Annotated in this window: 39 protein-coding genes and 1 pseudogene; 21 read left to right on the top strand and 19 right to left on the bottom strand. The window is 74.2% G+C overall.

Translation table 11 applies throughout. The annotated features are described in order from the left end of the window. Nucleotides 1-140 precede the first annotated feature (140 nt). Nucleotides 141-656: a hypothetical protein gene (locus M0638_RS07260; RefSeq protein WP_248666298.1), complete on the top strand. Its 516-nt coding sequence runs from the start codon at nucleotides 141-143 to the stop codon at nucleotides 654-656. A 320-nt stretch (nucleotides 657-976) separates the two neighbouring features. On the opposite strand, the gene M0638_RS07265 is transcribed toward M0638_RS07260, so the two are convergent. Then, the gene (locus M0638_RS07265; RefSeq protein ID WP_248666299.1) at nucleotides 977-2,536 is read right to left on the bottom strand and encodes a site-specific integrase; all 1,560 of its coding nucleotides are present in this window, start codon (nucleotides 2,534-2,536) and stop codon (nucleotides 977-979) included. Nucleotides 2,537-3,278: 742 nt separating this feature from the next. Here M0638_RS07265 and M0638_RS07270 point away from each other — a divergent pair. The 3 genes from M0638_RS07270 (at nucleotide 3,279) to pgi (ending at nucleotide 7,860) form a co-directional block, all read left to right on the top strand. Next, nucleotides 3,279-4,790: a M16 family metallopeptidase gene (locus M0638_RS07270; protein WP_248666300.1), complete on the top strand. Its 1,512-nt coding sequence runs from the start codon at nucleotides 3,279-3,281 to the stop codon at nucleotides 4,788-4,790. Further along, the gene (locus tag M0638_RS07275) at nucleotides 4,787-6,055 is read left to right on the top strand and encodes a M16 family metallopeptidase (RefSeq protein WP_248666301.1); all 1,269 of its coding nucleotides are present in this window, start codon (nucleotides 4,787-4,789) and stop codon (nucleotides 6,053-6,055) included. Before M0638_RS07270 ends, M0638_RS07275 begins: the two co-directional genes overlap by 4 nt. A gap of 122 nt (nucleotides 6,056-6,177) precedes the next feature. Next, the gene (gene pgi / locus M0638_RS07280; protein ID WP_248666302.1) at nucleotides 6,178-7,860 is read left to right on the top strand and encodes a glucose-6-phosphate isomerase; all 1,683 of its coding nucleotides are present in this window, start codon (nucleotides 6,178-6,180) and stop codon (nucleotides 7,858-7,860) included. A 31-nt stretch (nucleotides 7,861-7,891) separates the two neighbouring features. Here pgi and M0638_RS07285 read toward each other — a convergent pair whose 3' ends face one another. Further along, nucleotides 7,892-8,089: a hypothetical protein gene (locus M0638_RS07285; RefSeq protein WP_248666303.1), complete on the bottom strand. Its 198-nt coding sequence runs from the start codon at nucleotides 8,087-8,089 to the stop codon at nucleotides 7,892-7,894. Nucleotides 8,090-8,421: 332 nt separating this feature from the next. On the opposite strand from M0638_RS07285, the gene mutL reads away from it, so the two are divergent. Then, nucleotides 8,422-10,575, top strand: coding sequence for a DNA mismatch repair endonuclease MutL (mutL, locus tag M0638_RS07290; protein ID WP_248666304.1), 2,154 nt, complete (start codon nucleotides 8,422-8,424; stop codon nucleotides 10,573-10,575). A 129-nt stretch (nucleotides 10,576-10,704) separates the two neighbouring features. Here mutL and M0638_RS07295 read toward each other — a convergent pair whose 3' ends face one another. The 9 genes from M0638_RS07295 to M0638_RS07335 form a co-directional block, all read right to left on the bottom strand. Continuing rightward, on the bottom strand, nucleotides 10,705-11,496 hold the full coding sequence (locus M0638_RS07295; RefSeq protein WP_248666305.1) for an ABC transporter ATP-binding protein: 792 nt from the start codon (nucleotides 11,494-11,496) through the stop codon (nucleotides 10,705-10,707). Next, nucleotides 11,493-12,464 carry a FecCD family ABC transporter permease gene (locus M0638_RS07300; RefSeq protein WP_248666306.1) on the bottom strand — a complete coding sequence of 324 codons (972 nt, stop codon included), beginning with the start codon at nucleotides 12,462-12,464 and terminating at the stop codon, nucleotides 11,493-11,495. The genes M0638_RS07295 and M0638_RS07300 overlap by 4 nt, the downstream gene beginning before the upstream one ends. 136 nt (nucleotides 12,465-12,600) lie before the next feature. Continuing rightward, entirely contained in the window at nucleotides 12,601-13,365 is a 765-nt protein-coding gene (locus tag M0638_RS07305; protein WP_248666307.1) for an ABC transporter ATP-binding protein, read from the bottom strand. Continuing rightward, nucleotides 13,346-15,151 (bottom strand): branched-chain amino acid ABC transporter ATP-binding protein/permease, encoded by a 1,806-nt coding sequence (locus M0638_RS07310; RefSeq protein ID WP_248666308.1) that lies wholly within the window; start codon nucleotides 15,149-15,151, stop codon nucleotides 13,346-13,348. Before M0638_RS07310 ends, M0638_RS07305 begins: the two co-directional genes overlap by 20 nt. Next, nucleotides 15,151-16,008, bottom strand: coding sequence for a branched-chain amino acid ABC transporter permease (locus M0638_RS07315; protein ID WP_248666309.1), 858 nt, complete (start codon nucleotides 16,006-16,008; stop codon nucleotides 15,151-15,153). Before M0638_RS07315 ends, M0638_RS07310 begins: the two co-directional genes overlap by 1 nt. A gap of 30 nt (nucleotides 16,009-16,038) precedes the next feature. After that, nucleotides 16,039-17,226 carry an ABC transporter substrate-binding protein gene (locus M0638_RS07320; protein ID WP_248666310.1) on the bottom strand — a complete coding sequence of 396 codons (1,188 nt, stop codon included), beginning with the start codon at nucleotides 17,224-17,226 and terminating at the stop codon, nucleotides 16,039-16,041. Between the two features lie 46 nt (nucleotides 17,227-17,272). Then, nucleotides 17,273-18,355 carry a mandelate racemase/muconate lactonizing enzyme family protein gene (locus tag M0638_RS07325; protein ID WP_248666311.1) on the bottom strand — a complete coding sequence of 361 codons (1,083 nt, stop codon included), beginning with the start codon at nucleotides 18,353-18,355 and terminating at the stop codon, nucleotides 17,273-17,275. Nucleotides 18,356-18,393: 38 nt separating this feature from the next. Next, complete coding sequence (locus M0638_RS07330) at nucleotides 18,394-19,509, bottom strand: mandelate racemase/muconate lactonizing enzyme family protein (protein ID WP_248666312.1); 1,116 nt, start codon at nucleotides 19,507-19,509, stop codon at nucleotides 18,394-18,396. A 157-nt stretch (nucleotides 19,510-19,666) separates the two neighbouring features. Then, nucleotides 19,667-20,440, bottom strand: coding sequence for an SDR family NAD(P)-dependent oxidoreductase (locus M0638_RS07335; protein ID WP_248666313.1), 774 nt, complete (start codon nucleotides 20,438-20,440; stop codon nucleotides 19,667-19,669). 161 nt (nucleotides 20,441-20,601) lie between these two features. Between M0638_RS07335 and M0638_RS07340 the strand changes: the two genes are divergently transcribed. Then, complete coding sequence (locus tag M0638_RS07340) at nucleotides 20,602-21,951, top strand: hypothetical protein (protein WP_248666314.1); 1,350 nt, start codon at nucleotides 20,602-20,604, stop codon at nucleotides 21,949-21,951. 226 nt (nucleotides 21,952-22,177) lie between these two features. Here M0638_RS07340 and M0638_RS07345 read toward each other — a convergent pair whose 3' ends face one another. The 3 genes from M0638_RS07345 to M0638_RS07355 all read right to left on the bottom strand — a co-directional run bounded on the left by M0638_RS07345 (nucleotide 22,178) and on the right by M0638_RS07355 (nucleotide 26,741). Then, nucleotides 22,178-23,524, bottom strand: a complete 1,347-nt coding sequence (locus tag M0638_RS07345) for an RtcB family protein (protein WP_248666315.1) — start codon at nucleotides 23,522-23,524, stop codon at nucleotides 22,178-22,180. 164 nt (nucleotides 23,525-23,688) lie between these two features. Beyond that, the gene (locus M0638_RS07350; protein WP_248666316.1) at nucleotides 23,689-25,350 is read right to left on the bottom strand and encodes a TROVE domain-containing protein; all 1,662 of its coding nucleotides are present in this window, start codon (nucleotides 25,348-25,350) and stop codon (nucleotides 23,689-23,691) included. Nucleotides 25,351-26,108: 758 nt separating this feature from the next. Continuing rightward, nucleotides 26,109-26,741 (bottom strand): DNA-3-methyladenine glycosylase I, encoded by a 633-nt coding sequence (locus M0638_RS07355; RefSeq protein WP_248666317.1) that lies wholly within the window; start codon nucleotides 26,739-26,741, stop codon nucleotides 26,109-26,111. A gap of 381 nt (nucleotides 26,742-27,122) precedes the next feature. Here M0638_RS07355 and M0638_RS07360 point away from each other — a divergent pair, with 381 nt between their 5' ends. Continuing rightward, a complete protein-coding gene (locus M0638_RS07360) occupies nucleotides 27,123-27,359 on the top strand; it encodes a helix-turn-helix domain-containing protein (protein ID WP_248666318.1) in 237 nt (78 codons plus the stop codon). Between the two features lie 19 nt (nucleotides 27,360-27,378). On the opposite strand, the gene M0638_RS07365 is transcribed toward M0638_RS07360, so the two are convergent. Further along, nucleotides 27,379-28,971 (bottom strand): ABC transporter substrate-binding protein, encoded by a 1,593-nt coding sequence (locus M0638_RS07365; RefSeq protein WP_248666319.1) that lies wholly within the window; start codon nucleotides 28,969-28,971, stop codon nucleotides 27,379-27,381. 300 nt (nucleotides 28,972-29,271) lie between these two features. Between M0638_RS07365 and M0638_RS07370 the strand changes: the two genes are divergently transcribed. Beyond that, nucleotides 29,272-30,024, top strand: coding sequence for a TrmB family transcriptional regulator (locus M0638_RS07370; RefSeq protein WP_248666320.1), 753 nt, complete (start codon nucleotides 29,272-29,274; stop codon nucleotides 30,022-30,024). A gap of 104 nt (nucleotides 30,025-30,128) precedes the next feature. On the opposite strand, the gene M0638_RS07375 is transcribed toward M0638_RS07370, so the two are convergent. Beyond that, entirely contained in the window at nucleotides 30,129-30,938 is an 810-nt protein-coding gene (locus M0638_RS07375) for an NAD-dependent protein deacetylase (protein ID WP_248666321.1), read from the bottom strand. Nucleotides 30,939-31,219: 281 nt separating this feature from the next. On the opposite strand from M0638_RS07375, the gene M0638_RS07380 reads away from it, so the two are divergent. Next, complete coding sequence (locus tag M0638_RS07380) at nucleotides 31,220-32,362, top strand: alpha/beta hydrolase (RefSeq protein ID WP_282571894.1); 1,143 nt, start codon at nucleotides 31,220-31,222, stop codon at nucleotides 32,360-32,362. 97 nt (nucleotides 32,363-32,459) lie between these two features. On the opposite strand, the gene M0638_RS07385 is transcribed toward M0638_RS07380, so the two are convergent. Then, complete coding sequence (locus M0638_RS07385) at nucleotides 32,460-33,602, bottom strand: alpha/beta hydrolase (RefSeq protein WP_248666322.1); 1,143 nt, start codon at nucleotides 33,600-33,602, stop codon at nucleotides 32,460-32,462. Between the two features lie 208 nt (nucleotides 33,603-33,810). Here M0638_RS07385 and M0638_RS07390 point away from each other — a divergent pair, with 208 nt between their 5' ends. From M0638_RS07390 to M0638_RS07400, 3 genes are all read left to right on the top strand, one after another. Further along, entirely contained in the window at nucleotides 33,811-34,980 is a 1,170-nt protein-coding gene (locus M0638_RS07390) for a zinc-dependent alcohol dehydrogenase family protein (RefSeq protein ID WP_248666323.1), read from the top strand. Between the two features lie 2 nt (nucleotides 34,981-34,982). After that, entirely contained in the window at nucleotides 34,983-35,786 is an 804-nt protein-coding gene (locus M0638_RS07395; protein WP_248666324.1) for an N-acyl homoserine lactonase family protein, read from the top strand. Nucleotides 35,787-36,033: 247 nt separating this feature from the next. Then, a complete protein-coding gene (locus tag M0638_RS07400; protein WP_248666325.1) occupies nucleotides 36,034-37,485 on the top strand; it encodes a hypothetical protein in 1,452 nt (483 codons plus the stop codon). A 57-nt stretch (nucleotides 37,486-37,542) separates the two neighbouring features. On the opposite strand, the gene M0638_RS07405 is transcribed toward M0638_RS07400, so the two are convergent. Continuing rightward, complete coding sequence (locus M0638_RS07405; protein WP_248666326.1) at nucleotides 37,543-38,595, bottom strand: alpha/beta fold hydrolase; 1,053 nt, start codon at nucleotides 38,593-38,595, stop codon at nucleotides 37,543-37,545. A gap of 207 nt (nucleotides 38,596-38,802) precedes the next feature. Here M0638_RS07405 and M0638_RS07410 point away from each other — a divergent pair, with 207 nt between their 5' ends. The 8 genes from M0638_RS07410 to M0638_RS07445 all read left to right on the top strand — a co-directional run bounded on the left by M0638_RS07410 (nucleotide 38,803) and on the right by M0638_RS07445 (nucleotide 47,664). Next, the gene (locus tag M0638_RS07410; protein WP_248666327.1) at nucleotides 38,803-39,207 is read left to right on the top strand and encodes a hypothetical protein; all 405 of its coding nucleotides are present in this window, start codon (nucleotides 38,803-38,805) and stop codon (nucleotides 39,205-39,207) included. A gap of 234 nt (nucleotides 39,208-39,441) precedes the next feature. Then, entirely contained in the window at nucleotides 39,442-40,209 is a 768-nt protein-coding gene (locus M0638_RS07415) for an SDR family oxidoreductase (protein WP_248666328.1), read from the top strand. Between the two features lie 41 nt (nucleotides 40,210-40,250). After that, a complete protein-coding gene (locus M0638_RS07420; protein ID WP_248666329.1) occupies nucleotides 40,251-41,045 on the top strand; it encodes an SDR family NAD(P)-dependent oxidoreductase in 795 nt (264 codons plus the stop codon). 573 nt (nucleotides 41,046-41,618) lie between these two features. Continuing rightward, nucleotides 41,619-42,902, top strand: coding sequence for a transcription termination factor Rho (gene rho / locus M0638_RS07425; protein WP_248666330.1), 1,284 nt, complete (start codon nucleotides 41,619-41,621; stop codon nucleotides 42,900-42,902). A 142-nt stretch (nucleotides 42,903-43,044) separates the two neighbouring features. Beyond that, nucleotides 43,045-43,935, top strand: coding sequence for a tellurite resistance TerB family protein (locus tag M0638_RS07430; RefSeq protein WP_248666331.1), 891 nt, complete (start codon nucleotides 43,045-43,047; stop codon nucleotides 43,933-43,935). A 337-nt stretch (nucleotides 43,936-44,272) separates the two neighbouring features. Next, nucleotides 44,273-45,661, top strand: coding sequence for a class II 3-deoxy-7-phosphoheptulonate synthase (locus M0638_RS07435; protein ID WP_248666332.1), 1,389 nt, complete (start codon nucleotides 44,273-44,275; stop codon nucleotides 45,659-45,661). A 10-nt stretch (nucleotides 45,662-45,671) separates the two neighbouring features. Then, entirely contained in the window at nucleotides 45,672-46,817 is a 1,146-nt protein-coding gene (locus M0638_RS07440) for a nicotinate phosphoribosyltransferase (protein WP_248666333.1), read from the top strand. Between the two features lie 271 nt (nucleotides 46,818-47,088). After that, a complete protein-coding gene (locus M0638_RS07445) occupies nucleotides 47,089-47,664 on the top strand; it encodes an N-acetylmuramoyl-L-alanine amidase (RefSeq protein ID WP_248666334.1) in 576 nt (191 codons plus the stop codon). A 179-nt stretch (nucleotides 47,665-47,843) separates the two neighbouring features. Here the strand turns inward: M0638_RS07445 and rpsD are convergent, their stop codons facing one another. Continuing rightward, nucleotides 47,844-48,461 (bottom strand): 30S ribosomal protein S4, encoded by a 618-nt coding sequence (gene rpsD, locus M0638_RS07450; RefSeq protein ID WP_248666335.1) that lies wholly within the window; start codon nucleotides 48,459-48,461, stop codon nucleotides 47,844-47,846. A 392-nt stretch (nucleotides 48,462-48,853) separates the two neighbouring features. On the opposite strand from rpsD, the pseudogene M0638_RS07455 reads away from it, so the two are divergent. Further along, nucleotides 48,854-49,694 (top strand): annotated as a pseudogene (locus M0638_RS07455) (PAS domain-containing protein); the annotation flags it as partial.

The raw sequence follows: 49,694 nt of genomic DNA on the forward strand, positions 1-49,694 counted from the left end.
TTTTCCTCTCCCTGTAGGGCGGAAACCCGAAATCTGACGACGGATCAATGGGTTGCGTAGAAGCTCGGGCGGCGGCGTTTCCAGCCGCAACCTGACCCGCGACCTCGCGCCAGCGGGCGCATCAGGAACAGGACCAATACATGAGCGAGAACACGAACGGCACCGGCAAGCCCGCCGGTAGCCGCACAAGGACATGGCGGCCGGGGTTCGTGAAGGGAAAGCCCTGGGACCCGGCCAACATCGGCGTCGTCAAGGGCTACCCGAAGACCGAAGAGGAGTGGCAGGCGCGCCGGGAGCGCCAGATACAGCATGCGAAGCGGTTACATGCACGCGGGGGCTTCACCCGTGCCGGCGTGCCGGACGGCTGGTCCGGACGGAAGGAAGAGCTGGAGGAGAAGCGCGCCGACGCCAGGGAGAAGGCCCGCCAAGCCCTCGCGGCCCTGCTTCGGCGCAACGAGGTTCCGAGCGATGACGAGCGCGCGCATCTGGCGCTGGAGTACCTGATGGCGGTTGTGCTCTGCGATGCGGAGACCGTCGAAAACCGGGCGGTGGCGGCGCGGATCGTGCTGACTTTCACGAAGGACCGAGCGCCGCGCCGGAAGGAGGACGCTCTACTGAAGGCCGAGGAGTTGATCGCGGAGTTGCGGGAGGTGTGATCGGCGCGTGCCCGGCGTGTTGAATGTCGGGCACGTTCCTCATGGCTCGGGAGTTCCCCCGCCCTCTTCATCAGTAGGGAGGGAGTGCCGGCACTCGGTCACTTGGCGCGGCGTGAGGAACATGGCGCCCGGCCAGGGTTAGTATTCCCCGCCCTCGGGCGACCGGGACCGCCAGCAACGTGTCGCCTCGGGCAAGCCGAAGGCGCCACCAGCCGTGGTACTCGGCCAGCACCTGCCGCTGCATCCGGTTCGCTGGAGCCCAGCGGATGAACCGCGCCGGCTGGTAGCCTTCTACCGGCTGGCCGTCCCACGCTGGCCGGTCAGTCACGTGTCGACCCCAACGGCGATGCCACCTTCTCCAGTTCCTTCGCCAACTCGCCAGGCCACGCCCGGAAGCCGTCCCCGTACCCCGACCCGGCGTTGCGCGGGTTCTCGTGCCCGACGATGGCGTCGGCCGCCTCCGTGGGTATTCGGGCGCGCCGCATCATGTCCTCCATCCGGTGTCGCCAGGAGTGCGCCCCGACCTTCCGCCGGTCCGTGATCTTGAGCTTGTCCCGAAGCCATTCGCTCAGGCGGGTCGAGGCGGCTTCGCTGCGAGTGCCGGCCTTGCCGACGCGGAGGTCGGGGAACAGGGGGGAGCCGGCGGGCAGCCCTTCGACGTAGTTCAAGAAGCCCTCGGCGATCAGCGCGGAGTGCAGCGGCGTCCGGCGCTGCGAATGCGCGTTCTTGAGGCGCCGGCCGGGACTGGGGTGGATGTCCAGGCACCAGACCCCATCCACCTGTCGGACGTCCTCCTTCGCCGCGTCGCTGGCTTCTCCGACCCGGGCGCCGGTCAGGGCGAGCAGCCAGGGCAGCCAGCGCAGGGCGCCGGTCTCATGCCGGGCGGCGGCCAGGATGGCGGCGGCCTCTTCGTCCGTGAAGCCGGTGCGGGAGTTCTCGTCACGCTTCGGCACCTTCGGCGCCATTCCGCTGAATGGGTTCGGGCCATCCGGGAGGTGGCCGTTCTTGATGCCGTAGGACCATGCCGGGCTCAGGATGGTGAGGTCCGTTGCCACCGTCTTCGGCGCTACCCCGGCGCCGAGCCGGACTTCCTTCCAGGCCCTGATCTCGGCCTTGCCGATGCGGGTGGCGTCGTCATGCCCGGCGGCGGCCACCAGGGCGCGGACACAGGCAGCCCGGCGGTCTCGGGTGCGCTGCGGCTGGTGCGGGTTCTCCCGCTCGTAGGCAGAGACCAGGGCGGCGACGGTCAGGGCCGGCGCGGCCGGCGGCTGCGGGGCAAGGGGCTGCCAGACGGGCCGCTGGGCCACCTCCGGGGCAGGGGACCAGTCGCCACCGGCCCGGCGCACCATGATCCGGGCGACGTCCAGCTTGGCGCCCAGCAGGACGCTGGCGAAGCGTTCGACGGTCTCCGTGTCGGGCGCGATCCCGCGCTCCCGGATCAGCGCCTCCGCTTCCGCCAGATCGGCCGGCGTCGGCGTGAAGTCCAGGTCGCCGGGATGCGCCTCCCGGTTGTCGTCCAGCTTGTCCCACAGCGCGTCGAAGGTGGCGTCCCAGGCGGCGGGCTGGCCGGGATCGTCTTCGTGTCGGGCAAGCTCGGCCCGCAGCCACTCGCCGCCAAGACCGGCGAGCTGTCGCTGGGTCAGTCGCATGGGCCTGCCCTGCTGCGCCCCGCTGCGGGCCGCCGCCGAGGCCAGCAAAAGGTCGAATCGGGCGATGACATCGGGGAACCGCTGGCGGGCCTCTGCCGGGTCCTTCGTGCCGAGAGATTCTTTCAGCTCGGACTTGCCGACCGCCTCGCGCAGGGGCGCCGGGACGGCCTTGCGGGCGTAGTAGGAGCCGGTCGTGGGGTGCTTCCAAGGGCGGGCCATCGCGAGCACCATTGTACTACCTCTTTGTACCAGAGGCAGTCCGGCAACCCATTGATCCCGCTCAAGTCCTTGACCTTCCACAGGGGAAGGTGGTGCTGCCAGAGAGGATTGAACTCTCGACCTCTCCCTTCATCCCACCACGGCTTTCGCCGCCGCCCCGGTTTCCCGGCGGCGTTCGTGGGCTGGACCATCCCTTCGCCATGGGCCGTTGCCGGCCCGCAGGCGCCACCCGTCTGGCCTCTACACCGTCCCGCCGGTCCGGCGGGCTTGGCTCGGGATCACCATCGTGCCGTCCCGGGCACGGAAGGCTTCCCCGAATTTGGGCGGTTTACGTCCCGGCGTTTCCGCCGGGCGAGGCAAAATCTACCAAGGGAGTGCTCTACCACTGAGCTACGGCAGCGAACCTTTCGATAGCCGGCGCCACGGGAAAGCCCGGGGCGCCGCGACGCGAGTCCAGTCGGCCCGGCCGGGGGCGCGAGCGGCGCAACCGGCGGGGCGGGCGCTTCCTAGCCCCTTGTCCCGCCCCTCGCAACCCCCAACGCGACCTTGCCGCCGATCCGGCCCGCCGATCCGTCGCCGCGCCCCGGAACGCCGCGCCCCGGAACGCCATGCCCCGGAACGCCGTGCCCCGGAACGCCGCGCCCCGGAACGCCGCGCCCCGGAACGCCACGACGGCCCGGCCATACGTGCCGCCGGTAGCCGCCACCCCAACGTCGCGCTTCCCTGCCGGGCACAACGCCCCCATCCTGACGGCATGCCCAGACTGACCCGCCGCGAGACCCTCCGCACCGCCACCCTCGGCGCCGCCGCCGCCGCCACCGGGCTGCCGAACGGCGCGGCGGAGCCGAGGGCGGCGAGCGCGGCGGAGGCCATGCCGGACCAGCCGCTGTTCGGCGCCCAGCTCTGGCAGCTCCCGAACGGGCTGCGCGTCGCCTTCGTGGAGAGCCGGCGCGCCCCGGTGGTGGCGCAGTACCTGTTCTACGGCGCCGGCGCCGGCGAGGACCCGCCCGGCCGCTCCGGCACCGCCCACTTCCTCGAGCACATGATGTTCAAGGGCTCGCGCCGCGTCGCCACCGGCGCCTTCTCGCTCGCCGTGGCGCGCGAGGGCGGCAACGACAACGCCTTCACCAGCCGCGACGTCACCGCCTACCACCAGCACGTCGAGGCCTCGCGGCTGCAGCTCGTCGCCTCGATGGAGGCGGACCGCATGGCCGCCCCGCTGATCCCGCCCGAGACGGTGGAGCCCGAGCGCCTCGTCGTGCTGGAGGAGCGCCGGCTGCGCACCGACAGCAACCCGCGCGCCCGCTTCCGCGAGGCCTTCGACGCGGCGCTCTGGGGCCCGCAGCACTGGCACGGCCGCCCGGTGATCGGCTGGGAGGACGAGATCCGCGCCATCACCCGCGACGACCTCCTGGCCTTCCACGCGCGCTGGTACGCGCCGGCCAACGCGGTGCTGGCGATCGCGGGCGACGTGCGCGAGGGCGAGCTGCGCCGCATCGTCGAGGCCGAGTACGGCGCCGTGCCGGCCCGCCCCGAGGGTGCTTCCCTCGGCCGCCGCGACCGCGCCGCCCCGGTGCTGCGCCCGGCCGACGCGCCGCCCGCGCGCCTCGTCCGCCACGATCCCGGCGTGCGGGAGGCCGCGCATATCCGCTCCTGGATGGCGCCGAGCCTCACCGCGACCCTGCCAACCCCCGGGCCCATGCCCGGCGGCGGCACGCTGGGCAGCGAGCACGCCTACCCGCTGGAGGTGCTGGCCAAGGTGCTGGGCGGCGGCCAGGGCAGCCGGCTGCACCGCGCCCTGGTCGAGACCGGCCTCGTGGTCGCGGCCGGCGCCAGCTACGATTCCGACGTGGTGGGGGCGGGCGAGTTCGGCCTCTACGCCACGCCGCAGCGCGACACCCCGCCGGCCAGGCTGGAGCAGGAGATGGCCGCCACGGTGGACCGCGTGCTGCAGGACGGCGTGACCGAGGCCGAGGTGGCGCGCGGCATCCGCCAGCTCACCGCCGGCGCGCTGCTGGCGCTCGACAGCCTCGGCGCCGCGCCGCGCATGATCGGCGACGCGCTGGCCAGCGGCCTGCCGATCGAGGCGGTGGAGCACTGGCCCGCCCGGCTGCGCGCCGTCACCGCCGGGCAGGTCACCGCCGCCGCCCGCGCCGTGTTCGGCCACGCGCAGGACGCCTCCGGCTGGCTGCTGCCCGAGGGGGCGGCGGCACCGCCCGAACGCGCCCCCGGCCTCGCCGCCGCCCGCGCCGGGCAGCCCATATGAGCGCGCCCTTCCGCTTCCCGATCCAGGTCGTCGAGGCCGGCGGCATCAGCGCCTGGCTGTTCGAGGACCACTCGGTGCCCGTCGTCTCGCTGGCCTGGGGCTGGCCCGGCGGCTCGCCGCTGGATCCGCCGCTCGCGGACGGCAGGGTGGCGGTCGGCGCCACCCGGCTCGGCGCCGCGCTGCTGACCGAGGGGGCGGGCGACCTCGGCGCCACCGCCTTCGCCGACGCGCTGCGCGACGAGGCGATCGCGCTCTCCTTCTCCTGCGACCGCGACGGCTTCGACGGTTCCTTCCGCGCCCTCTCGCCGGCGCTGCCCGAGGCGGTGCGGCTCGCCCGCCTCGCCATGACCGCGCCGCGCTTCGACGCGGAGGCGGTGGCGCGGGTGCGGGCACGCGCCATGGCCGGGGCGAGGCAGTCGCTGGAGACGCCTTCCGGCCAGGCGGCGCGCGCCTTCTGGGCCGAGGGCTTCCCCGGCCATCCCGCCGGCCGGCCGGTCGGCGGCACGGCGGAGGACATCGCGGCGCTCTCGGTCGATCAGATCCGCGAGGCGCTGTCGCGCCAGGTCCGGCGCGGCGGGCTGCTGGTGGCCGCGGCGGGCGCCATCGACGCCAGGGCCCTCGCCGCGCTGCTGCCCGCGCTGTTCGACGGCCTGCCCGCCGGCGCCCCGCCGGAGACGCCGCCCCTGCCGCCGCTGCGCCGCTTCGGCCCGGAGGTGATCCAGGTGCCGGCGCCGCAATCCACCGTGATCTTCGGCCAGGAGGGGATCGCGGTGGACGACCCGGACTGGGAGGCGGCGCAGGTGGTGATGCGCGTGCTGGCCGGCGGCGGCTTCGCCTCGCGGCTGATGCAGGCGGTGCGGGTGCAGCGCGGCCTCGCCTACGGCATCGGCGCCGGCATGCAGGTGCTCTACGGCCGCGCCCTGCTGGTGGGGCAGGTGGCGACCGCCAACCCGCGCGTCGGCGAGACCCTTTCGGTGACGCGCGAGGAATGGGCGCGCATGGCGAAGGAGGGGCCGAACGCCGACGAATTGGCCGACGCCGTCGCCTACCTCACCGGCTCGCTGCCGCTGCAGCTGGCCGAGACGCGGCCGATCGCCGCGACCCTGCTGGCGCAGCGGCGCAACGGGCGCGACCCGGAATGGCTCTCCGGCCGCAGCGCGCGGCTGGAGGCGGTGACGCTGGACAAGGCGCGCGCCGTGGCGGCGCGCCTGCTGAAGCCGGACGCGCTCTCCGTGGTGGTCGCCGGGCAGCCGGAGGGGATCTGAAGGCCGGCCGGGCGGGCGGCGCGCGGGGCCGGCTTCACAACCGGCGCCGTTCCGGCGAGTCTCCGCCGGCAAGCCGGGGGCCGGGCGCTCCCCTGCCGGGTCGCCGCAGGAGGTAGAGAGGCATGGACGAATCGCAGCCGGACGCGCTGGCCGAGGCCTGGGCGGCGCTCGACGTGCTGGCGCAGGCGCCGCGCCCGGACGGCTCGGCGCCGGGAAGCATCCGCCCGCTCTTCGCCGCCGCGCCGGACCGCTTCACGCGCTTCTCCGCCCGGGCCGGCGACATCCTGCTCGACTACTCCAAGACCGCGATCACGGAGGGCGTGCTCGCCGCGCTGCTCGACCTGGCGCGCGCCGCCGACGTGGAGGGGCGGCGCGACGCCATGGCGACCGGCCTGCCGATCAACGTCACCGAGCGCCGCGCCGTGCTGCACATGGCGCTGCGCGCCCCGCGCGACGCCGTGTTCAAGACCGGCCCGGGGGAGCCGCGCGAGGACGCGACGGCCGAGGTGCATGCCGTGCTCGACCGGATGCGCGACTTCACCCGCGCCGTGCACGACGGCACGCTGCGCGGCGGCACCGGCCTCACCTTCACCGACGTGGTCAACATCGGCATCGGCGGCTCCGACCTCGGCCCGGCCATGGTGACGCGGGCGCTGCGCACGGCGCACAGCCCGATGCGGGCGCACTACCTCTCCAACGTGGACGGGCATGCGTGGGAGGCGCTGCGGCCGCATCTCGACGCCGCGCGCACGCTGGTGCTGGTCGCCTCCAAGACCTTCACCACGCAGGAGACGATGACCAACGCCGCGCTGCTGCGCGACTGGGTGGCGGGCGCGGTCGGCGCCGACAAGGTGGGCCGTCACTTCGTGGCGCTCTCGACCAACCTCCAGGCCACCGCCGCCTTCGGCATCCCGGACGGCCAGGTCTTCGGCTTCCGCGACTGGGTGGGCGGGCGCTATTCGCTCTGGTCCTCGATCGGCCTCTCCACCGCCCTCGCCATCGGCTGGGACGGCTTCGCGCAGCTCCTCGCCGGCGCGCGGCGGATGGACGAGCATTTCCTGACCGCGCCGCCGGACCAGAACCTGCCGGTGCTGCTGGGGCTGGTCGGCATCTGGAACCACAACCTGCTCGGCTACCCGACCCTCTGCGTGCTGCCCTACGACGAGCGCCTGGCGCGCTTCCCGGCGCATCTGCAGCAATTGGAGATGGAATCGCTCGGCAAGCGCGTGACGCTGACCGGCGCGCCGGCCGCGCACGAGACCGGCCCGGTGGTGTTCGGCGAGCCCGGCACCAACGCGCAGCATTCCTTCATGCAGCTCGTCCACCAGGGCACCACGCCGGTGCCGGTGGACTTCGTGCTGATCGCCAACCCCGACCACGGCCACCCCGACAGCCACCGCAAGCTGCTGGCCAACGGGCTGGCGCAGGCCGAGGCGCTGATGCGCGGCCGCACCGCCGACGAGATCGAGGCGGAGATGCGGGCCGAGGGGCTGGCGCAGACCGAGGTCGCGCGCCTGCTGCCGCACCGTGTCTGCCCGGGCGACCGTCCGAGCAACACCATCCTGCTGCCGCATCTCGATCCGGGGACGCTCGGCCAGCTCATCGCGCTCTACGAGCACAAGGTGTTCGTGCAGGGCGCGGTCTGGGGCATCAACGCCTTCGACCAGTGGGGCGTGGAGCTGGGCAAGCAGCTCGCCGGCGCGATCCTGCCCGAGCTGGTGCACGGGCCGACGCCGGGCGCGCACGACAGCTCGACGACGGGGCTGCTGGAGGAGATTCTCCGTCTGCAGGGCAACGGCGACTGATGCCGCGCCGGCCGGCCGCTCAAACAGGCTGTCAGGCGGGCTCCCGACCGGCGCGCCGCGCCGCCTCGATCTGCCGGAGGCGGCAGGCGTTCAGCGGCAGCAGGATCGCGTGCGGCAGCAGGATCGGCCAGAGCCGCATCGTCCAGGCATAGGCGATGAAGCTGAGGTTGCTGCCCATGGCGACGAGGCGCAGGCAGCGCATCGAACGCGTCGCGAAGGTGCGGAGCACCACAGCGAACCGCGGTCCGGTCGGGACTGCGGTTCGCCGTCGCTCGTTGTTCCCGGCGCGGATTCACGCCGCCGGGCCTGTCCGCCCGACGGCGATCCGCTCCAGCCCACAGGCGAGGAAACCGAGTGCGTCGCGCGCGAGGTCCGCCATGCCCGTCTCCCGAAGCCGGGAGCAGCGTGCCGGCGGCCGCAGCCCGGCGCCGTGACCGATGGCACCCTGACGCGCGCTTCCCGGGCTGCGGGCCGCCGGGAGCGCGGGCCTTCCGCGGCGCAGTCCGCCCGGGCCGCCGCGCCGCTTGCGCCGCCGCCCGTGCATGCCCATCAACTCGCCCGGTGAAGCATCTGTCGAACCACCTGCCGGACTCCATCCCGCTGCCCCGCGCCGCCGCCGCCATCCGCCTGCTGCCCGAGACCACCGCCAACCGCATCGCCGCCGGCGAGGTGGTGGAGCGCCCGGCGGCGGCGGTGAAGGAGCTGGTGGAGAACGCCCTGGATGCCGGGGCGCGCCGAATCGCCGTCACGCTGGAGGAAGGCGGCATCGGCCGCATCCTGGTCGAGGATGACGGCATCGGCATGGGCGCCGAGGACCTCGCCCTCTGCGTCGAGCGCCATGCCACCTCCAAGCTGCCGGAGGAGGCGGCGCTGTTCCGCATCGCCACCCTCGGCTTCCGGGGCGAGGCGCTGCCCTCGATCGGCGCCGTGGCGCGGCTGACCATCACCTCGCGCCCCAACCCGGCCGCCGGCATGGCGGCGGGGGAGGGGGGCGGCAGGGAGGCCGGCGACGCGGATTTCGGCAGCGCGGAGTTCGGCGGCGGGGATTCCGGCGAGGCCCACGCCATCGCCGTGGAGGGCGGCCGGCGCGACGCGGTGCGCCCGGCCGCCGGCGCGCCCGGCACGCGCGTCGAGGTGCGGGACCTGTTCTTCGCCACCCCGGCGCGACGGAAATTCCTCCGCCAGCCGCGCACCGAGGCCGACCACGCGGTGGAGGCGGTCCGCCGCCTCGCCCTGGCCTGGCCCGAGGTCGCGTTCCGCGTCGAGAGCGACGGGCGCGAGGTGCTGGCGCTGGCCGCTTCCGACCGCGCCGGGCGGCTGCACGACCTGCTCGGCCCGGCCTTCGCCGCGCATGCCGTGCCGGTTCTGGCCGAGGGCGGCGCGGTGCGGCTGGAGGGGCTCGCGGCGCTGCCCGCCCATACGCGCGCCACGGCGGCCGAGCAGCACCTCGTGGTCAACCGCCGCCCGGTGCGCGACCCGCTGCTGCGCGCGGCGCTGCGCGTCGCCTATCGCGACCTGATCGCGGCCGGCCGGCACCCGGTGGCGGCGCTGTTCCTGTCGCTGCCGCCGGAGGCGGTGGACGTCAACGTCCACCCGATGAAGACCGAGCTGCGCTTCCGCGATTCCGGGGCGGTGCGCGGCGCGCTGATCGCGGCGCTGCGCCGGGCGCTGGCGGTGGGGGCGGGGGCGACCCTGCCGGGGGCGGCCCCTGCCGGCGGCCGGGCGGGCGAGGCGGGGTCCGCGGCGGTGGGAGGCGTGGTCGGCGGCGGACCGGCGGTGCTGGTGTCGGCCGACGGGGAATGGCGTCTGGCGGCGGGCGGGTCGGGGGCGGGCAACGAGCCTTCCGGCGGGACGGGGGCGGCCCGGGCGGATTCGGGAATGGCCGCCGCCTGGCCGCCGCCCGCCATGCCGGGCGGCCCGGCCTCGCCTCCCGGCTTCGCCGAGACCGCGTCGGGCTTCGCCGCGCCGGCGGTGCAGTCCCGCCTGCCGCTCGGCTTCGCGCGTCGCCCGCTGCCCGTCGCGCCGCCGCCGGTCGCGAAGCCGTGGCCAGCGGACGGCGCCGGCCCCGACGCCGTGGCCACGGTCGGGCCGCCTGACGGCACGCCGGCGCCCGCCGCCGACCCTTCATCCGATCATCCCCTGGGCCGCCCCCTGGCGCAGCTCTTCGACACCTACCTGCTGGCCGAGGCGCCGGACGGCGCGCTGGTGCTGGTGGACCAGCACGCGGCGCATGAGCGCCTGACGCATGAGCGGCTGCGCGCGCAACTCGTGGAAGGCGGGGTACGGACGCAGCCGCTGCTGCTGCCCGCCGTGGTGGAGATGGGTGCGGCCGATGCCGGCCGCCTGCTCGCCCGCGCCGACGACCTGGTGCGGCTCGGGCTGGAGATCGAGGGCTTCGGTCCCGGCGCGGTGCTGGTGCGCGCCGTGCCGGCGCTGCTCGGCAACCCCGACCCGGCGCCGATCCTGCGCGACATGGCCGACGAGATCGCCGAATGGGAGGAGGCGACGGCGCTGGACCGGCGCCTGGACGCGGCGGTGGCGCGCCTGGCCTGCCACGGCTCGATCCGCGCCGGGCGGCGACTGGTGCCGGCGGAGATGGACGCGCTGCTGCGCGCCATGGAGGCCACGCCGCGCGCCGCCACCTGCTCGCATGGCCGCCCGACCTTCCTGCGCTTCGGACGGGCCGAGTTCGAGCGGCTGTTCGGCCGCAGCTGACGCGCGGATTGAGCGGCGGACCGGGCAGGCATCCGCCGGCCCCAGGTCGCGCGCCTGCCGTCCCGGTGCACCGCCGTGGTGGCGGGGGGCGGGAAAGGAGGCGGACGGCCGGCAGGCTGTCCGGCCCGCTCAGCCTTCCTCCGGCCACAGCATGACCCGGCCCGCTTCCGCGGTGCGGCGGAAGCGCACGCCGAAGGCGGCGTCCAGCGCCGGGTCGCGCAGCACCGGACCGGATTCGCCGTCGAGCACCAAGCGCCCCGCCCGCAGCACCGCCACCCGGTCGCACCAGCGGGCGGCGAGGTTGAGGTCGTGCAGCACCACGATGGCGGCGCCGCGGCCCGCGTCGGCGCGTGCCCGCAGGCGCCGCATCAGGCGGAGCTGCTGCGCGATGTCGAGTGCCGCCGCCGGCTCGTCGGCCAGCAGCACGGGCGGCTCGGTGGCCAGCACGGCGGCGAGCAGCGCCCGGCCCCGCTCGCCGCCGGACAGGGTGGACCAGGGCCGGTCCAGCCGGTCCGCGAGGTCGAAGCCGGCCGCCAGCGCGTCGATGCCGCCGTCTGGCGCGTCGGCCGGGCCTGAGGCCGTGCCGCCCCAGGGCAGCACGGCCCCGCGCCCGGCGCCGAGGCCGATCAGCGCCCGTGCGGTGAGGTCCCAGTGCGGCGTGAAGCTCTGCGGCAGGTAGCCGATGCGCCGCACCCGCGCCGGGACCGGCCACCCGGCGAGCGGGCGCCCCTCCAGCCGCACCGTGCCGGAGGCGGGGGTCTCCAGCCCGGCCAGGGTGCGCAGCAGCGTGCTCTTGCCGGCGCCGTTCGGGCCGACCAGCGCCAGCACCTCGCCGGCCCGGAGCGACAGCGACGCCGCCTCGACCAGGGCGCGCCCGCCGCGCCGCACGGTGACGGATTCCGCCGCCAGCAACGCGCTCAACGGCGTGCCTCGCGCGCCAGCACCAGCAGGAAGAACGGACCGCCCACCAGCGCGGTGACGAGGCCGAGCGGGATCTCGGCCGGCGGCAGCGCCGCCCGGGCCACGCCATCGGCCAGCATGGCGAGCGAGGCGCCGATCGCGGCGGCGGCCGGGATCACCCGCGCATGCGCGGGCCCCAGCCGCCAGCGCGCGAGGTGCGGCGCCATCAGCCCGATGAAGCCGACCAGCCCGCCCCAGACCACGGAGGCCGCCACCACGAAGGCGCCGGCCAGCACGGCGAGCCGCACGAAGCGCGCCACCGGCAGGCCGAGGCTCGCCGCCATGTCCTCGCCGAGCCCGAGCAGGTCCAGACCCCGCGCCAGCGGCAGTGCCGCGGCCAGCGCCAGCAGCACCAGGAGGGCGAGGCCGCCCAGCTCCGGCCAGGACGGCGTCTGCACCCCGCCGAGGGTCCAGGACAGCACCGCCTGGAGGCTCACCGTCTCGTCGGAGAGGGCCAGCATCAGGAAGGAACGGGCGGCGCCCAGCACGGCGGCGACCGCGACGCCGGCCAGCAGCAGGCCGGGCACCGCCACCAGCCCGGCGGCGCGGGCGAGCAGCAGCACCAGCCCCGTGGCGCCCCAGGCGCCGGCGAAGGCGAGCAGCGGCAGGGCGAGCGGGGCGGGCAGCGGCAGCGGCGCCAGCAGGCCGAGCGTGGCGCCGACCGCCGCGCCGCCGGCGCCGCCGAGCAGGTAGGGCTCGGCCAGCGGGTTGCGGAACACGCCCTGGAACAGCGCCCCGCCGAGGCCGAGCAGCGCGCCGACGCAGGCCGCCGCCAGCACGCGCGGCACGCGCCACGCCCAGACGAGTCGCGAGAGCGGCGCGGCGGGATCGGTGGCGAGGGCGAGGAGGTCGCCGGGGCCGAGCGTGTCGGCGCCGAGCAGCACCGCGACGGCGAAGGCGAGGGGCAGGAGAAGGAGCGGGAGCTTCATGCGGGGGTCCGGGGCCGCCGGCACGCTGGCACGGCGGCGGGCCGGGGCAAAGCACCGGATGGGCCGTGTCCCCCTCTCGCGCTCCCGGCCGGCCTGCGCCCTCCGCCTCCCGGTGCCGGCCTCCGGTGGATGCCCGTCAGGCGTGCAGCGGCGTCGGCACGTCCTGGCCGAAATAGGCGCGCTCCAGCCGGTGCGGCAGGTCCGCCTCGTCGGTCGTCGCCTCCAGCACGATGCGGCCCTGCGCCAGCGCGTACACCCGGTCCGAGGCGGCGAGCGCCTTCTCGATGAGCTGCTCGACCAGCAGCACCGAGGTGCCGCGCGCGCGAAGCTGCGCGATCACCGCCAGCACCCGGTCCACCAGCACGGGCGAGAGGCCGGCCGAGGGCTCGTCCAGCATCAGCAGGCGCGGGCGGCGCACCAGCCCCTGCGCGATGGTCAGCATCTGCGCCTGCCCGCCGCTCAGCGCGCCGCCGCGGTCGTGCCGCTTGGCCGCGATCTCGGGGAAGTAGGCCAGCGCCTCCTCGATGCGCGCGACGCGCTCGCCGCGCGGCAGGTCGTAGCCGGCGAGCAGCAGGTTCTCGGCGACGGAAAGCTGGGTGAAGACGCGGTGCCCCTCGATCACGTGCACGAGGCCGCGCCGCGCCACCTCGCGCGGGTTGAGGCCGCGCAGGGAGGCGCCGTCCAGGCGCGCCTCGCCGCCGGTCCAGGGCAGCAGGCCGGAGACGGCGCGCAGCAGCGTCGTCTTGCCCGCGCCGTTGGGGCCGAGCAGCGACACCACCTCGCCCGCCCCGATGCGCAGCTCGATGCCGTGCAGCACCCGGATCTTGCCGTAGCCGGCCTCCAGGCCGGCGACGTCGAGCAGGCTCGCGCCGGACGGGGCTTCAGCCGCCGAGATAGGCACTGACCACCTCCTTGTGGCTGCGGATCTCGGCCGGGGTGCCGGCGGCCAGCACGCGGCCGAGGTTGAGCACGGTGACGCGGTCGCAGATGTCGAAGATCAGGTCGGCATGGTGCTCCACCAGCAGCACCGCCGTGCCCTGGCGCGCGATCGCCCTGATCAGCGCGCCGAGGCGGCGGATCTCCTCGGTGGAGAGCCCCGCCGCCGGCTCGTCCAGCAGCAGGAAGGCGGGGCGCAGCGCCAGGGCGCGGGCGATCTCGACGAAGCGCAGCTCGCTGTGCTGAAGCCGGTCGGCGCGCGCCTCGGCGAGCGATTCGAGGCCGACCACGCGCAGCGCCGCCAGCGCCCGCTCGCGCATCGCCCGCTCCTCGCGCCGCTGCCGCGGCAGGGCGAGCAGCGCCTCGGCGAAGCCGGCGCGCCCCTCCACCGTGCCGCCGAGCATCACGTTGTCCAGCACCGATTCCTCGCCCACCACGCGCGGCGTCTGGAAGGTGCGGGCGATGCCGTGGGCGGCGCGCAGCGTCGGCGCGCCGGCCGGCAGCGGCGCGCCGCCGAGCGCCAGCGTGCCCTGCTGCGGGCGGTAGTAGCCGGAGATGACGTTGAGCGTGGTGGTCTTGCCGCTGCCGTTCGGCCCGATCAGCCCGTGCACCTCGCCCGGGTGCACGTCGATGTCGAGCCCGTCGATGGCGCGCACGCCGCCGAAGGCGAGCACGATGCCGCGCAGCGCCAGCCCCTCGCCGCGCCGCCGCTCCTCCGGCAGCAGCGCGCCGAGCAGGGCGGGCCGCGTCGCGATGGCGCGGTTGCTCTCCAGCGGCCGGCGGTTGCGGAAGTCGAGCAGCGCCGCGATGCCGCCCGGGATCGCCAGCACGATCAGCAGCAGCAGCGCGGCGTAGAGCGCGGTGGACCAGGCGGCGAGCGGCGCCGCGATCTCGGGCAGCAGCGTCAGGATCACGGTGCCGAGCAGCGGGCCGAGGATGGAGCCGCGGCCGCCGATCAGGATCGAGATGAAGAACAGCAGCGAGAGGTCGAAGCTGAACGCCTCGGGCGTGATGTAGGTCTGCAGCCCGGCGAAGAGCGAGCCCGCGACGCCCGCCGTGGCGCCGGCGAAGACGAAGACGGTGACGAGCAGGCGGGGCTTGGAGATGCCGTTCGCCTCCGCCGCCACCTCGGCGTCGCGCACCGCGACCAGGGCGCGGCCGAAGCGGCTGCGCGCGGCGTTGCCGGCCATCCAGGTGCAGAGGGCGGCGAGGCCGAGGCAGAGGTAGTAGAAGCCCCAGGCCGTGTCGAAGGGCGCGGGGAAGGCGGGGCCGGGCAGGCCGATGCCGCCGCCGGTCACGTCCTGCCAGGCCAGCGCCACCTGCGTCACGATGGTGGCGAAGCCGAGCGTGGTCATGGCGAAGTAGAAGGTGCGCAGCCGCAGCGCCGGCGAGCCGACCACCACGCCCGCGGCGGCGCCGACCAGCCCGGCGGCGGCGGTGGCGAGGAAGGCCGGCCAGGGCGCGCCGCCGAGATTGCCCGCGGCGAGCACGCTCGCCGTGTAGGCGCCGAGCGCCAGCAGCGCCACCCAGCCGATGGCGAGTTGGCCGGCATAGCCGACCACGAGGTTGAGCCCCGAGACCAGCACCCAGTAGATCGCGGCGCGGGTGCCGATCATCGCCCAGTACTCGTTGCCGCTGAGCGGCAGCAGGGCGGCGAGGCCGAGGATGCCGAGGAAGGGCAGCAGCGACGGCAGCACGGAAGGCCGCGCGGGCGCGGCGGCGGGCGTGAGGGCTTCGGCGACGGTCGGCATCACACCCTCCGCGCGGCGGGCGCGCCGAACAGGCCCTGGGGGGCGGCCAGCAGCACCACGATGAACAGCGAGAACACGGCGACCGAGGCGAAGATGCCGCCGGCCAGGAAGTTCGCCGCCTGCTGGAACAGGCCGAGCGCCAGGCCGCCGATCACGGCGCCGCGGTTGTTGCCGAGGCCGCCGAGGGCCACCGGGATGAAGCCGTAGAAGTTCAGCAGCGGCCCGTTGGCGACGAAGGCGAGCAGGAGCTGCCCGCCCGCGAAGCCGGCCAGCGCGCCGACGGCGCCGGCCAGCGCGTAGGAGGCGATGCGCAGGTTGCGCTCCGGCAGGCCGAGGGCGCGCGCCGCGTAATTGTCCTCCGCCACGGCCACGAAGGCGCGCCCGACCAGGGTGCGGCGGTAGAGGTATTCGAGGCCGAGCACCGTCGCGGCGCAGGCGGCGACCGGCAGCCAGTACTTCTCGTCCCAGACGCCCGAGCCGATGCCGAGCAGGCGCGGGAAGGGCTGCGGCTCCGTGCTCCACTCGATCGCCACCACCTGCTGCACCAGCAGCGCGACGGCGAGGGTGGAGAGCACGTAGAGGTGCTGCTCCAGGCTCTTGAGCACCGGCCGCACCGCCACGAACTCCGTCACCACGCCGAACAGCGCGGCGGCGGCCAGCGTCAGCGGCAGCGCCAGCACCGGCGGCAGCCCCCAGCGCAGCATGAACAGCGAGCCGAGCACGCCGCCCAGCATGCCGAGCTGCCCGGCGGTGAAGCTCATCACCCGCGAGGTCGCGAACATGGTGTTGTAGGTGATGCCGATGAGCGCGTAGATCGCGCCCATCGCCAGGCCCGAGGCCAGGATCGAGGCGAGCATGGGCCGGGGGCTCCTGCGCCGCGCCGCCGCTCAGCCGTAGCCCGGGGCGAGGGCGAAGGCGCCGTTGCGGCCGGTGTTGGCGGCCGACATCACCACGTCCTCGCCCGGATAGCCGTTGTGCTGCGTCGGCGTGAAGCTGTACTCGCCGTAGTAGCCGGGGAATTTCCGCAGGGAGTTCCAGTGGCCGATGATCGCCTCCGAGGCGGTCGAGCCGGTCGCCTCCACCGCCTTGGCGACGAGGTTCACCGCATCGACGCCGCAGGCCACCCACCAGAGTAGCGAATCGTTGAGGTTCACCTTGCCCTGGAGCCGGTCCACCAGCTCTTGGCTGCGCGCCGGCAGCTTGCCCGTGGAATCGTAGGAGCAGGAGCGGTAGCCGACGCAGAAGACGTTGCGCCAGTTCTCCGGCTTCTCCAGCAGCCCGCCGATGTCGCCGGCGGAAAGGGCGGGGTGGCCGACGAAGGGCACGTCCCAGCCCATCTGCGCGCGGGTGTTGAGCATGCGCGCCAGCATGCCGGTGGAGACGGTCCAGACCACGATCGCCTGCGCCCCGGCGTTGCGGGCGCGCAGCATGTCCGGCGTCATGTCGGGCTGCGTCGCGTCGATGTTGGAGAGCTGCACCACCTCCACGTTCTCGCGCTTGAAGGCGTCGGAGGATGCCTTGGCGGCGGTGACGCCGTAGCCGGTGTTGTCGCCGAACACCGCCACCTTGCGCGCCTTCAGCACGTCGGTCGCGTAGCGGCGCACCGCGTCGTCCCACTGGCCGTTGGAGGGGGCGACGCGGAAGGCGTTGGGGTAGCGGTTCGGGTCGATCAGGCTGTCCACCACGCAGGGGTGGATGTTGGGCATCTTGGCGCGCGCCATGATCGCGGTGACGGCGAGGGATTCGCCGGAATTGGTCGGGCCCCAGATGGCATGGACGCGCGACTGCGAGATCAGCTCCTGCGTCGCGTTCACCGCCTTGGTCGGCTCGCCCTGGCTGTCGCGGGTGATGACCTCGAAGCGGCGGCCCTTGACGCCGCCGGCGGCGTTGATCGCCTCCGCCGCGAAGCGCACGCCGCGGTCGAAGCCGATGGCGGGCGCCGAGCTGGGTCCGGTCATCGAGGCGAGCCAGCCGAAGCGGATCGGCTCGTTCTGCGCGATGGCGGGGCGCGCGAGGCCGAGGGCCGCGGCGCCCCCGGCGACACCCAGGCCAAGCCCGCGGCGGGTGATCTGCATGGCCGTACTCCCTGTCGTTTCTTCGCCCGCCCTGGCGGGCATGCGTTCAGCGTTCGAGATGCGCCACGTAGTCCCGGTCGAAGGTGAAGCCCCAGCCGGGGCGCTCCGGCACCAGCGCGTGGCCGTCGGCGAATTCCAGCGCCTCGTTGTAGAGGCGCGAGAACCACGGCATGTATTCGAGGAAGGTCGCGTTGGAGAGCGCGCCCAGCACCTGCAGGCTGGTCTCCGGGAACAGGTGGCTGGAGACCGGGACGTCGTGCGCCTCGGCCATGTGGCCGACGCGCATGAACTCCGTCACGCCGCCCACGCGTTGCAGGTCGGGCATCAGGATGTCGGCCGAGCGCAGCTCCAGCATGCGGCGGAAGCCGTAGCGCGTGTACTCCGTCTCGCCGCTGGCGATCGGCGTGTCGAGCGCGGCTGCGACGCGGGCGAGGCCGTCGAGGTCCCAGGCGGGCAGCGGCTCCTCGAACCAGGTGAGGTTGAACTCCTCCAGCCTCCGGCCGAGGCGGATCGCCTGGGCTTCGGTCTGGCCCTGGTTGGCGTCGGCCATCAGGCGGATGCCGGGCCCGATCGCCATGCGCACGGCGCGCACGCGGGCGATGTCGGTGGCGGGGTCGGGCGAGCCGAGGCGCATCTTGATGGCGCGGAAGCCCTGCGCGACGAAGCCCTGCGCCTCCTCCACCAGCTCCGGCACGGAGCGCGACAGCCACAGCCCGCCGCTGTGATAGGCCGGCACCCGGTCCTGCGCGCCGCCGAGCAGCCGGTACAGCGGCTGGCCGAGCGACTTCCCCAGCGCGTCCCACAGCGCCCCGTCGATCGCCGAGATGCCGGCGACGGTGACGCCCTTGTGGCCGAGGAAGTTGATGTCCTTCCAGGCGCGGGCCCAGAAATTCGCGATGTGGCCGGCGTCGCGGCCCACCGCCAGCTCCGCCAGCTCGTCCACCATCTGCCGCAGCACCTTCGTGCGGCGGTCGTTGAGGGTGAAGACGAGGTTCTCGCCGGTGATGCCGGAATCGGTATGCACCGTGACCAGCACGCAGCCGAAGCGGGCGATCTCGCCGAGGGCGCTGCCGATCGGCTGGTCGAGCGGCACGACCACCGGGCGCGTCTCGATGCGGGCAACCTTCATGGGCGGACAACCTTCATGGGCGGGCGGCCTGCATGGCGTCAGCGCCGTTCGATGCGGACGGGCTCGCCGCGCCGCGTGCGGGCGAGCAGGCCGGGATCGGGGTCGCAGCCGAGGCCGGGGGCGCGCGGCACGGCGAAGTGCCCGTCGCGGGCGCGTATCCAGGGATCGAACGGGCTCGGCTCCATCTCCAGCCAGAGCAGCTCGATCATCGGCCGCTCCAGCAGCGCGGCGGCGACGTGCAGCGTGGCGACGAAGCCGGGGCCGAAATACGGGCTGTGCGGCACCACCGTGACGCCGTGCGCCTGGCAGAGCCGGATCACCCGCACCATCTCGGCGATGCCGCCGACCTTGGTGACGCTGGGCTGGGCGTAGTCGATCGCGCCCGCCTCGATCAGCGCCTTGAAGCCGAACAGCCCGGCGGTGTTCTCGCCCGCCGCGATCGGCACGCCGCGCGCGCGCACGCCGGCGAGGCCCGCCGTGTCCTCGGGCGGAAAGACCGGCTCCTCCAGCCAGAACAGCCGGTCGCCGGCCAGCGACGCCGCCATGTCGCGCGCCACGGGCGGCGTCCAGGCGCAGTTCACGTCGAGCATCAGCGACGCCTCGGGCGCCACGGTGCGCGCCGTCAGCACCGCGTCGCGCGTCGTCTCGTGCAGCTTGACGGCGCGGTAGCCGGCCTTCCAGGCGGCCTCGGTGTTGCGGGCGACGAGGTCGAGGTCGTCGTAGTAGTGCAGCAGGCTGGCATAGGCGGGCAGCGGCGGCGGCTCGGCACCGCCCAGCAGCCGCCAGACCGGCAGGCCGGCGCGCTTGCCGAGCAGGTCCCACAGCGCGATCTCGACGCCCGACCAGGCATAGGTGTGCGGCCCGTTGCGGCCGAGCAGGTGGGTGGCATGGGCGACGCGGCGGCCGAGCCCCTCGATGTCGCCCGGATCGGCGCCGAGCACGAGCGGCGCGACGATGCCCTCCAGCGCGGCACGGGTGGCGGGGATGGCGGCGTGGCCGAAGGCCTCGCCCCAGCCGACCAGGCCATCCGAGGTCTCGACGCGGACGAGCAGCGTCTCCATCCGGTCCCAGAGCTGACCGGCGAAGCGCGGGTGCGGGCCGCCCATGTCGTAGGGCAGCGACACCACCGAGGTTTCGACCGCGGTGATCGGCATGGACGTTCCCGTTTCCTGGGACCGCTCGGCGTGCCGGCGGCCGTTGTGCGGTATGCTATGGCAGTTCGCCGCGGGTGGGAACCCGCCGCCGGGCACCGGCACGTGGCCTTCCGGCCGGCGGCGGGGCTGCTGCCCCGCGCCGCGTCCGCCGGGCCGCTCAGGGTTGCAGGTGCACCCCGCCATCCACCACCCAGTTCTGCGCCGTGATGTAGGAGGCGCCCTCGGAGAGCAGGAAGCAGATCGGCTGCGCCACCTCGTCGGGCGTGCTGAAGCGGCCGAGCGGGATGGTGGAGAGGTACTTGTCGCGGAACTTCTCGCCGCGGATCGTCTCGGTCATCGCCGTCTCGACCGTGCCGAAGCCGACGCTGTTCACCCGCACGCCGTACTTCCCCCACTCGCGCGCGGCGGTCATGGTCATGCCGAACAGCCCGGCCTTGGCGGCGGCGTAGTTCACCTGCCCGATGCTGCCGCGCTTGCCGGCGACGGAGGTGATGTTGACGATGGCGCGCGGCTCCACGATGCCCTCGCGCCCGCGCGCCACCATGTGCCGGCCCACCGCCTGGAGCATCAGGTAGCAGCCGGTCAGGTTCACCGAGATCACCGCGTCCCACTCGGCACGGCTCATCTTCTCGATCATCGCCGGGCGGGTGATGCCGGCGTTGTTGACCAGCCCGTTCACCGCGCCGAACCGCTCCACCGTGCGGCGGACGGAATCGCGGGCGAATTCCTCGTCCGCGACGTCGCCCTCCAGGGTCAGCACGCGGTCGCGGTCCAGCGCCTCGGCCGCCGTCGCCAGCGTGTCGCGGTTGCGCTCGACCAGCGCCACGTTGGCGCCGAGGTCGAGGGCGAGTCGCGTGATGGCGAGGCCGATGCCCTGGCCGGCGCCGGTGACGATCACCGTCCGGCCCATCATCGCCATGGGGTTGCGCATGCCCGGTTCCTCCCTGTGTGCCGGGCGCGTCGAGGCGCCCGCCTCCGCCCAGCCTCGCGCATTTCCCGGGCGAAGGAAATCCGGCCCGGCGCGCGCCGGGCGGCGTACCCGGCCACCGGCGATCCGTCCTATCCTCGGCGCCACCGGATGCGGAGAGGCCCATGCCGAGGGATGCCCAGGGCAACGACGTCACCGCCGACGCGGCGGCGGTGCAGGCCTTCGACCACGCGATGGACGGCTTCCTCCGCTACCGCGCCGACCTGCCGCGACGGCTGGAGGCGGTGCTGGCCGGCGATCCGGAATTCTGCCTCGGGCACGTGCTGCGCGGCTGCCTGGCGCTCACCGCCTTCCATGCCGGCCGGCTGCCGGCGGCGCGCGCCGCGCTGGCATCGGCCGAGCGCCTCGCGCCCGGCGCCACGGCGCGCGAGCGGGCGCATGTGGCGGCGCTGGCGGCGCTCGTGGCGGGGGAGAACGACCGGGCGCTCGACCTCTGGGACGAGGTGCTGGCCGCGCACCCGCGCGACCTGCTGGCCTTCCGCCTGCACCATTTCCACGCCTTCTGGCGCGGCCGGCCGGACCGGATGCTGGCGGGCGCCGGGCGCGTGGCGCCGGGCTGGTCGGCCGCGGTGCCGGGCTGGGGCGGCGTGCTGGCCTGCCGCGCCTTCGCCCACGAGGAATGCGGCGATCACGCCGCCGCCGAGGCGCACGGGCGGGCGGCGCTGGCGCTCGATCCGGGCAATCTCTGGGCCGCCCATGCCGTGGCGCATGTGATGGAGATGCAGGGGCGGCGGGAGGAGGGGATCGGCTTCCTCGACGGGCTGGAGACGCACTGGGAGGGCGGCAACAACCTGCTCCACCATCTCTGGTGGCACCGGGCGATGTTCCACCTGGAGCGGCGGGAATTCGACCGCGTGCTCGATCTCTACGACCGCCGCTTCCGCGACCTCGCGGCACCGCTCACGGCGGCGGCGCCGGACTTCTACATGGACCTGCAGAACGCGATCTCGATCCTGTTCCGCCTCGGCCTGCGCGGCGTGCCGGCCGGGGCGCGCTGGGCGGAGCTGGCCGACCACGCCGAGGCGCGGATCGGCGACTGCCTCTCGCCCTTCACCCTGGTCCATGGTGCCCTGGCGCTGGCCGCCGCCGGGCGCGAGGCGGCGGGGGAACGGCTGCTGGACGCGATGCGGGCGGCGGCGGCCTCGCCGGCTGGCGGCACGGCGGGGCTGGTGCTGCGCGAGTCCGGCATCGCGGTGGCCGAGGCGGCGCTGCGTCACGGGCGGGGCGACTTCGCCGGGGCGGTGGCGGCGATGCGGCCCGTGCTCGGCGCGATGCACGGCATGGGCGGCAGCCACGCCCAGCAGGACGTGCTGGAACAGCTCTTCCTCGACGCGGCCATGCGGGCGGGCGATGCGGACGCGGTGCGGCTGCTGCTGGCGCGCGTGGCGGGGCGGCATCCGGTGCCGCCGGCGCAGCGGATCGCCTATGCGGCGGCGGAGCGGATGGTGCATTGAGGGCGGGTTTCCCGCTGCGCGGGAACGGGGCTGCGCCCCGGCAGGGAGGGCGTTGCCCTCCCCGCACCCCTCCCACCAAAGGGCGAAGCCCCTTTGGAAATCCCGTTCGGAAAGGCACTCGGGCGGTTCCGACACACGGGCCTGAAAACGGATAGAGGTGCAGGAGGGCCTCGCCCTCCTGCCGGATGGGGTCCGGGGAAGGCAGCGCCTTCCCCGTATTTCCCGCTCAGTCCTTGAACGGGTCGAATTCCCCTTCGCCCGCCATCGCCACGGCGAAGGGCCGCAGCGTGTGCAGCACCTTCACCGTGCCGGCGTGGTGCGCCAGCACCTCGGGCAGGCGGCGATAGGCCATCGGGCTCTCGTCCAGGTCGCCGCCCGCCAGCAGCACGCCGCGCTCCCGCAGCCAGGCGTCCATCGCCGCGCGCGTGAAGCGGCGCTTCGCCTCCCTGCGGCCGAAGACGCGGCCGGCGCCGTGCACCGTGGAGTAGAGCGACGCCGCCGATTCCGGGCTCTCCACGCCCTCCAGGATCACCGCGTCGTCGCCCATCGAGCCGCCGACGAAGCCACGCTGGCCGGGGAAGGCCGGCGTCGCGCCCTTGCGCACCACCCAGAGGTCGCGGCCGCCATGCGTCTCCTTCCAGGCGTAGTTGTGGTGGTTGTGGACGGAATCCGTCACCGCGCCGCCGATGATCCGGCGCACGCGCTCCACCACCCACTCGCGCCCGGCCTGGGCGTAGCGGCCGGCGAGCTGCATCGCCGCGATGTAGCGGCGGCCCAGCTCGCTCTCCGCGTCCACCACGGCGGGCGGCACGTGCATGCCCACCCGGCCGCCGGCCAGCCCCAGATAGTGCGTGGCGCTGCCATGGCCGAGGCCGCGGCTGCCGAAGTGGACGCCGATCCAGACGAAGCCGGCCTCGTCGCGCAGCAGGTCCACGTAGTGGTTGCCGCTGCCGACGGTGCCGAGCTGCGCCATCGCCTTCTCGCGGTAGGTCAGCCGGTCCGCCTCGCGCCACGCGTCGCGGTCGTCGAAGATCGGGTGCTCGACGCGCTCGGCGTTGGCGCGGCCGATGCCGAAGGAGATGACGCGCCGCACATCCTCCAGGATCGCCGGCACGCGCTCGCGGATCGCCGCGTAGGGCGTGTCGAGGCGCGCCGCGAGGTTGCCGCAGCCGATGTCGAATCCCACGCCGGAGATGCTGATCTGCCCCTCGTAGGCGATGACGCCGCCGACCGGCTGCGCGTAGCCCAGATGACCGTCGGCGCAGATCACGCCGGCGACGGCGTTGCCCACGCCCATGCAGTTGCGCATCTGCGCGACGGTCGCCGGGTCGTGCTCGCCGAACACGGCCAGCGGCGAATCGCGGTATGCCGGCGCCTGCCCCTCGGGCAGCACCACGCCGGCGGCGAGCGCGGCCTGGCTCTCGGCGCGCGCGGCGGCGCGGAAGCCGCACCAGGCGGGCCAGCCGCGGCCGCCTTCCGGCTCGCCGGGCCGCGCGACGCGGCTGTCGGGGTCGAGTCCGGCCAGGGTGGCCAGCTCGCGGGCACGCGCCTCCAGGGGATCGGGGCGGCGCATGGCGGTGTCTCCTTCGTCCTGTCGGCGTGGCGGGGACGCATCGTCGCCGATGCGGCCGCCGGGCACGCATTGGCGGGCGCGCGGGCGATGCCCCGCGACCGCCGGTGGTTCCGGCGCGAGGCCGGGGAGGGGACCCGGCGGCCGGTCCTGTGGCCGCCGGGGTTTCAGTCGCCGCGGATGAAGTCGGCGATCAGCGCGGGCGCGGCGGCGTCGAAGCCCACCACGTCCAGCATGCCGGCATCGTCCGGGTCCGCGATGGAGAATCCGTTCGACACCATGCCCACCACGACGAGCTTCGCCGCGATGCCGGTGCGTTCGCGGTAGCGGCGCAGCGCCTCGGCGGGGTGGATCGCGCCCGCCCAGGTCTCGCTGTCCGTGTAGACCACGAACGCGTCCACGCTCAGCCCGTGCTCCAGCGCGTGGAGCATGGGCAGGGCGCAGTCCGTGCCGCCGAAGGGCAGGTCGGACACGGCGCGCACCGCGTCGTCCAGCCGCATCGAGGGCGAGAGCGGCAGCGGCCGCAGCAGCGGCCGGCCGTTCCAGTTCCCGTCGGCCGAGGTGAAGCCGACGATCTGCGTCTGCGGCTCGGTCGCCGCCGTCATCAGCGCCATCGCCGCCGAGGCCTCGCGCGGCGTCAGCGCCGTGCCGGCCACCCGGCCCGCCGCCATCGAGCCCGACACGTCGAGCGCCAGCAGCAGGCGCTTCCCCGTCGGCTCCACCGTGGCGAAGGCCGTGTGGAAGGCCGCGTTCAGCGCGTCCACCACCGCCTGCACCGGCTCCCACACCAGCTTGCCGCGATCGCCCCGGCCCTGCGCGTAGGTGCGCAGCGCCAGCAGGATCGCCAGCGGGTGCAGCCGCGCGCGGCGGATGCGCTCGGCATCGCCCAGCGCCGAGAGCACGTCCGGCACGCGCTCGCCGAACGGGCGCAGCACGCCCACCGCCGTCAGCTTGGCCAGGCTGCGCACCAGCGCGCCGAGCGGCATGCGGTCGAGCAGCGCCTCCCACACCACGGCCTCGTTCAGCAGCGCGCCCGGCACCGCCTCGCGCGGCAGGTCGTGGGCGCGGATCAGCGCCGCCGCCGCGGCCGGGTCGGTGGTCCGCGCCAGCGTGTCCGCCGCGCGGAGCAGCGCCGGCAGCGACTCGCCCGCCGTGCCGCGGCACACCCAGTCGAACAGGTCGCGCCGCGCGGGCTCGGCCGTCTGCGGGTGGCTCAGGCGCAGCAGGTCGCGATGCGACCAGCCCTCGCGCTGGCGGTACTTCACCGCCTGGTAGGCGAGCGCCGCCACCGGCCGCGCCGCGTACCAGCCGCCGACCGCGCGCCGCAGGCCGCGGCCCCAGCCGCGCAGCCCCTCGACGAAGCCCGCGAAGCGGAAGAGCTGCGTGCCGGTGCGGGCGACGCGCGGCAGCGCGGCCAGCGCCAGACGGCGCGTCTCCACGGCCTCCGCCGAGGCGGCCAGCGCCAGCGCGAAGAGCGCCGGATCGGCCTTCGGCGCGCGGCCCGCCTCGCTGACCGCGACGATCCGCGCGACCGCGCGCGGGCCGTCGGCCGCGATGGCGCGCAGCACGGCGGCGGCGTTGTCGCGGGTCAGGGCGCGCTCGCTCGCGTAGTAGCTGCCGCCTTCGGTGCCGAGGATCAGGAAGCGGTCGAGCCGCGTCCAGTCGTCCACCGGGAAGGCGTGGCCGCCGGCGCTGTTCGGCACCGTGCCGGGGATCGGCTCGGATTGCGGCACGGCGTCCGCCAGCGCCTCGACCACGGCCGGGGAGACGGCGGTGGGCTCGAAGCGGCGGCGCAGGCGCGCGAGGAAGGTGTCGAGATAGCTGGCCATGGCCCGCCTCCGGGAAGAAGGTCCGGCGGGCATGGGGATGGCCCAGGGCTGCATCAGCCCCGTGCGAAGGAGCGGAGCCGCCCTACGAGGGCGGTGCCGGCGCAACCCCGGCCATGATGGAGCGGTTAACCCTGGGCCTCCGGCCCGCCGGAGGAATGTCGTCTGGGATGATCGTCATCGGGATTCAGAAGCGGCCGAACCGCTCGGGTCCGACTTTCCGCCCGCAGGCGCCCGGCCGTCGCTGCATCGTTTCATGGCTCGACATGCCGGCCTCCTTTCGCGCCGCATGGCCCCGGTCCCCGGGGGCGGGTGGTGTTGCATGGTCCCGATCGGGGACCGGTCCTACAGGCCCCGAGCCGGGGCCGGGGCGGACATGGTGGCGCCCGACGATGAAGTCCGGTGCTCTGCACTGAGCTACGGCGCCGCGTGGCGCCGGCGGGGCTTGCACCCGCGACCCCCGGATTAGGGATAACCGTCGAACCTCGGCCCGCCCGGGCCTCGATCCTCGCCGCCGTTGCCGGGGGCGCCGCGGACATGTTGGTTCGGCCGGGTACGGGTCGATGTGCAGTCGATAACCCGGCCGGTCCGGCCCGCAGGCGCCGCGTATGGCGGAACGACCCCGGGGGCGTCAAGCGGAACTTGATGTTTTCTAAAGTTTCCGCGGCCGGCCTGTCGCACCCGCCGAGTGGCACGCCGGCAGAGGCGCGACCGGGGCGACAGCCGGCGGCGGCGCCGATGGCGGCCGCGCCCCGCCGCGTTCAGCCGGGACGGCGGAAGGCGGCCCGGGCCCGCTCGGCCTCGGCACGGATCGCGCAGCCCTCGGCATGGTCGTTGACCAGCCCCATCGCCTGCATGAAGGCATGGACCGTGGTCGGGCCCACGAAGGCCCAGCCGCGCCGCTTCAGGTCCTTCGACATCGCCACCGAGGCGGGCGAGGTGGAGACCGGCGAGGCGGGGCTTGGCGAGGCGGAATCCGCCCCCTCGCGCGTCTCCGGCGGCGCCTCGAAGCGCCAGACATAGGCGGCGAGCGAGCCCGCCTCCCGCGCCAGCTCCCGCGCGCGGCGGGCGTTGTTGATCGCCGCCTCGATCTTGCCGCGATGGCGGACGATGCCGGCATCGCCCAGCAGCCGCGCCACGTCCCGCTCGTCGTAGCGCGCGATCCGGTCGCGGTCGAAGCCGTGGAAGGCGGCGCGGAAATTCTCCCGCTTGGCCAGGATGGTGCGCCAGCTCAGCCCGGACTGGAAACCCTCCAGGCAGAGCTTCTCGAACAGGCGCCGGTCGTCATCGACCGGGAAGCCCCATTCCGTGTCGTGGTAGGCGAGGTACTCGGGCGTCGCCGCGCACCAGCGGCAGCGCGGCCTGCCGTCCGGGCCGGGGAGGGTGGCGCTCACGGCGCCGCATGCCGCCATGGGGCGCCGGCGGGCCGGTGCCGGCGGGTGTTCCGGCATGGGCCGGGTGGGCGTGTGTTGACGGATGGCATTCGACGCTCTGCCGTTGAGCTACGGCGCCTCGCGGCACCGCGTGGGACTCGAGCCCACGATCTTCGCCGTGACAAGGTAACCATCCGCCGCCGGCCCACCCGGCCGATCCGGCAACGCGCCGCCCCGCGGGACGGAACACGGCGCGGTGGCGGGCATGCTGCCGCGACCGGTATGGCGTTTCCGGGACGATAACCCGGCCGCCTCGGCCCGCCATGGCCAGGAATGGCGCGCGGGTCGGCCATCGGTCAAGCGGAACTTCATTTTTCCTCAAGAGCGCCCTACATCGCGGCCATGATCACCACGGCCCAGATCCGCGCCGCGCGCGGGCTGCTGAAGTGGACCCAGGCGACGCTCGCCCACCGCGCCGGGGTGTCCACCGTGACCCTCAACATGATCGAGAACGAAACGGTGCGCCCGCGCGCCAACACGGTGGCCGCCATACGCGGCGCGCTGGAGCAGGGCGGCACCGAATTCCTGGAGGAGGACGGGGTGGGCGTCGGCGTGAAGCTGCGCCGCGCGGTGCAGTAGCCCCGCACGGCGCGCGGGGTCAGCCCTTCGCGACGCCCCAGAAGGTCGGGATCGGACCCTTGCCGATGCCGGAGACGTTCCGGCGATAGGCCTGGTAGGTCATGAAGAACCCTGTCGGGACGTAGATCGCGTCCCGCATGCCGGCGACGCTCAGCGCCTCGTTCGCGGCGCGTCGGCCGGCGAGGTCGGGGGCGGCGAACCAGGCGGCGCGCGCCGCCTCCACCTCGGGGCTGTCCGGCCAGCCGAACCAGGCCTGCGGCCCGTTGGCGTGCACCATGAAATTGGTCGCCGGATCGACGCAGCTGATGCCGGCGTTGAAGCTGTGCATCGCGTTCCAGCCGCCGCGCGCCGGCGGCTCGCGGTTGCCGCGGCGGGAGACGGTGGCGCCCCAGTCGAGCGCGACGATGTCGACCTTCATGCCGAGGCGCTGGAGCGTGTCGATCGTCACGTCGCATTGCGGCTTCACCCAGGGATGGTCCTGGGTGGCGAGGATCGTGACCGGCTCGCCGCGATAGCCGCTCTCGGCCAGCAGCCGCTTCGCCGCCGCGATGTCCGGTGGCCGGCGCAGCAGGTCGTTGCCCGCCTCGGTGTAGTCGGGCGTGCCGGGGATGAAGAAGCTGTTGTTGGCCTTCCACATCGCCTCGTCGTCGCCGACGACGGCGCGCATGTAGTCCTCCTGCGAGGTCGCCAGCATCAGCGCCTGGCGTGCCCGCACGTCGTTGAAGGGCGGGTGGAGGTGGTTGAGGCGCAGCACGCCGGTCATGCCGAGCGGGTCGGCCACCTCGACGGCGACGTTGCGGTTGCGCTTCAGCACCGGGACGAGGTCGCTGATCGCGTTCTCCCACCAGTCCACCTCGCCGTTCTGCAGCGCGGCGGCGGCTGTCGCGGCATCGGCCATGGTCAGCCACTCGATGCGGTCCAGCAGCATGCGCTTGCCGCCGGCGAGCCAGCTCGCCGGCTCGTCGCGCGGCACGTAGTCGGGATTGCGCTCGAACACGGCGCGCGCGCCGGGGACCCATTCGTCACGCCGGAAGCGCATCGGACCGGAGCCGACATACTCGCCGATCGGCGTGTTCGGGCTGGTCCGCGCGATGCGCTCGGGCATCACGAAGCAGGCGAGCACCGCGGCCTTGCCGAGCGCGTAGGGGATCTGCGGGAAGGGTTGCTTCAGTACCCAGCGGAAGGTGCGGTCGTCGGTCGCGGCCAGCTCCTGCTGGCGCGCCAGGATCATGCGGCCGAGGAAGTCGCGGGCCGACCAGCGGGCGATGCTCGCCACCGCGTCGCGCGCCAGCACCGGCGTGCCGTCGTGGAACTTGAGGCCCGGGCGCAGGCGGAAGGTCCAGGTGAGGCCGTCGGCCGAGACCTCCTCGGATTCCACCATCTGGCGCTGCGGCCGCAGCGCGGAATCGACGCCGTAGAGCGTGTCCCAGATCAGCATGCCGGCGTTGCGGACCACGTAGATCGTGGTCAGCACCGGGTCGAAATTCGTCAGGTCCACCTGCGGCACGAAGCGCAGCGTGCGGGCGGCCGTCCCCTGGGCGAGCGCCGGCGCCGGCAGGCCGCGGCCGAGCGCCGCGGCGGCCGTCCCGCCGATGAAGTGACGTCGTTGCATGCTGTTCCCGCTCCTGTCAGGCGCTTCGCCGCGTCGTCGTCGCTCGTCCCGGCAGCGCGACAGCGCCGCTCCGGCCATGCCGGAGGGCTGCGCAACTGCATCTTCTTGCGTTGCAACATGGCCGGATCGCGCTGTTCCGTCAAGCTAGGTCGACAGCAAGGGAGATCATAAACCAATGAAATAGAACAATAAATGCTGCGGGATTGATGATCGTGTCGACGATTCTCGACGGCAGGCGGCTTGCTTCCGGCCGGTCTCCCTGTCAGTCATGTCGTCGCCTGCCGACGACGGGAAGGGACGATGGATCTGGATCAGGCCCTGGCCGCGCTCGGCCTCGAGGGCAGGCTGGCCCGCTTCTACCTGGCTGCGCTGGAACTCGGCACGGCGCCGATCCATGCCGTGGCGGCACGGGCCGGGATCGGCCGCACCACCGCCTACGACCTGGCCCAACGTCTCGCCCGCGAGGAGCTGGCGACGCTGGTGCAGCGCAACGGCCACCGCCACCTCGCCGCCGCGGATCCGGCCGCGCTGGTGCGCGAGGCCGAGCGCCGCCGCGCCGCCGCCGAGAGCGCGCTGCCGGCCTTGCGCGAGCTGTTCAACAGCGCCGCCGCCACCCGCCCGCGCATCGCCTTCCACGAGGGCGAGGAGGGCATCCGCCGCGTCCTGTGGGAGACCCTGGAGTGCCGCTCCGGGGTGCTGCGCGGCATCCTCTCGATGCGCGAGCTGCTGGAGGCTCCCGGCCGGCAGGAGATGGACCGCTACCTGGCCGAGCGCATTCGCCGCCGCGTCACGCTGCGCGTGCTGCGCAGCCCGGAGCACGAGACCTTTGCCGGCATCTGGCCGGATTCCGACGCCGAGTATCGCGAGTTGCGCTGGGCGCCCCTGGGCGCCGCCTTCGCCAGCACCGCCTTCGTCTACGACGACCGCGTGGCGATCATCTCCTCGCGGCGGGAGAATTTCGGCCTCGCCATCCAGAGCGAGGAGGTGGCGCGGCTGGTGCAGACCCTGTTCGAACTGATCTGGGCTGGCGCCGCCGACACGCCGCCCGGCTGAGCGCGCCCCTGCGGCGGCCTGGACGGGGCGGAGCCCCCGGGGGCGCCGACGCACGCGCCGGCCCGCCCGGCGCCCTCCGCCTCCCGGTGCCGCGGCAGGGGGCGCTACAGCAGGAAGGCCAGCGCCTCGTCGCAGGGCTGCGCCACCTTCAGCGTCAGCAGCGCGTCGGCGCGGGTGCGGCCGAGATTCACCGCCGCGATTGGCTTGCCCAGATCGGCGGCCCGCTGCACGAAGCGCAGGCCCGACCAGACCATCAGCGACGAGCCGACCACCAGCACCGCATCCGCCTCGTCGAGCGCGTGGTAGGCGGCCTCGACCCGCTCGCGCGGCACGTTCTCGCCGAAGAACACCACGTCCGGCTTGAGCACGCCGCCGCAGGCGGGGCAGGGCGGCACGTCGAAGCCGGAGAAGTCCTGCGCCTCCAGGTCGGCGTCGCCGTCGGGCGCCCGCCCGGCATCGAGCATGGCCCAGCCCGGGTTGCGCCGCAGCAGCGCCGCCTGCATCGACTCGCGCGGCAGGGTGCCGCCGCAGTCCAGGCAGCGCACCACGTCCAGCCGGCCGTGCAGGTCGATCACCCGCCGGCTGCCGGCCGCCTGGTGCAGCCGGTCCACGTTCTGGGTCAGCAGCAGCGTGGTGCCGCCGCTTGCCTCCAGCCGCGCCAGGGCGTGGTGCGTCCGGTTGGGTCGCGCCCGGCCGAAGCTGCGCCAGCCGACCATGCTCCGCGCCCAGTAGCGCCGCCGCGTCGCCTCGCTGCCGAGGAAGGCCTGGATGGTCACGGGCGGCGTGCGCTTCCACTGGCCGTCGGCGTCGCGGTAGTCGGGGATGCCGGAGCCGGTGCTGCACCCGGCGCCGGTCAGCACGAACAGCCGCCGGTGGCGGCCGATGAAGTCCTGCAACGCGACGCTCTCGCTCATGCCGCCCTATGTAGGAACGGCCCGCCCGGCGCCTATGGCGCGCGCCGCGCGGAGGGGCGCCACGCCGGCCGGGCCGCGCTGCCACGACCTCGCTCGGCCCGCGCCGCCACGACCACTTCGGCCGGGCCGTCACGGCTGCTTCGCCGGGCCGTCACGGCCACGCTCGCCCCGGGCCGCCACGGCCACGCGGCATGGGCATGGTACGGCGGAAGCGTGTATCCCTCCGCTCCGGGCGGCCCCGGCCGCCGGGGAACGCGACAGGGACGGAAACGGAGAACGAGATGCAGGCGCCCGCACCGCTGGACACGCCCACCCTGCCGGACGGCATCCGCGCCCGCATCCTGCCGTCGGTGAACGGCCTCGCCATGCACGTGCTGGAGGCCGGCGAGCCCGGCCGCCCCGCCCTGCTGCTGCTGCACGGCTTCCCGGAGCTGGCCTATTCCTGGCGCAAGGTGATGCCGGCGCTGGCCGAGGCCGGCTACCACGTCGTCGCGCCCGACCAGCGCGGCTTCGGCCGCACCACCGGCTGGGACGCGGCCTACGACACGGACCTCGGCGAATTCCGCACCCTGACCATCGTGCGCGACGCGCTGGCGCTGCTCGCCGCCCTCGGCATCCGCCAGGTGGAGGCGGTGATCGGGCACGATGCCGGCGCGCGCATCGCGGGCACCCTGGCGCTGGCGCGGCCGGACGTGGCGCGCCGCGTGGCGATGATGAGCGCGCCCTTCACCGGCCCGCGCCCGCTGCCCTTCGGCACCGAGGGCGCGCCGGCGCCGCCGGCGCCCGACATCCACGCCGCCCTCGCGGCGCTCGACCCGCCGCGCAAGCACTACCAGTGGTACTACGCGACGCGCCCGGCCAACGACGACCTGATGCGCTGCCGCCAGGGCCTGCACGACTTCCTGCGCGCCTACTACCACCACAAGAGCGCCGACTGGCCGGGCAACCGCCCCCATCCGCTGCGCGCCTGGGTCGCCGAGGAACTGGCGAAGCTGCCGACCTACTACGTGATGCCTCTGGAGCAGGACATGGCGCAGACCGTGGCGCCGCACATGCCCGCGCCCGAGGCGGTCGCCGCCTGCCGCTGGCTGCCGGACGAGGAGCTGGCCGTGTACGCGGCGGAGTACGGCCGCACCGGCTTCCAGGGCGGGCTGAACTGGTACCGCTGCAACACCAGCCCGGCGCACACGGCGGAATTGCAGCTCCTCGCCGGCCGCACCATCGACGTGCCGGCGGCCTTCGTCTCGGGCGCGCAGGACTGGGGCATCCACCAGGTGCCCGGCGCGCTGGAGACGATGCGCACCCGCTTCTGCACCCGCATGACCGACTGCCACCTGATCGAGGGCGCCGGCCACTGGGTGCAGCAGGAGCAGCCGGCCGAGGTGGTGCGGCTGCTGCTGGATTTCCTGCGCCGCGAGGGCTGATCCGGCGCTGCCCGGTGCAGGGCGCGGCGTCCGGACGCGGGACGTCGGACGCGCGCGGCGCCGGCCAGCGGGGAGGGGGCTACCCTCCCCGCGCCGGTCACTTCCCGAGATGCCGGTCGAGGAAGGCGGCGATCTCGGTGAAGGCCTCCTTCGTCTCGGGCGCGTCGGGGTCGAACATGTACTGCGCGTGCGACTGCCCCTCGAACACCTGCAGCACCGCCTCCACCCCGGCCTGCCGCAGCTTGCGGTGGGTGCGCACCGTGTTGCTCAGGAACAGGTCGCGCGTGCCGCTGGTCAGGATCGCCGGCGGGAAGCCCGTGAAGTCGCCGTAGATGGGCGAGAGCTGCGGGTCCTTCAGGTCCGTCCCGCCCGCGTAGAGCGCCGCGGCATGGCTGAGATAGCCCTTGTAGCTGACCAGGATGTTGTCCAGCCACTCGTTGGTCCGGTAGGTGTCGCCGGTCTCCGTCAGGTCGGACCAGGGCGTGCCGGGCGCGATCGCGGCGGGCAGGGGCAGGCCCTCGGCCCTGGCGCGCAGGATCATCGCCAGCGTCATGCCGCCGCCCGTCGAGGTGCCGAAGATCGCCATGTTGCGCGGCCGCTGCATCTGCAGCGCGGCCTTCCACACCGCCATCGCGTCGTCCATCGCGGCGGGGTAGGGATGGTCAGGCGGCATGCGGTAGTCGAAGGAGACGACCTTGAAGCCGCTGAAGGCCGCCATCAGCGTCGCCTCCTGCGTGCCCGCCTCGCCGGGGTTGTAGACGTAGCCGCCGCCATGGACGTGCACCAGCAGCCGGTCCCGGTTCGCCGCCGGCACCTCGCGCGGCGTCAGGATGAACGCCTTCACCCCGCCGAGCACGGCATTCTCCATCGAGACGCCGAGCCGCGCGCGCAGCGCCGGCTGCGCCGCCGCGCCGGGGGCGGCGAGCCGCGCCACCAGCGCGCGCCACGCCTCGGCATTGGCCGGGTTGGCGTTCCAGGCCGGCGCGCGGTAGGGCGCGGCGATCGCGGCGCGCATGGCCGGGCTGGTCGTCTCCGGCACCGGGATGCTGCGCCCCGGCACCACGCGCGGCCCGGGCTGCGCGTTGAGCCGTGCCTGCTGCGCCTCCAGCGCGGCGAAGTCCGGGGTCAGCGGCGTGCCGCCGGCATTCCCCGGCGCCGCGGCCGGCTGCGCCCGCGCCGGCAGGGCCAGCGGCAGGGTGAACGCCGCCGAAAAGAGGGCGGTGCGTCTCGTGAGGTCCATCTGGGCATTTCCTCCGGGGATTTCCCCGCCTGCGCGTCCCGACGCGGTGCCTGGGCGCGGCGCCCCGGCACGACGGGCCGGGTTCGCGGCAGGTTCGGCCGGCGGCCCCGGCTTGGCAAGGCGGGCGCGCCACCGGCGGCGCGCCACTTGGTCGGCAGCGGCGCCCCGGCGTAGCCTGACGCCACGACAACGGGGAGGAACGGACGCGATGCGCATGCAGGCGGCGGTGCTGTACCGGCAGGGGCTGCCACGGCCCTACACCGAGAGCCGGCCGATGGTGGTCGAGGAGGTCGAGCTCGACCCGCCCGGCCCCGGCGAGGTGCTGATCGAGATCGTGGCCGCCGGCCTCTGCCACTCCGACCTCTCCACCATCGAGAACCAGCGCCCGCGCCCGCTGCCGATCGTGATCGGCCACGAGGGCTCGGCCATCGTGCGCGAGGTGGGGCCGGAGGTGCCGGACCTGAAGCCGGGCGACCACTGCGTCACCGTCTTCGTCACGAGCTGCGGCCATTGCCGCTACTGCGACGCCGGCAGGCCCAACATCTGCACCGGCGGCTTCGCCGCGCGCGCGGCCGGCACGCTGCTCTCGGGTGCGAGGAAGCTGCGGCTCAACGGCGAGCCGATCAACCACAACAGCGGCCTGTCGCTCTACGCGCAGTACGCGGTGGTGGCGCGCTCGGCGCTGGTGCGGATCGACCCCGACATCCCGCTCGCCGAGGCCGCGATCTTCGGCTGCGCGGTGATGACCGGCGCGGGCGCGGTGCTGAACACGGCGGGGATCGGGGCGGGCGACAGCCTGGCCGTGGTCGGGCTCGGCGGCGTCGGCATGAACGCGCTGCTCGCGGCGGTGGCGGCGGGGGCGGAGCGGATCGTCGCCATCGACACCAACCAGGAGAAGCTGGCGCTGGCCCGCGAATGGGGCGCCACCGACACCTTCCAGGCCGGCCCCGATTGCGCCGCCGCCGTGCGCGACGCGACCGATGGCGGGCTCGACACGGTGGTCGAGACGGCGGGCGCGATCCCGGCGATGGAGCTGGCCTACGCCATCACCGCGCGCGGCGGCCAGACCGTCTCCGCCGGCCTGCCCAACGTGCAGAAGCCCTTCTCCTACCTGCACGCGGCGCTGGTCTCGGACGAGCGCAGCATACGCGGCTCCTACATGGGAAGCTGCGTGCCGCAGCGCGACGTGCCGCGGTTCCTGCGGCTGTGGCAGCGCGGCAGGCTGCCGGTGGACCGGCTGATCAGCGGCCATATCGGCTTCGACGAGCTGAACGCCGGCTTCGACCGGCTGTCGGAAGGCGGCGTGCTGCGGCAATTGCTGCGGCCGCACGGCGTCCCGGCCGATCTTCTCCCCGGCAACGCATCGAAGGCGGCGTGACCATGACGGAACCGACCTACGAGATCCATGCCGTCCGCTACGCCACGCAGGCGCGCATGGCGTGGCAGAATTTCCTGTTCACCGACGACCACGCCTCCTCCATGCCCATCGACTTCTACGTCTGGGCAGTCGTCGGCAACGGCCGCACCATCGTCGTCGATGCCGGCTTCGACGAGGCGACGGCCGAGCGGCGCCGCCGCCCGCTGCTGCGCACCGTGCCGGAGGCGCTGGCGCTGGCGGGCGTGGACGCGGCCACGGTGCCGGAGGTGGTGCTGACCCATCTGCACAACGACCATGCCGGCGCCATGGCCGCCTTCCCGAAGGCGCGCTTCCACGTGCAGGACGCCGAGATGGCCTTCGCCACCGGCCGCTGCATGTGCCACGCCGCGCTGCGCCTGCCCTTCGAGGCGGAGCATGTGGTGGACGCGGTGCGGCACCTCTTCGCCGGGCGGCTCGACTTCCACGACGGGGCGAAGGAGGGGCCGGCCGAGATCGCGCCCGGGATCACCCTGCACCTCGTGGGCGGCCATTCCGGCGGGATGCAGGTGGTGCGGGTGCCGACGGCGCGCGGCTGGGTGGTGCTGGCGAGCGACGCGACGCACTACTGGGCCAATATCCGCGAGCGCCGCCCCTTCCCGATCGTGGCCGACCTGGGCGCGATGATGGAGGGCTTCCGCACCTGCGAGGCGCTGGCCGACGGGCCCGACCACATCATCCCCGGCCACGACCCCGAGGTGCTGCGGCGCTTCCCGCGATCGGGCGACAGCCCGGACGCGGTGCGGGTGGACCTGCCGCCGCTGGACTGAGGCGCCGGCCGGCCCGGCCCATCGCCCGGTCGCGCGGGTCGGATCGGCGGTCCGGCGCCACGATCGGTCGCCGGTTCGCGCCGGCCCGCGCCGCGACGGTTGCCCGGCGGCCGCGCCGCGCGTAGTGCAGGCCGGCGAACCCGGCCCGCGCCGGGCCGCTCCGCCACCGCCGCCACCGCCGCCACCGCCGCCAGCGCGCCGCGCCTTCCGCCGCGGCTCCGCGGCCGGCCACCTGGGAGTGCATGCGATGACGCCGTCCGAGGAGCAGCAGGAGGCGATCGAGGACGCGGAGGCCGTGGCGCGCGAGGTCGCGCCGGACTTCGACACGATGCTGTTCACCCTCTACCCGGACGAGGCGACGCTGCAGGCGTTGCGGCCCGGGCCGGACGACCTCGCGACGGTCACGGCGGCCGACCGCGCCGCCGCCGCCGTGCTGGCCGCCTCGGGCGTCGAGATCCTGGCCCGGGTGGCGGATGCGACGACTCTGCCCCCGGAGCAGGGACGGATCGACCACGCCTCCCTGCGGCGCGGCGCCGACGCCCTGGCCCTGCTGGGGCTCGACCCCGGCCTCGCCCGCCCGCGCCCGCCGCTGCCCCGCGGCGGCGGCACGCCGGCCGACCGGCTGATCCGCGCCTATCTGCACCCGGACGCGACCAACGCCTTCGGCCGCCTGGCGGAGGAGGTGATCGCGTCCGGCAAGCAGGGCGTGTTCGACGTGGCCATGCGCCGGCTGCGCGAGCGCTACGAGGACGAGACCGCGGCCCGGTTCGTCGCCGGCTTCTTCTCGATCGCGGAGACGGCGCGGCTCGGTCCCTCCGGCCGGGTCTCCCTGGTCGCGCTGCCGGTCTGCCTGATGTCGGGCGCGACCCTGCCGGACCCGGTGGAACTCGGGAACGGCTATCTCGCCTCGGGCGCGCTGCGGCCGGACTGGGACGTGCATTTCCTGCCCGGCTGGCGCTCCCCGATGCACCTCACGGGGGTGAGCCCCATCCTGCTGCGCCGGTCGCTGACCGAGATGGCGGCGGGGCGGGAGCCGGCGGCGCTGCCGGTCGCCGACGCGGAGACCCTGCAGGAGGAGGGCTTCGCGATGCTGCTCGGCCTGTGCGTGGACTGGAGCCTGCCGCTCTGGGAGGAGATGGAGGACATCGTCGACGAGGACCTGCTGGAGGAGGCGGAGGCGTACGGCGACGACGGCGACGACGACGAACCGGAGGACGACGAGGACGATCTGCCGCCCGATCCCGCCACGGCGGCGCGCGACGAGGCCTTCGCGCTCTGGCGGTCCGAGGCCGGCAAGGACACGCGCTGCGTGCCGCTGCCGCTGGTCCCCGCCGGCGAGGTCGCCGCCGAGATCCTCGATTTTCTCGAAGGCATGCGGAATCTCACGGACGGCCTCGGCGAGATCACGGATTTCATCGACGCCGCGCGGGAGGAGGTGCCGGGCGAGGAGGTGGTCGGCCACCCGGTGGTCAAGGGCCGGGCGCTGGAGCTGACGCTGCGGACGCGCGACGGCCGCTTCCTGGACAGCCGCCTCTTCGCCGCCGACGAATTGCCGGGACCGGTGGCGGCCACGCTGTCCCTGGTCCAGACGCTCCTGCCCTGCGAGCCGCGGGAAGGCACGGCGGATGGCGCCAGGCCGGCGGACGACCTGCCGGCGGACGACGCGCCGGCGAACGACGCGCCGGCGAACGACGCGTAGGGGAACCGACGGCGCCGGGCGGGGGCCGCCGCCCCGTCCACCCGTCCGCCGCCGGGCTCAATCCGGCGGCGGCGAGGCCAGCCACTCGCGCACCGCGTCGCGCAGGAAGCGCGCATCCTCGGGGTTCTGCATCGGGTTGCCGGCGCGGTGCCCCCAGATGCTCGGGATCGGCCGCAGCGCGGCGTGGCGCAGATGCGGCAGCTCCGCCTCGTTGTCGGCGACGCGGAAGTAGAGGTCGGTCGCGCCCGGCATCAGCAGCACCCGGGCGCGGATGGCGCCGAGCGCCCTCGCCAGGTCGCCGCCATGGCGCGGATCGTCGGCGATGTCGCCCGCCTCCCAGCAGCGGAGCTGCGCGTAGAGATCGGCCGCGTCGCGCGTGTCGTAGCGCGTCTCCCAGGTGCGGAGATAGGCGGCGAGGTCGGCGGCGCCGCTGGAGGTCAGGTGCAGCCCGGCGCGGTAGAAGTCCTGGCTCATCGCCCAGCTCGCGTAGATGCGGCCGAAGGCGCGCAGCGCCATGTCGGGGCGCGCGTCGAAGCGGCCGCCGCCGCGATGCTCCGGCGCCGCCTCCAGCACCGCCATCAGCGAGCGCAGGAACACCCGGTTGTGCTCGGCGGTGCGGGCGCTGCCGCAATTCACCACGATGCGGTCCACCGCCCCGGGGAACGCCGCCGCCCAGTGATAGGCCTGCTGCGCGCCCATCGACCAGCCATAGACGCAGGCCAGCCGCTCGACGCCGAACTCCTCCGCCAGCAGCCGCCGCTGCGCCGCCACGTTGTCCCACGCCGTCACGAGGTCGGGATAGTCGGGCGTGTTCGAGGGCGAGGAGGACAGCCCGTTGCCGAACATGTCGGGCTGCACGACGAACCAGCGAGTCGGGTCGAGCACGCCGTCCGGGCCGATCAGCCATTCCAGCTCCGGGTGCTGGGCGCCGTAGCTCGTCGGGTAGAGCACCACGTTGTCGCGCGCGGGCGAGAGGGTGCCGTGCGCCTTCCAGCTCAGCACGGCGCCCGGCAGCACCGCGCCGCCGCGCAGCGCCAGGTCGCCCAGCGCGAAGCGCCCCGTGCGGGTCGGCCAGCGGGTCGGCCAACGATCCATGTCGCCTGCAACCATGGACCTTCTCTCCTCGATCGTCCGCCCGCGGTGTGACGCGGGACACGGCCCGCCGATGCGATGCGTCGGAGAATGCGTCCCGGCAAGGGCCGCACGGGACGAGGCCGGCGCTCCTCCGATCGGGGGATGCGGCGGCGGCAGGACCGACGCAGCCTGCCGTCGCGACGATGCGTCCCGCATCGACGGCTGTCCAGGAAGGAAGATGCCATGTGCAGGCTGGCAGGCAACGACAGTCGCATCCGCCTCGGCTTCCGCCGGACGTTGGCGGCGCTGGCGCCCCGGCTCGGGCTGCTGGGCCTTGGGCTGGGTGTCGGGCTGGCATCGGCGGGCCTCGCCGACGAGCCGCGCGGCGCGGAGAGGCTCGCGACGCCGGTCGCCATCGGCCCGGTCGCCAGCAGCCCGGTCGCCATCGGCCCAGTCGCCATCGGCCCGGTCACCGGCGATCCGGAACACGACAGCATCGGCTATCCGCAGCCCCGGCCGAGCGAGTGCCTGATGGTTCGCTTCACCAGCCAGCCCGTGCCGGTCGGCGAGGTGACGGGCGATCCGGAGCACGACACGGTCGGCTATCGCGTCGCCGGCTACGAGCCCTGCCCGCCCGCGACCCGCTGAGCGGGACCTACGAGGCGCTCCCCGGTCAAGGCGCTCCCGGGCAAGCCTGCTCGGCCATTCGTCCATGCGCAAACCTCCGGAGGTTTGCTTGGGCAAGGCGCTCCCCGGGGGCCGCCGGCTGCGTCGCCGGGCCTCTGTCGGAAGGCGTGGCCACGCGCCCGGCGGCGCCGGCCGGGCTTGGTCGCCGGCCGCTCCCGTGCCACCGTTGCCGCAAGCAGCGGGGAAGGGAACGCCATGCCGGGCTTGCTGGCCGGGAAATCGGCGCTGGTGACGGGGGCCGCCTCCGGGATCGGCCGCGCCACGGCGCTGCTCTTCGCGCGGGAGGGCGCGCGCGTCACCCTCTCCGACCTGCCGGGCGAGGCGCTGGAATCGGCCGCCGCCGCCGTCGCGGATGCCGGCGGCGAGGCGCAGGCCGTCGCGGCCGACGTCACGCGGGAGGACGAGGTGGCCACGCTGGTGGAGCGCGCCGTCGCCCGCTTCGGCCGGCTGGACTGCGCCTTCAACAATGCGGGGGTCGCGCCGCGCAGCGTCGGCGCCGCCGGCCAGCGGATCGGCGAGATGAGCCGGGATTCCTGGGACGCGCTGCTGGCGATCAACCTCACCGGCGTCTGGCTCTGCATGAAGCACGAGCTGGCCGCGATGGAGCGGCAGGGCGGCGGCGCCATCGTCAACACCGCCTCGATCGGCGGGCTGGTCGGGCTGCCGCGCTCCAACGCCTATGTCGTCTCGAAGCACGCGGTGATCGGGCTGACGCGCTCGGCCGCGATCGACTACGCCGAGGCGGGCATCCGGGTGAACGCCGTCTGCCCGGGCTATGTCGAGACGCCGATGATCGGCGAGTCCATGGCGCGCCGCGGCGAGCAGATCCTCGGCACCGTGCCGATGCACCGGCTCGGCCGGCCGGAGGAGATCGCCGAGGCCGTGGCCTGGCTCTGCTCCGACCGCGCCGGCTTCGTCACCGGCGCGGCGCAGGTGGTGGACGGCGGCTACACGGCGGTCTGACCGCCATCCCGCACGGCCGGGCAAAAGGGAGGGAACCGGGAATGGATTTTTCGGGCAGGGTCGCGCTGATCACCGGCGGCGGCAACGGCATCGGCCGCGCCGCCGCGCTGGGCTTCGCGCGGCGCGGCGCGCGGGTGATGGTGGTGGACCGCGACGCGCGCGGCTGCGAGGAGACGGTGCGGCTGCTGCGCGAGGCGGGCGCCGAGGCGGGCCACGCCGTCGCCGACGTCACCCGCGCCGCCGAGGTGCGGGACTACGTGGCGGCGACGATGGAGGCCTTCGGCGCCATCGACTGCTTCTTCAACAATGCCGGCATCGAGGGCCGGGTCGCGCCGCTGGTCGATAGCGACGAGGAGAATTTCGACCAGGTGATCGCGGTCAACCTGAAGGGCGTGTTCCTCGGGCTGAAGCACGTGCTGCCGGTGATGCTGCGCCAGGGGCGCGGGGCGGTGGTGAACACGGCCTCCACCGCCGCGGTGCAGGGCTCGCCCGGGCTTTCCGTCTACGTCGCCTCGAAGCACGGCGTGCTCGGCCTCACCCGCACGGCGGCGGGCGAGGTGGCGCGCGGCGGGGTGCGGGTGAACGCCGTCTGTCCCGGCCCGACCGCGACGCGCATGATCGAATCGCTGGAACGCCAGGGCGGCAACGACCCGGAGCAGGTGGGGCGCCGCTACCGCGACACCATCCCGCTCGGCCGCTACACCACGGCCGAGGAGGTGGCCGGGGTGGTGCTGTTCCTGTGCTCGGACCTGGCCGGCGGCGTCACCGGGGCGCACTACCTCGTGGATGGCGGCCGCACCGCCACCTCGGCCAGCGTCCGCACCGTCGGCGGCTGACCTCCGCCGCCCTGCCGGCAAGGATGAGCAGGCGGGGGGCGGATCCGTGGCCGCGACGGTCGGCGGGCCGCCCCGGCCGGACGCCGCGGTCCATGGGGCGATCCATGGGGGGGCGATCCATGGGGGACGAACCATAAAATGGAATGATGGCTCGCAAAGGAAACCGGGGCCGGCGGGACGGGCGGGAACGGGGATGCCATCGCCGGCGCACCCTGCCCGCAGCGAATTCAGCGCATTGAACGCCGCCGCCCGGAAGCGGGAGGGCGGGACGGGGGAGGGCGGCCGGAAACGCCGACGCGACACCGGGCATCGCCAGCGCAACGGCCGGTTGACGATGCCGGCCATGCTCCCTATGTATGCCCGCGGCTGCCCTCAGCGATTCGTGGCCCCCGCCGCGCCGCGCTGTTCCCTCCCTCCTCCATTCGGGACTTCGTCGCCGCCCGGCGCGCCTTCTCAGGGCGCGCCTTCTGGCGACCCGGCTGGGCCACTCCCCCGCGGCAACGCGCCGCCTGGCCCTTCAGCCCGCCCCCGGTCCCGGCTCCCACCCGTCGCCTTCGGACTCGCCGAGCACCCATGCACCTCTCTGAACTCAAGGCCAAGAGCCCCTCGGACCTGCTCTCCTTCGCCGAGCAGCTTCAGATCGAGAACGCCTCCTCCCTGCGCAAGCAGGACATGATGTTCGCGATCCTGAAGCAGCTCGCCGAGAACGACCAGGCGATCTACGGCGAGGGGACCCTGGAGATCCTGCCCGACGGCTTCGGCTTCCTGCGCTCGCCGCAGGCCAACTACCTGCCGGGCCCCGACGACATCTACGTCTCCCCCTCCCAGGTACGCCGCTTCGGCCTGCGCACCGGCGACACGGTGGAGGGGCAGATCCGCTCTCCCAAGGACGGCGAGCGCTACTTCGCGCTGCTCAAGGTCAACGCGATCAACTTCGAGCCGCCCGAGGCGCTGCGGCACCGCATCAACTTCGACAACCTGACGCCGCTCTACCCGCAGCGCCGGCTGCGGATGGAGAACCCGGAGCTGGAGAACGCGCCCGCCGGCAAGAGCGGCCCGCAGAAGGACTACACCCACCGCGTGATCGACCTGATCGCGCCGATCGGCATGGGCCAGCGCGCCCTGGTGGTGGCGCCGCCGCGCACCGGCAAGACGGTGATGCTGCAGAACATCGCCAAGTCGATCACTGCGAACCACCCGGACGTGTTCCTGATCGTGCTGCTGATCGACGAGCGGCCCGAGGAGGTCACCGACATGGCCCGCACGGTGCGCGGCGAGGTGGTCGCCTCCACCTTCGACGAGCCGGCGACGCGCCACGTCCAGGTGACCGAGATGGTGCTGGAGAAGGCCAAGCGCCTCGTCGAGCACAAGCGGGACGTGGTGATCCTGCTCGATTCCATCACCCGCCTCGGCCGCGCCTACAACTCGGTGGTGCCCTCCTCGGGCAAGGTGCTGACCGGCGGCGTGGACGCCAACGCGCTGCAGCGCCCGAAGCGCTTCTTCGGCGCCGCGCGCAACATCGAGGAGGGCGGCAGCCTCACCATCATCGCGACCGCCCTGATCGACACGGGCAGCCGCATGGACGAGGTGATCTTCGAGGAGTTCAAGGGCACCGGCAACTCGGAGCTGATCCTTGACCGCAAGCTCTCCGACAAGCGCACCTTCCCGGCGATCGACATCACCAAGTCCGGCACCCGCAAGGAGGAGCTGCTGGTGGATCGCGCCACGCTCTCCAAGATGTGGGTGCTGCGCCGCATCCTGAACCCGATGGGCACGCAGGACGCGATGGAGTTCCTGCTGGACAAGCTCAAGTACAGCAAGACCAATCAGGACTTCTTCGACGCGATGAATACCTGAGCGCGCGACGCGCCGGGTTGCGGCCCGGCTGCCGGCGCGCGCCGGCCCCGCGCGTGCCGCGAAAATGCCTTGGAACCGCCCGGCCGTTCGGCCGATTCTTCCACATCGCCCCGCGCCGGCGGGGCAGTGACGGGAGAAAGCCATGTTCGACGCGACCAGGGTGCTCGGCTCCATTCTGGAGAGCCGCGGCACGCCCTCCGCTGATGGACGCCTGCAGAACGCGGCCCGCAGCGGCGATGCCGGCGGGTTGCTGCAGCAGGTGCTGTCCCAGATCGGCGGCCAGGGCGGCGCGGCAGGCAGCGCATCCGGCGGCGGCCTCGGCGGTCTGCTGGGCGGGATGCTGAACCGGGGTCAGGGCGCGGGCCAAGGTGGGGGCCAGGGCGGGGCGCCGGCCGGGCAGGGTTCCGGCGGCGGCCTGCTCGGCGAGATCGCCGGCATGGTCCGGCGCGGCTACGAGAACCCGCGCGACGAGCTGCGCCGCAACAACCCGGCGGTGATGGGCGGCCTCGGCGCGCTGGCCGGCGCGATCCTGGGCGGCGGGCGCGGCGCCACCGGCGGCGGGCTGATGGCCGTGCTGGGCAGCCTGGCCTATTCGGCGATGCAGAAGCAGCGCGCGGCCGAGGGGCAGGCGCCCGAGCCGGCACCGGCCAGCCTGCCCGGCTACCAGGATGCCGGCGACGTGCAGCGCAAGGCCACGCTGATGCTGCGCGCGATGATCCAGGCGGCCAAGTCGGACGGCCGGATCGACCAGGACGAGATGGACCGCATCCTCGGCAAGCTCGACGAGCACGGCGAGGATGCCGAGGCGCGCGACTTCGTGCTGCGCGAGATGCGCGGGCCGGTCGACGTCGAGGGGCTGGCGCGGCAGGCGCAGGGTCCGCACGAGGCGGCGGAGATCTACGCCGCCTCGCTGATGGCGATCGAGGTCGATACCCAGGAGGAGCGCGACTACCTCGCGAGGCTGGCGGCGGCGCTGGGGCTGTCGCGCGAGGCGGTGGACCATATCCACGGCACGCTCGGCGTGCGGGTCTGAGCGTCCGGCGCGAGGGCATCGGGGCGCTGCCCCGAGGCAGGGGAGGGCGTTGCCCTCCCCCGCACCCCTCCCACCAAAGGGCGAAGCCCCTTTGGAAACCCCGTTCGGAAAGGCACTCGGGCGGTCCCGACACCCGGGCCTGAAAACGGATAGAGGTGCAGGAGGGCCTCGCCCTCCTGCCGGATGGGGCCCGGGGAAGGCAGGGCCTTCCCCGGGAGCCGTCCCCGGTGCCCCGATGTCCCCGGCAAGCAGCCCCGCGCCTGTTGCAAGGCCCTTGCCCTTTCCAACGGCGGCTCGCCGCCGCTAGTGTCCCCGACCCTTGTGGGGAGAGAAGCCGATGACTGCGCGCGGGTGGAACCCGGCAAGCTGGCGCGACATGCCGATCCGGCAGGTGCCGGAGTATCCCGACCAGGACCTGCTGGCCGCCACGGAGCGCAAGCTCGCCGGCTGGCCGCCGCTGGTCTTCGCGGGCGAGGCGCGTCGCCTGAAGCACTCGCTGGCCCAGGCCGCCTCCGGCCAGGCCTTCGTGCTCCAGGGCGGCGACTGCGCCGAGGGCTTCTCGGATTTCAGCGCGAACATCATCCGCGACACCTTCCGCGTGCTGCTGCAGATGGCGGTGGTGCTCACCTTCGGCGGCGGCCTGCCCGTCGTGAAGATGGGCCGCATGGCCGGGCAGTTCGCCAAGCCGCGCTCCTCGGACGTGGAGACGGTGGCCGGCGAGACCCTGCCGAGCTACCGCGGCGACATCATCAACGGCCCGGAATTCACGTCCGCCGCGCGCATCCCCGATCCGGCGCGGATGGAGTTCGCCTATCTCCAGTCCGCCGGCACGCTGAACCTGCTGCGCGCCTTCGCGACCGGCGGCTACGCCGACCTGCACCAGGTCCACCAGTGGAACCTCGGCTTCGTCGCGCGCTCGCCGCTCGCCGACCGCTACCGCGACCTGTCGCAGCGCATCGACGAGACGCTGAACTTCATGTCCGCCTGCGGCATGAACAGCATCACCGCGCCGCAGATCCGCGAGACGGAATTCTACACCAGCCACGAGGCGCTGCTGCTGCCCTACGAGCAGGCGCTGACCCGCGTCGATTCCACCTCCGGCGACTGGTACGCCTGCTCGGCGCACTTCCTCTGGATCGGCGACCGCACGCGCCAGCCGGAAGGCGCGCATGTCGAGTTCCTGCGCGGCGTGCGCAACCCGATCGGCATGAAGGTCGGCCCGAGCATGGACGCCGACGAGCTCGTGCGCCTGACCGAGCTGCTGAACCCGGCCAACGAGCGCGGCCGGCTGACGCTGATCTCGCGCATGGGCGCCGACAAGGTCGAGACCCGCCTCTCGCCGCTGGTGCGCGCGCTGCGCCGCGCCGGGCGCGAGGTGGTGTGGCTGTGCGACCCGATGCACGGCAACACGGTGAAGGCGGCGAACGACTACAAGACCCGCTCCTTCGACGCGATCCTCGCCGAGGTGCGCGGCTTCTTCAACGTCCACGCCGCCGAGGGCACCTGGCCGGGCGGCGTGCACGTCGAGATGACCGGGCAGGACGTGACGGAATGCGTCGGCGGCGCCCGCCGCCTCTCCGAGGCCGATCTCTCCGAGCGCTACCAGACCTTCTGCGACCCGCGCCTCAACGCGGAGCAGTCGCTGGAACTGGCTTTCCTGATCGCCGAGGAGCTGAAGTCGCGCCGCGTGCGGCCGGAATTCGTGCCCTCCCAGGCGGCGCAGTAGGGGCTCCGACGTGGACGCGAACGAGGCGGCGGAGGCGGCCAGCATCCGTGCCCGCACCGACCACTACTTCAACCGCACCAAGGCGATCGTCTCGCGCTTCGGCGATTGCCGCGTCACCTACGCGGTGTTCCTGCGCCGTCCGGTGGTCTCGGCCCCGGGCCTCGCGCTGGAATGGCTGGAGCAGGTGGCGGCCGAGCGCGGCACGACCTTCGACATCGAGCTGATGCACAAGGAAGGCCACTGGGTCGGCGCGGGCGACCCGCTGCTCTACCTCACCGGCTCCTTCACGCAGCTCGCCGACCTCGAGACGCTCTACCTCCAGAAGCTCGGCCCCGCCTGCGTCGCCGCGCACAACGCCTACCAGATGTGCATGGAGCTGCCCAAGGCCGCCTTCCTCGCCATGGAGGCCCGGCACTGCGCCGGCGCCGAGATGGAGGAGATGATGAGCTACGCCGCCGCCGTCGGCAGCCGCGCGGCGCAGCGCGAGGGCGCGAAGGGCTTCATCGGCAACGCCACCGACGAGACGGCGCACTGGTTCGGCAACAAGCGCGGCTTCGGCACCATGCCGCACGCGCTGATCGGCTACGCCGGCTCCACGCTCCGCGCCGCCGAGATGTTCCACGAGACCTACCCGGACGAGGACATGACCGTCCTGGCCGACTATTTCGGCCGCGAGGTCACGGACAGCCTGGAGGTCTGCCGCCGCTTCCCCGAGCTCGCCGCCGCCGGCCGCCTCGCCTTCCGGCTGGACACGCATGGCGGCCGCTTCCTGGAAGGGCTGGACCCGGCGGCGAGCTACGCCGTGCTGGAGCGCCACGTGCCCGGCGCCATCCGCCGCTACCGCAACGAGACCGAGCTGCGCCATCTCGTCGGCACCGGCGTCTCGGCGGCCGCCCTCTGGCGGATGCGCGAGGCGCTGGACGCGGCCGGCTTCCCGAAGGTGCGCCTCGTCGCCTCCTCCGGCTTCGGCGTGGTGAAATGCCGCGTCATGGCCGAGGCCAAGGCGCCGATCGACGTGGTCGGCACCGGCTCCTTCATCCCCGAGATCTGGAGCGAGACCTACGCCACCGCCGACATCGTCGCCTATGACGGCGTGCCGCGCGTGAAGCTCGGGCGCGAATTCCTGCTGCGCCAGCAGGCGTCGCGCCGGCCCTGAGCCGGGCGGGGGAGGGCAGGCGCCCTCCCCGGGGAAGGCGCCGCCTTCCCCGGACCCCAACCGCCAGGAACCTCAGGTTCCTGGACCTCCGCTGGCGTTTTTGGCCCCGTCGGTTCGGCCGATGGGGCTTTCTTCGCAGTCCGCCAAGGTTAATATTCCTTGATAGCAGAAAAAATTCCTATTATGATCCGGCCCAGGTGAAGGGCCCGGCCTGCCGCCGGCCCGCCGCGTCTCCCGGCCGCCCCCACGGCCGCAACGGTGGAGCAGCAGCATGGCCGCCTGGACCGGTATCGTCGGCAATGGCTACACGCCCGAGGCGTTCGACGCCTATTGCCGCACCCTGCGCTGGGCGGCGTGGAAGCCCGGCTTCGTGGTGCTGCACAACACCGGCGCGCCCTCGCTGGCACAGCGCCCGCTCGGCTTCACGCGCCAGCACATGGCCGGCTTCGAGGCCTTCTACCGCGACACGCGCGGCTGGAGCGCCGGCCCGCACCTCTTCGTCGACGACCGGCTGATCTGGGTGTTCACCCCGCTCACCCGGCCCGGCGTCCATTCGCCCTCCTGGAACCGCGTGGCGCTGGGCTGCGAGATGCTCGGCGACTACGACCGGGAAAGCTTCACGGAAGGCCGCGGCGGCCAGGTGCGCGCGAACGCCGTCGCCGCGCTGGCGACGCTGGCGGCGGTCGCCGGGATCGAGCCGGGCGGCATGCGCCTGCACCGGGAGGACCCGCTCACCACCCATGCCTGCCCGGGCAGGGCGGTGGAGAAGGCGGCGATGGTGCGGTCGGTGCGGGATCTGGTCGCGGCGCGGCACGCGGCCGTGGCGGCACGGCCGGTCGGCGCGTAGGCCGTCGGGCCTGGGGAATGCCGGTGGGAAGACGTCGGGGCGAACCGGAAGTCCGCCGACGTCGAAGCGATCGGATCGCCCGTCGGCGCAGGCATGATCGCGCCGCCTGTCGGCGGCAGGCCGCCGGACCGTGGCCCGGCGGCAGGTCCCGCGCGGCAGGGCCGCGCGGGGAAGCCGGATCAGCGCGAGTAGAACTCGATGACCAGGTTCGGCTCCATCTGCACCGGGTACGGCACGTCCGTCAGCTTCGGGGCGCGCACGAAGCGGCCGCGCATGGCGCGGTGGTCCACCTCGATGTACTCCGGCACGTCGCGCTCGGCCGACTGGGCGGCGTCGAGCACCACGGCGAGCTGCTTGCTCTTCTCCTTGACCTCGATCAGGTCGCCGTCCTTGACGGAGTAGGAGGGGATGTTGAGCCGCTTGCCGTTCACGGTCACATGGCCGTGGTTGACGAACTGGCGGGCCGCGAAGGGGGTCAGCGCGAACTTCATGCGGTAGATCACCGCATCCAGCCGGCGCTCCAGCAGCTCGATCAGGTTCTCGGAGGTGTCGCCCTTGCGGCGCACGGCCTCCTCGTAATACTTGCGGAACTGCTTCTCGCCGATGTTGGCGTAGTAGCCCTTCATCTTCTGCTTCGCCATCAGCTGCACGCCGAAGTCGGTCGGCTTGCTCTTGCGGCGCTGGCCGTGCTGGCCGGGGCCGTAGCTGCGCTTGGCGACGGGGCTCTTCGCGCGCCCCCACAGGTTCACGCCGAGGCGGCGGTTGATCTTGTACTTGCTTTCCACGCGCTTGGTCATGCGACGCGGGTCCTTCTACGCTCGTGTGTTGTCCCGGTAGTCGCCATGCCCGCGACGCGGACAGGCGCGGGCGCATGCCCCGCAGGCATGTCCACGTTCCCAGGAAGAGGCGGGGCGTATAGGGGGCGGGGGAGGGGCTGTCAAACCTCGCCGGCGCGCGGCTGCCGCGCGGGCGGCCCCGCCGGCCCGCGCGGCCGCCATGGGCCCGGCGGGGCCATTTGTCCGGATCCGCCCCGTCGTCCCGGCCGGTGGAAGCGCCCGGCGGCGAGGTCTGCCCGGGGCATGGTCGCCGCCGCTCCCGCCTGCCGAGCGCTCTCGTGAACCGCTCCGGCCGGTCACCGGTGATAGGCTGCGATCGTACCGCCCCGTCACCGATCGGCAGGGAGCCCGGCATGCCGGCAATCCGTCCCGAGCCCGTGCTGGACGCCCTCTACGCCGCCGCCGCCGATCCCGCCGGCTGGCCCGCCGCGCTCGCGGCCCTGGCCGACCATGTCGGCGCCGGCAGCGCGATGCTGGTCCGCAACGCCCCGGCCGGACGGCACAGCACGCTGCTCGCCGTGCGGACGCGGGAAGACCTCGACGACCTCTACCTCCGTCGGCATGTCTGGAACCCGTGGACCCGCGGCGCGGGCCGGGTGCCGCCCAGCCGGGTGGTCGCGGCCAGCGCCGTCGCGGACTGGGACATGGTCCGCCGCACCGAATTCCATGCCGACATCCTGCATCCCCAGGGCATCCGGGACATGCTCTTCGTGACCCATGCCGGCTTCGCGGCGGAAGGCGCGGTCGGCGGCATCAGCGTCTCGCTCGACGCGCGCCAGGCCGACCGGGTGGGGGCCGCCTCCCGCTGTCTCCAGCGTCTGGCTCCGCACCTCTCCCGCGCGCTGGACCTGTCGCGCCGCTTCGCCGCCCGCGACCGGGGCAGCCGGCAACTTGCCGCCCTGCTGGATCTGCTGCCGGGCGCCGCCCTGCTGCTGGACCCGCGCGGCCGCGTCTCGCACGCCAACCCGGCGGCCGCCGCGCTGCTGCGCCAGGGCGACGGCCTGACCGTGACGCGGGAGGGTGGGCTGCGCCCCGCCGCCGCCCTGCCGGCCGAGAATGCCGCGCTGACGCGCCGGATCGCCCGCGCCCTGGCCGTGGCGGCCGGCGATCCGGTCGAGCCGGGCGGCCCCCTGTGCCTGACCCGGCCGGGGCGCGGGCCCCCCCCCCGCCGGGCGGGGGGGGCGCGGCCCCGCC

This window comes from Roseomonas acroporae, from assembly GCF_023223525.1.
GTDB classification, from domain to species: Bacteria; Pseudomonadota; Alphaproteobacteria; order Acetobacterales; family Acetobacteraceae; genus Roseomonas_E; species Roseomonas_E acroporae.

Coding starts and splice junctions, on each gene's coding strand:
- M0638_RS07260 (WP_248666298.1), top strand. CDS start 141: ATGAGCGAGAACACGAACGGCACCGGCAAGCCCGCCGGTAGCCGCACA.
- M0638_RS07345 (WP_248666315.1), bottom strand. CDS start 23,524: ATGCGCCGCCCCGATCCCCTGGAGGCGCGTGCCCGCGAGCTGGCCACC.
- M0638_RS07270 (WP_248666300.1), top strand. CDS start 3,279: ATGCCCAGACTGACCCGCCGCGAGACCCTCCGCACCGCCACCCTCGGC.
- M0638_RS07445 (WP_248666334.1), top strand. CDS start 47,089: ATGGCCGCCTGGACCGGTATCGTCGGCAATGGCTACACGCCCGAGGCG.
- rho (WP_248666330.1), top strand. CDS start 41,619: ATGCACCTCTCTGAACTCAAGGCCAAGAGCCCCTCGGACCTGCTCTCC.
- M0638_RS07385 (WP_248666322.1), bottom strand. CDS start 33,602: ATGGACCTCACGAGACGCACCGCCCTCTTTTCGGCGGCGTTCACCCTG.
- M0638_RS07415 (WP_248666328.1), top strand. CDS start 39,442: ATGCCGGGCTTGCTGGCCGGGAAATCGGCGCTGGTGACGGGGGCCGCC.
- M0638_RS07365 (WP_248666319.1), bottom strand. CDS start 28,971: ATGCAACGACGTCACTTCATCGGCGGGACGGCCGCCGCGGCGCTCGGC.
- M0638_RS07370 (WP_248666320.1), top strand. CDS start 29,272: ATGGATCTGGATCAGGCCCTGGCCGCGCTCGGCCTCGAGGGCAGGCTG.
- rpsD (WP_248666335.1), bottom strand. CDS start 48,461: ATGACCAAGCGCGTGGAAAGCAAGTACAAGATCAACCGCCGCCTCGGC.
- M0638_RS07330 (WP_248666312.1), bottom strand. CDS start 19,509: ATGCCGATCACCGCGGTCGAAACCTCGGTGGTGTCGCTGCCCTACGAC.
- M0638_RS07395 (WP_248666324.1), top strand. CDS start 34,983: ATGACGGAACCGACCTACGAGATCCATGCCGTCCGCTACGCCACGCAG.
- M0638_RS07340 (WP_248666314.1), top strand. CDS start 20,602: ATGCCGAGGGATGCCCAGGGCAACGACGTCACCGCCGACGCGGCGGCG.
- M0638_RS07320 (WP_248666310.1), bottom strand. CDS start 17,226: ATGCAGATCACCCGCCGCGGGCTTGGCCTGGGTGTCGCCGGGGGCGCC.
- M0638_RS07375 (WP_248666321.1), bottom strand. CDS start 30,938: ATGAGCGAGAGCGTCGCGTTGCAGGACTTCATCGGCCGCCACCGGCGG.
- M0638_RS07405 (WP_248666326.1), bottom strand. CDS start 38,595: ATGGTTGCAGGCGACATGGATCGTTGGCCGACCCGCTGGCCGACCCGC.
- M0638_RS07300 (WP_248666306.1), bottom strand. CDS start 12,464: ATGAAGCTCCCGCTCCTTCTCCTGCCCCTCGCCTTCGCCGTCGCGGTG.
- M0638_RS07430 (WP_248666331.1), top strand. CDS start 43,045: ATGTTCGACGCGACCAGGGTGCTCGGCTCCATTCTGGAGAGCCGCGGC.
- pgi (WP_248666302.1), top strand. CDS start 6,178: ATGGACGAATCGCAGCCGGACGCGCTGGCCGAGGCCTGGGCGGCGCTC.
- M0638_RS07310 (WP_248666308.1), bottom strand. CDS start 15,151: ATGCCGACCGTCGCCGAAGCCCTCACGCCCGCCGCCGCGCCCGCGCGG.
- M0638_RS07390 (WP_248666323.1), top strand. CDS start 33,811: ATGCGCATGCAGGCGGCGGTGCTGTACCGGCAGGGGCTGCCACGGCCC.
- M0638_RS07335 (WP_248666313.1), bottom strand. CDS start 20,440: ATGCGCAACCCCATGGCGATGATGGGCCGGACGGTGATCGTCACCGGC.
- M0638_RS07275 (WP_248666301.1), top strand. CDS start 4,787: ATGAGCGCGCCCTTCCGCTTCCCGATCCAGGTCGTCGAGGCCGGCGGC.
- M0638_RS07420 (WP_248666329.1), top strand. CDS start 40,251: ATGGATTTTTCGGGCAGGGTCGCGCTGATCACCGGCGGCGGCAACGGC.
- M0638_RS07315 (WP_248666309.1), bottom strand. CDS start 16,008: ATGCTCGCCTCGATCCTGGCCTCGGGCCTGGCGATGGGCGCGATCTAC.
- M0638_RS07350 (WP_248666316.1), bottom strand. CDS start 25,350: ATGGCCAGCTATCTCGACACCTTCCTCGCGCGCCTGCGCCGCCGCTTC.
- M0638_RS07325 (WP_248666311.1), bottom strand. CDS start 18,355: ATGAAGGTTGCCCGCATCGAGACGCGCCCGGTGGTCGTGCCGCTCGAC.
- M0638_RS07410 (WP_248666327.1), top strand. CDS start 38,803: ATGTGCAGGCTGGCAGGCAACGACAGTCGCATCCGCCTCGGCTTCCGC.
- M0638_RS07360 (WP_248666318.1), top strand. CDS start 27,123: ATGATCACCACGGCCCAGATCCGCGCCGCGCGCGGGCTGCTGAAGTGG.
- M0638_RS07400 (WP_248666325.1), top strand. CDS start 36,034: ATGACGCCGTCCGAGGAGCAGCAGGAGGCGATCGAGGACGCGGAGGCC.
- M0638_RS07380 (WP_282571894.1), top strand. CDS start 31,220: ATGCAGGCGCCCGCACCGCTGGACACGCCCACCCTGCCGGACGGCATC.
- M0638_RS07265 (WP_248666299.1), bottom strand. CDS start 2,536: ATGGTGCTCGCGATGGCCCGCCCTTGGAAGCACCCCACGACCGGCTCC.
- M0638_RS07435 (WP_248666332.1), top strand. CDS start 44,273: ATGACTGCGCGCGGGTGGAACCCGGCAAGCTGGCGCGACATGCCGATC.